Genomic DNA, 54,750 nt, shown 5'->3' on the forward strand with positions numbered 1-54,750 from the left:
CCGGACGCTCTGGAGGTTGTGCCTGAAGGCCCCGATCCCCTCCCGCCGGCAGATGGCGTCGAGGCACGCCTCCCCCTTGTGCCCGAAGGGGGTGTGCCCGATGTCGTGGCCGAGAGCGATCGCCTCGATCAGGTCTTCGTTGAGGCCGAGGGCCCGGCCGATGGTCCGGCCGATCTTGGAGACGAGCTGGACGTGGAGGACGCGGTGGGTGATGTGGTCGTTGTCGATGAGGAAGAAGACCTGCGTCTTGTCGATGTAGCGGGTGTAGGCCCTGGAGTGGAGGATGCGGTCGTTGTCGCGGTAGAAGGGGGGACGGATGACCGGCTCTTCGGGCCTTTTCGGGCTGGCTTTCTTCCGGACCGCCTCGGCGTTCCTGGTGGCGTGGGGGGAGTGGGTCTGCTCGACGGCGGCCTGCCGGTCGCGGATCTCGGCGAGGATTTCGGGGTAGAGGTCCATCTGAATGGGTGGATCTCGGTTATGGCGGTATTTGAATGTGTGGGGCTGGCGGGCTGTGCTGGTGCGGCTGACCGTGATGGGGTGTCGGCAGCCCGGACGGCTGAGAGGCAGGAGAACGAATCGTCCTCCTCGAAGGGGTGGATGACGTCCCTCTGCCCTCAGGACATTTTTTTGAGGATCTCCTCGATCCTGTCCTTCAAATGAGGGAGATCGGAGCGGGCCGTCTCCCAGATGATCCTCATGTCGACGCCGAAATAATGGTGGATGAGTTTGTCCCGCATCCCTGCGACGGCACGCCACCCCACCTCGGGATGCGCCTCCCTGAATTCGGCCGGGAGCTTTTTCACCGCTTCCCCGATGATTTCGAGGTTCCTGATCACGGCATCCTGCGTCTTTGTATCGTGCAGGAATTCCTCAAAACCGATTGACTGGGTATAACGCTCTATGCGGTCGATGGCTTCGAGAATATCGTTGCAATAGAGAAGAGGGTCCGGCTCAGACATAGGCCGTCTCGCCCGCGATCCGCTCCCTCATCCTCGGTTTGATGGCGTCGGGCGTCACCAGGTCGACCGGGGCGCCGAGCCGATCCGAGAGGTAGTCTTCCAGCTCCATGAAGGTGAAAAAGCCGACCGGCCGGGAGAACTCGACCAGGATATCGATGTCGCTTGCGGGCGTCTGCTCGCCGCGGGAGACCGAGCCGAAGACGCCGATCCTGGCGACGTGGAAGCGGACTTCGAGGTCGTCTTTAAGGGTGGCGAGGAGGGCGAGGACGCTCTCACGGGAGTGCATGGGGGGATCATCTGTTGGGGGGAGGATAAAGGTTGTGGATGGCGGGAGAGGACGGGAATCTCAGGCATATGCTTCGACCGGCAGCGTATATTCGAGGATGTCCTCCTCGGTCGGGATCTTTTCGCCCCTGTCGGTCAGGTCTTCCAGGTACACCTCGATCGCCTCCTTTGCCATTGCGATCTTAAAAATAGATGTCACGGTTGTTATTCCGCCCCGGATCCAGACACTGTCCGGGGCGGATGCCGGTGGGAAAAATAGTTACTGCATTGGAGACTGGTCTGCCGGGCCGGTGTATATTCCGGAACCAAGCCACCAGTCATCATCGATACTCACACCATACACCAGTTTTGATTCGAGCGTCCGGTTGTGCGTGGGATTGACATACTTTATCCGGTAAAAACCGCTTCCATTCCTGACGGCATCGATGGTGCCCCGGAGATAGATCCCTGTGTCTCCCTCATCCAGACGGTTTACTCCGACCTTCTCAGGATTGACCGGGTGGGCGAGGGTTGTGCCGTTGAAGTCGTAGGCGTAGATATAGAGTTCGCCCCTGATAAAAGAACCATTCGGGTTGTTAAATTCTGCAAGGGATTTTTCTTTGCCGTTTGTTTTCACATAGGCGGCCGCACTCTCAACGAAGGCGACGAGCGTTTCATTGGAGGTGTAGGTCTCCTGCTGAATCTCAGTACTTCCCGACGTTGAAGTGGCGACGTCGGGCTGATTCTGTGTGCACCCGGCTGTTACAAGAAACAGGCCGAGAACCAGCAGAATCAGGAATGAAACTGACGGTTTTTGCATGATATTAATGCGATTTTCCAGCCGATAAAGATTCTGTATCAACAGATGCCTTTAATGGGGTTTTTATCGAGATTTCTGCTCTATATGTGGACATTGTGCGCAATATCGGCTATTTTTGGGTCATCAAAGGGTTCTCAACGGTCTCGCATCGAATGCCGTCCTGGCGGTCAGGTTCGTCGAACTCTTCCTGGACCGCGAGATCGTGCTCGCCTTCGACCGGATGCGGGGGAAGCGGCATATCGGGGCCTGCGATATGGCGGGGACAGTCTCGGAGGAGGAAGCGAACAATGCGGTTTCGCGCGCGGAGGCATTCCTTGATGCCATAGAGGGGCTTCTCCGCTGAGAGTGTTCTGGCTCACGTGCCATGAAGGTTTAATGCGCCGACCGGCCGGCACCTCTTCGCCGGGGATCAGATCCTGAAAAGAGTTGCAAGTTTTGCGTTGACCTCTGCCCTGAGGTCATCGTCGAGTTCGCCGAGTTCGCCTACCATCAGGTCTTTCAGGACGGTTGCGATCTTGTCCAGCCTGATCACGGAATCGACCTTCATCGGTACACGACCTTCAGGTCCCTGACGGCGTAGAGGTCTGGCTCCTCCTCAAGAAACGCGGAGAGCGACCGCTCGGAGAGTTTCATCATGGCTGCCGTCTCCCTCTCGTGGAGGAGTTCGTCGATCTTTTCGGTGAGCATCCTGATGCTCTCCTTGATCTCCCTGACGTCCGCTTCGATGCCGGTCATGGTGGGGCCTCCCGTTATGCAGATGATCGGTGGGACGGGCTATCAAACTTTGCGTTCGGGATCGGATGGTCTGTATGAGGTGTGGCGGACGGTTTCGGGCATCGGCTGTTTCGCCCGTGATCCTCTCCCGCATCGCCGGTTTGATGGCGTCGGGCGTCGCCGGGTCGTTCGGAGAGGTATTCTTCCAGCTCCATGAAGGTGAAATGTGCCGACCGGCCGGGAGAACGCAGGCCGGGATGTCGATGTCGCGTGCGGGCGTCTGCTCGCCGCGGGAGACCGGGCCGAAGACGCCGATCCTGGCGACGGGGAAGCGGACCGCAAGGTCGTCTTTGAGGGTGGCGAGGAGGGCGAGGACGCTCTCACGGGAGTGCATGGGGGATCATCTGTTGGGGGGAGGATAATGGTTGTGGATGGCGGGAGAGAACGGATCATTTCAGATCTTCGAGTTCTTCCCTTTCAATTCCGGCCTGTCTGAGGATTTCAAGAAGAGTCCCTGCAGGCAGATCTGGTGCATGAACCGGGACAGTCACGCGTCTTCCCGTTTCCGGATGACGATAGAGGTGGTGACTGCCCCGTGTTCGTGCAAGGACGAATCCTTTTGTTTCAAGGATTTTGATGACTTTTTGCGGAGAGAGGACGGGAACCTCAGGCATATGCTTCGACCGTCAGGGTATATTCGAGGTTATCCTCCTCGGTCGGGATCTTTTCGCCCCTGTCGGTCAGGTCTTCCAGGTACACCTCGATCGCCTCCTTTGCCATTGCGATCGCCTCCTCGATCGTGCCGCCGAAGGTGACGCAGCCCGGGAAGGGTTGGTTCTATAACTGTATGCCTGCCTTTCGCCTCTTTCCGGAGGAGGATACGGTGCTGCAGAGGTTTCATCGCGTCCCTTTTAAGAGTACAACTACCCGCTGACGCATAAGAAACACCGCCCGAATCCTTTATCTCCCCCTGCTCCAACATCTACTCAAAGTTTAAAGTCGCTTATGTCGGATGATCTGATAGCAATCGTGGAAGAATCCGAGGACGTGAACAGCACCCTCATCTCCCGGGTGCGCCTGGAGATACTCTGGGCGCTCTCCGAGCTCGGCGAGGACGGGGCCACCGCACGGCAGCTCAAAGCCGGGCTGAACCTGAGCGACGGCGTGCTCTACGCAAACCTCAAGAAACTTGTCGAGATGGGATACCTCCGCTCCGAGAAGGTGACGCTTGAAGGGAAGGAACTGGAGCTCTGCGCCATCACCCCGGAAGGGCTCGGCGAGTGGCGGCGTGTCCGGGGCTGGCTCTGCAAACTCCTCGGCTGCGAAGGTGATATCTGTGAACGATAGAAGCAAAGTCATTGCCTGTTTCCGAGAAGCTGGGTTCCGTATGGATAAAGGCCAGTTCGAGCACCGGCTCATCGCCCAGAAGCTTGTTTATCTGCTGAAGCTGAAGGGTGTCGAATTTGCGTATCCGTTTCATCTCTACGTCCGGGGACCCTACTCCCCGGACCTTGCACGGGAGTACTACCAGCACGCCGACGAGTTTTCCCGGTGCGAGACGGAGCGCGCGCTCTCCCCCGTCGAAGCGGACTCTGTTGCCGGGCTCACCGGCCTCTTCGGCAAAAGCCCGTCCCTGCTTGAGATCGGGGCGACTTACGGGTATCTGGCCTACGAGATGCACCAACCGCCGCAGCAGGCATACCGGGCAGTCCGGAGGATGAAGTCCTTCTACTCCAATGAGCAGATCGTCAAGGGTATCAACCGGGTGAAGCAGTACCTCTTTGCCCCCACTGACGAAGAGAAGGCGGTGCTTGACTCCGAGCTGCAGGAGTGGCAACGAGCCGGTATCCAGTCGATGAGGCATTAGGATGCGCCGGAGCAGAGGCGATATCTGGTTCGTCGATCTTACCGACGCACGGGGGCACGAGCAGAGCGGGCTGCGTCCTGCCGTGGTGCTCGCCGTCGCCTACGGGGGTATGACCATCGCGGTCCCGCTGACGACGACCCCGGTGGCTTTTTCGTTCCCGCACACCCACGGTATCGAGAAGAGTTCACAGAACGGGCTGATTTCCAATAGTGCGGCGCTGGTCTTCCAGATTGTTGCCCTCTCGGAAGATCGTTTCGTCCGGAAGATCGGGCGGTGCTCGGTCGAGGATATGGAAGCAATAAGCGTTCTTTTGAAAGACCTGTTGGCGCTGGAATAGCGGTCTTTTCCGGCGAAAGAGAGATGTCGGTACAATCCCATCCACCTTCCCGCGACATCATGCCGCGTGGCGATTCCCCGGATACTATTCAAACGATAATTTCCGCGATTTTATTCAAACCGGGACCGTAACCTGGGGAACGCCTTGCCATGGTGCTGTATATACGGGAAAAAGCACAGAACCAAACGAGCAATTTCTATGCCTCCTACTGATCGTTCTGGGCATGCAGTTTTTCGCGTTCGTTATTCTGTTTTTAATGATGGAAAGCCTATAAATTATTCAAGGGGGGATTCTAAAAAGCCGATCGTCATTTTAATGGGGTATGGTGCACGGAGTATAGTATCCATGAACCCCCTATAAATCATACTGAGATTGCAATGCGAAATATTTCTCGTGTTTTGTATTATACCAAGGATGATCCTGAGAGATGGTACAAAGTCAACTGGATAATTGTCAGTACGTCTCATGCAGTTTACAAAACACATGGGGGGCGTGGGCATAAAGTAAGGCAGAAAATTCGCCATCAGTTATGGAGCAAAGCACAAAGAAAATACCCCGTTCTCAACAGATACTCGATTCCATATGAAATCTCTGGCGACAGTAAGTGCAAAATAAAGTGGTATTATCGGATCCTGGATTTCTTCTCTTTTTTATAGAATGGTGAAAGATCATTTGAGTATCAAACTGAATATTACATTAAATGTCGAAAAATGCTGAAGGGGATTAACTCCACTTTCTGCAGTAAAAGGGTTTGTGTCCAAAATAGTGCTCGTTATATGGTTCTTTGACCCTATTTTCTGAAGATTGAGCCCCCTCAAAAAATTATTCGAGGATCTCTCCCCGCACCGTCAAAAACACCGGCCCCCGCACATCCACCTTCCTCTTATTATCCGTAATATACCGCATCGCCCATTCCGGTATCCTCAGATTCACGTCAGAAGGCGTCTTCGCCATCTTCACCTGCACGACCACGCCCTCGCCGCAGCGGGCCGCCTCCTCGATCCTGGCCGCGGCGAGATTCGCCGCCGCCGTCAGGTACGAGATCCCGGTCGGGGCGCCGTTCGCCCGGACGTCCGCGAACTTCTCGGTGTCCGGGACGCCGAGCACCTTGCCCTCCTGCACGAAGACCTCGTTGAAGGTCGCGGGGCCGCAGAGGCAATCGAAGCGCTGGACACTTTCGGCACCGTTCTTTTTTTTAGTGGGCATGAGGGGTCCCGATCCGTGACATACGCCACTGTAGGGTCTCATCCCCTTCCCGGTCCGGCGAGATCGACGCGACAGGTAAACGATTGCGTCAGAAGTCGTATATATTAAAACAGCCATATTTGGTGATGTGGAGATCAAACTGGTCTCCCGGCGGGGGTCCGCCGTGTTTTCGAGACGCTGACGGTGCCCCGCACTGCCCGGAGGCATGACAATGTACTCTTTTCTAATACTTAAGGGTGTGTTTCGTTCCTCCGAGAAAGACTGGAGGTAAACGAATGAAAACAAAACTTTATACTGGGATTCCTCTGTTTCTGGTTATCCTACTGGTCTGTACTGTGGTCCCTCCTGGCGCAGCTGAGAATCAAACGTTGGCTCCTATAAACATGAGTCAACCTTATGTCTATGAGATTCGCGATCTGAGCAACCCAATTACTGAATCTGAAATTATAGATTTGCGGAGCAACCTTATTTCAAAGCAAAACCATTTATTCCGTTCAACCGAAGGGGATGGCCCAACTCTTGCCTATGCAAATCCGAGGATCTTAGATAATGGAACAATCGTGGCTTATGGGTTTTATATTGATCCTGAAGGTACGACTCACCAATTGATCGGTGTTGTCAATGACGAAAGTTGTATTGACGACATGTATGAGATAGCCAATCAATGGCTTGAAAATATGAGTAACGAACAGAATCTTCTATCGTCCTCAGATGTTCAGGATGGTTGGGATTGCTTCTCACAGGATGACCTCTATTATGAAGCCGAGCCGTATGGGTTAGTTGAGAACAACTATGAACTGTATCGCAATATCGAAGAAGATGATCCAGATCAGGACTGTTATGCAGTTAAACAATTTTTTTCAATGGAACCTGGATTTCATAGGTGGAGAGAAGATAACTGGAGTAAATGGATTAGTGAATCGGGTTTTTGTTGGAACGACTGGTCATATGCCCCCAACTCCCTTAGTTCCTCGTTACATAACCGCCAACCTTTCGGAACCTATGTGGGACCAACAACCCTTCAGTTATCTCTTTATCCGGAACCATGTATGTCTTGGTCGCTAATCCTTGATTCTGTCTCCATTGAGGATAACAGCGATCCGGTTACTCAAACAGCACGATGGGATATGTCATTTAACTCTGCCGAAGCGCAAAAAACAATACAGGGGTGGAGAGTAGGGAGTTCTATATTAGCAGACGTTCCTAACGTTGCCGGGGAGTATCATCTGACACGTCTATATGTTGATGGAAAATTTGTTGATCCCACTTCACCATGGTATGATCGCCAGTATCGGGATCTCAGAACCGCTTGGGATTTCTGGGTTGATTATTAAATGATTACTCAATCATTTCTAATCTTTATTTTGATTCCCATTGAGCAAAAGTATGGGTGACAACCATGCACACATCATATTTCATACCCGGACTCTTTCTTCTTCTCATCTGCACCGCAGGCTGCAGCGGACTTACGGACCGGACCTTCACCCTCCCTGCCGAAACATCGGGTCCGCCGCTCACCGCCCTCTGGGAGGGGGCCGTGGAGGCGACCGGCATCGACGAAGAGAGCGGTCTGGTGAGCGAATTCACCCTGCTCAGGGGAGGGGACGGCCATATCGTCCTGATGGACCTCTCTTTCTCCGGTGACGTGAACGGAGAGCGACGACACTTCAATGCCTACCGCCGGCAGAGCGGCACCGTGACGGTCAGACCGATCGCAGAACGTTCTCCCGCGGGCCTCCGCCATCCCGGCCGGGTCTTTAAGGATCTCGAAGCCCTCGGTTCGAACACCTCGTTCTGGGAGAACGACTGGAGCATTCACCTGAAAAATATCCGGGGCGCGACCTACAGGAGTGAATCCTTCCCGGTGTATCTCCTGGAGAACGGAACCCTCGTCTCTCTCGATTGGGTCTCGACCGCGGGTGCGCCGTCGCAGGTCTATTACTTCTCCTTCTGCAAGACCGGGGTCTTCGACGGGTCCGCAGCGAGTGAGCAGGGAGGCGGTGCCACGGCATTCGTCGGCCGGGGCGAGTGTTCCGTCATCTTCACGCCGGAAGAACTGGAAAAAACGTCGTACCAAAAAATGGATGGGGGAGAGGACGATCTCGTGTCCCCCTCATAAAACAGCGGCGAGGTGTCGGGCCCGGCACGAGAGGGTCGCCGGCCCGTTCACTCCCCGATCTCCGCCCGCACCGTCAAAAACACCGGCCCCCGCACATCCACCTTCCGCTTATTATCCGTAATATACCGCATCGCCCATTCCGGTATCCTCAGATTCACGTCAGAAGGCGTCTTCGCCATCTTCACCTGCACGACCGCCGCCTCCCCGCACCGGGCCGCCTCCTCGATCCTGGCCGCGGCCAGGTTCGCCGCCGCCGTCAGGTAGGAGATCCCGGTCGGGGCGCCGTTCGCCCGGACGTCCGCGAACTTCTCGGTGTCGGGGACGCCGAGCACCTTGCCGTCCTGCACGAAGAGCTTGTTAGAGGTGGCGGGACCGGAGAGACAATCGAAGCGCTGGACACTTTCGACACCGTTCTTTTTTGTAGCGGGCACGAGGGGTGCCGATCCGTGACATGCGCCACTGTAGGGTCTCATCCTCTTCCTGGCCCGGCGAGATCGACGCGACAGGTAAACGATTGCGTCAGAAACGGTATATATTGAAACGGACATATTTCAGGCAGCGGCGACCGGAGGCGCGAGTGACAACCATGAACACACCATATCTTATACCCGGACTCTGTCTTCTGCTCATCTGCACCGCAGGCTGCAGCGGACTTACGGACCAGACCTTCACCCTTCCTGCCGGGGTGTCGGGTCCGCCGCTCACCGCCCTCTGGGAGGGGGTCGTGGAGGCGACCGGCATCGACGAAGAGAGCGGCATGGTGAGCGACTTCACCCTGCTCAGGGGAGGGGACGGCCATATCGTCCAGATGGAGCTCTTGTTCTCCGGTGACGTGAACGGAGAGCGCCGGTACTTCGAGGCCTCCCGCCGGCAGAGCGGCACCGTGACGGCCAGGTCGATGACCGGCCTCTCCCCCGCGGGCCTCCGCCATCCCGGCCGGGTCTTCGGGGATCTCGAAGCCCTCGGTTCGAACACCTCGTTCTGGGAGAACGACTGGAGCATCCACCTGAAAAATATCCGGGGCGCGACCTACAGGAGTGAATCCTCCCCGGTGTATCTCCTGGAGAACGGAACCCTCGTCCCTCTCGATTGGGTCTCGACCGCGGGTGCGCCGTCGCAGGTCTATTACTTCTCCTTCTGCAAGACCGGGATCTTCGACGGGTCTGCAGCGAGTGAGCAGGGAGGCGGTGCCACGGCGTTCGTCGGCCGGGGCGAGTGTTCCGTCATCTTCACGCCGGAAGAACTGGAAAAAACGTCGTACCAAAAAATGGATGGGGGAAAGGACGATCTCCTGTCCCCCTCATAAAACGGTGGCGAGGTGTCGGGCCCGGCACGAGAGGGTCGCCGGCCCGTTCACTCCCCGATCTCCCCCCGCACCGTCAAAAACACCGGCCCCCGCACATCCACCTTCCGCTTATTATCCGTAATATACCGCATCGCCCATTCCGGTATCCTCAAATTCACATCAGACGGCGTCTTCGCCATCTTCACCTGCACGACCACGGCCTCGCCGCACCGGGCCGCCTCCTCGATCCTGGCCGCGGCCAGGTTCGCCGCCGCCGTCAGGTAGGAGATCCCGGTCGGGGCGCCGTTCGCCCGGACGTCCGCGAACTTCTCGGTGTCGGGGACGCCGAGCACCTTGCCGTCCTGCACGAAGACCTCGTTGAAGGTCGCCGGGCCGCAGAGGCGCGAGTTCTCCTCCGGCTCCTCCACAAAGACTCGGATCTTCCTGCCCGCGAACGCCCCTTCATACGCGAGGAACGAGCACGGCCCGGAGGCGGCGGCGTTCGCCGTCGCCGTGGCGACGATCGCCGATACGAGCCGCCGCCCCTCGACGGTCCGCGGCTCTTCGCGCAGGCCAATCGCCGCCGCGATCTCGCGGTCGGTGAGGGTCCGGGGGAAGAACTGCGGGTGGGTGAGCTGCCGAACGTCGTTGGACTTATAGAGGATCATCGCCAGGCGCTCGACGCCCAGGCCCAGGTTCATCACCGGGACGCCGACGCCGTACTCGCCCAGGGCCGAGGGCGAGTACATCCCGAAAGTGGCGACCTCCACCCACCCGATCTCGGGGTGCTTCGCATACACCTCGGTCTGGGTGTCGGGAATATAGTATTTCGAACGCTTCTCGTCGGGGCGGAACTGGAAGTCCTCGAAGCCGAAGGCCGAGAGCAGGGCCTCGGATACGGCTTTCCCGTCATCGATCGTCACGTCCTCGCCCGCGATGATGCACGAGGCCGAGTGATAGGTCATCAGGCGGGTCGGCCCCTCCTCCTGCTCCCGGCGGAAACAGCGGTCGATCGAGAAGAGGCGGATCGGGTGGGCGTAGTGCTCCCACATCGCCCCAAGAGAGAGGAACCACCCGCTCGTCATGTGCGAGCGCAGCGTCGTCCTGGACGACTCAGGGGCGAGGTTCCGAAACTCGGGGAAGACCGAGTCCAGGATGTGGACCACGAGGCCGTCGTCGATCGCGAGGTCGGCGGCGATCTCGTGGGTCAGTTCGTCGCCGTCGATCGTCGCCTTCTTGTAGGCGTGGAAGGTCCGCTGGAGTTTTTCCTTCACCGTCTCGGGGGCGACGGCGAAGTTCTCCTCGTGCGACGCGATGATCGCCATGATCTCGTCGAGCTGTTTATCCGAGATCCCCACGTTCGGCCGCGGCAGCCCGCCCAGGTAGAAGACCCGGTCCAGGACGGCGCTCGCCTCGGGGCCGAACTGCCGGTAGACGTCCGATTCCTCGATCATCACCGGGACGCGTGCCTCGTCGAAGCCCATCGAGAGGTAGACCTCGCGGAGGCGCTGGATCGTCTCGGCGATCGGGTGCGGCGCCGCCCGCCGGTAGGCCTTCCGCGGATAGGTCTCCGCAAGGGACGGGGGCGTCAGCACCTCGGGGCCCCGGTGCCACGCCGTTTCGAAATCGCTCCTTGACAGTTCCTTCCGCTCTTCTGGATCAAATCTCATACTTCTCTCTCCATCAGGACCACCCTGGATATCGGGCTCTCGTCGGTGATCCGGTAACTGCAGTGCCCGGCGATCGCCTCGGCGAAGCGGCGGACCTCCTCGTGCTCCGGCATCGCACTCCGTGAGAGGCGTTTTCGACTGTATCCGAGATACATGTATCCCTTCACCTCGATGAAGGTGGCGCCCGAGGCTTCGTAGATCGCCGCATAGCCCTCGGGGTCGAAATCGTTCTTCCCCTTCACGAGGGTCGTCCTGACCGCCGACCGCCGGGCGGGGAGGAGCGAGAGGCTCTCGTGGATCCGGTCCCAGTAGTCCTCCTGCGGGTTGCAGAGGGCGAGGTAGGTCTCCCTATCGGGAGCGTCCACCGAGATGTAGGTCTGGTACGGACGGCACCGCCTGATCATATCTGGCATCGTCCCGTTCGAGACGAGAAACGTCGTGTAGCCGCGCTCGTTCAAGAGGTCGATGTATTCGGGGAGGTGGGGGTAGAGCGTCGGTTCGCCCGAGAGGGAGATCGCCACCATGTTCGGGTCCAGCGCCTCGGCGAACCGCTCGGAGGTGACGTACTGCGAGACCTTGTAGCCGGAGAGCGCTTTTTTCTGGAGGGCGGGCAGGGCGTCTGCGATCTCTTCGGGGGTGCAGAACCGCTCATCGGTCGTCTCGTGCTCGAACGAGCGCCAGCAGAAGAGGCAGCGCTGGTTGCACCGCAGGGTCGGCGTCATCTGGACGCAGCGGTGGCTCTCGATCCCGTAAAACTGGTGTTTGTAGCACATGTCGCCGCCGCGGAGCGTCCGCTTGTTCCACATGCACGGCTTGACCGCGGCGGTGGCGTCGGGGGCGACGAACTGGTAGCCCTGCTTGCGCAGGGCGATCCGTCCCTCCTCACATGGTGCGGATGGCATCGATCCCCAGGGTCTCGAGGGCTTCTTTCAGGGTGTTCTGCGCCGCGGCGACCAGGGTGAGCCTGCTCTGCAGGGTCTCGCCCTCGCTCTTGAGCACCGGCACATAGCGGTAGAAGGTGTTGAACTGGTCGGCGAGCTCGCGGGCATAGGCGGCCAGCAGGTGCGGGCGCAGTTCCCTGACGACGCGGTCGATCACCGCCGGGAACCGGGCGATCTGTTTGGCGAGGGCGATCTCGTGCGGGTCTGAGAAGACGAAGGCGCGCTCGAACGCACCCGCCTTCTCCAGGATCGAGCAGGCGCGGGCGTGGGAGTACTGGACGTACGGCCCGCTCTGCCGCTCGAAATCCAGGGCCTCGTTCCAGTCGAAGACCGTTGATTTCTCCGGCGAGATCTTCACGATATCGTACCTGACGGCGGCCAGGGCGACCGCACGGGCGATCCCCTCGCGCTCCTCCTCGGGGAGTTCGGGGCGACGTTCCGAGACCTCGGCGAAGGCCTTGTTCGTCACCTCGGCGATCAACTCGTCGGCAGAGACGAACTTGCCGGCCCTCGTCGACATCGAACCCTCGGGCAGGGAGACGAACTCGAAGATCACGATCTCGGGCGCCCTCTCGCCGAGGAGGCGCATGGTGCACTGGAGCTGCGAGCCGATCAGCTTGTGGTCGGCCCCCAGGACGTCGATGGCGCGGTCGAAGTTCCGGCTCTTCCAGGTGTGGTAGGCGAGGTCGCGGGCGGCGTAGACCGAAGTCCCGTCGCTCCTGCGGATGACGTAGTCCTTCTCGAAGCCGCACTCGGTGAGGTCGATAGAGAGAGTGCCGTCGTGCTTTGCCTGCGGCAGGCGCTCGATCTTCGCGATCACCCGCTCCATGTCGCCGTTGCGCACGAAGTCCGACTCCCAGACAAAGCGGTCGTGGGCGACGTTGAGGTTCTTCATCGTCACCTTGAAGCCGTCCAGGCAGTGGGAGACGACCTCGCGGAAGTTCTTCCTGGTCTCGGGGTCGCCGGCCTCGATCTGCTGCATCAGGCGGTCGACCTCGGCCGTGATCGTCTCGTCGGCCTCGATCGCCCGGTTTGCCGCCACGTAGACGCGTGCGATGTGGTGGTCCGACTTCTCGCCCTCCTCCGCGGGCAGGGGGTTGTGGGAAAAGCCCCAGGAGACGATGGCGATCTGCCGCCCCATATCGTTCACGTAGTAATGGACTTCGAGGGGATAGCCCGCCTTCCTGAAGGCGCGTGCAAGGGTGTCGCCGATGATCGAGTTCCTGATATGCCCGACGTGCAGGGGGCCGTTCGGGTTGGCGCTCGTGTGCTCCAGGATCACCCGCTCGCCCCGCTCGGGGAGGCGGCCGAAGCCGGGTTCGAGGGCCGCTGCAACGGCGTCCCTGACATACTCGCCGCTCACCTGGAAGTTGACGTACGGCCCGGCCGCCTCGACCGTGATCCCGGTCCCCGCGAGGCGTTCCCTGAGGTCTTCTGCCAGTCCGGCCGCAATCGCCGCCGGGGCCTTCCGCTGTTTCTTCGCAAGGGAGAATGCGATGGGGGTGGCGAAATCCGCATGCTCGCCGCCCTCGCCGAGGTCCACCGTCTCCTCGCCGGTGCACGCCTTGAGGGCCGCTTCAATCTGCCGATATGTGTTGAAATACATTTCAATATCCCGTCCTGTACCTGAGGATCGCCGCGATCCCGCCGAAGGCGGAGTAGAGCACCGACCCTTCTTCAAATTCGTCTGATATGATCTCGACCTTCGTCCCGCTCGCGTCGGCGAGGGCCGTGAGTTCGTCGATGATGTCGCTTTCTTCCTCGATCTGGAGGGGGGCGCTGCACTTCGGGCAGTTTCCGAGTTCGATGTCCCTGGTCGTCTTTCCAGACTCGCTCTTGATCGTCCGCTCCTCTGAGTAGCCGCAGGCCCCGCACCTGATCTTCAGGCGGGACTCGCGCAGGCGGTCGGAAAGGAGGAGGATATCGACTGATCCGGTCTCAAGGTTGGCCCGGACGCTCTCCTCGCCATAGGCGGCAAGCCCGTCGTCCTTGACCAGTTCTTTGAGGAACCGGTTCATCAGGTCTTTCTCCTTGACGACCGCCATCCCCTTCAGGACGTCGGCGGCGGCGTCGACGAGTTCGGGAAGCCCGCTCTCGTTCGTATAGGCGACGTCGAAGAGGCCAAGGACTCTCTTCTGGACCTCGTGGTGGAGGTATCCGCCCTCGGCGAACTCCTCCTTCGTCGGCGAAGGCCCGCCGATCAGCAGCCCCTTGAACCGCTCGAAGAAGTCCTTCTCGGCCATGAAGATCTCGCTCGAATGGTCGCCGACCTTCTTGTAGAACTCGTTGATCGCGATCAGCCGCAGGCGCTGGAACCGGGCTGCCGACTGCCCGCCCTTGCGCTGTTTGCCCGGCACCGTGGAGGTGGAGCCGCCGATGGGCTCGATCCGGTTGCCCCGCAGGAACCCCCAGTACGCCTCACGCCGGTCGATGACCAGGAGGCCGTAGACGTACTTCTCCTCGAGCATCGCCTTGAGGGGTTCGAGCTCGAAGTTCGAGGAGCAGCGGTACATATAGAGGCCGAGGGGCTCGGGCGGATAGACGATCTCGCACTGGAGGTCGGTGCGGTCGCCGACCGTATTGATGCTCCCGCAGAAGATGGCCATCCCGTTCTCGGGCGGCTTCTTGAAGTACTTCAGCCTGGAGAGGATGGAGGAGATGGCGCTCTGGACATTGGTTTTTGTCTGTTTGCTCTTGATGTTCGAGCACTGGCCGAACTCGTCGCGCAGCTGGGCGGTCACGTCGTAGATCTGTTTGTCCGGGGGGATGTAGAGGGAGATCAGCTCCGTCCCGCTCCCCTGTTTAGCCTCCAGCCGCTCGAGCATCTTTTTGAACTCGTAGCGCAGCCTCGCCGGGTCCATCTCCTCAATTTCGGTCATCTCTTATTCACCAGTGTTCAAAGCTAGTACGTATTCGATTCAGATTCCTATAAACCACACGCATCAGGCGAACCGCCCTCTCAGCCGAGGCACCTGAAGGCCAGGGCGATCGTCTTTGCGTCCGAGATCCGGCCGTCCCGGCACATGGCCGGAAGGTCGGCGAGCGGCACCCGCACGACCTCGATCTGCTCGTCGTCGTCGGGAGAAAAGGCCGAGGAGGGCGAGAGGGCCCGCGCCTCGAAGAGGTAGACCCGCTCGTCCGAGAAGCCCGGCGTGGTGTAGATGAACCCCCGCGGGATCATCTCCCCGGCGGCGAGGCCGCACTCCTCGATGATCTCCCGGCGTGCGGTCTCGATCGGGTCTTCCCCCTCCTCCAGGGTCCCGGCCGGGGCTTCGTAGATCCACGCCCCGATCGCGAAGCGGTACTGCCTGAGGAGGTAACAGTGGTCGTCCTCGATCGGGAGCATCGCCGCGGCGTTTCCCGGCTTCACGACGACCCGCTCCCGCTCGGTCCCGTCGGGCAGGGTGAAGCGGTTCAGCTCCACCGAAAGCCTCCGGCCCCGGTAGATCTCGGTCACGGCCTCACCCGGTACGGGATCGGGTCCTCGATCCCGAGGGCGCGGAAGGCCTCGAGCCTGAAATGGCACGAGTCGCAGGTCCCGCAGGCGACCTCGTTCTCGGTGTAGCAGGACCAGGTCTGGTCGTACGGCACGCCGAGGTCGAGCCCCTTCTGCACGATCTCGGTCTTGTTCATGTGCACGAAGGGGGTCATCAGTTTGATTGTCCCGCCGGCGGCGGTGCCGAGGTCCACCGCCCGCTGGAAGGCCTGGATGAACTCCTCCCGGCAGTCCGGGTAGCCCGAGTAGTCAGAGGACTGCACCCCGATGAACACCGCATCGGCGTCGCGGGACTCGGCAAAGCTGACGGCCATCGCGAGGAGGTTGGCGTTCCTGAACGGCACATAGGTCTTCGGGATCCCCGCGTGCCCCTCGCTGTAGTCCTCAACCGCAATCCCCGGATCGGTGAGGGCGCTCTTGCCGAACTGCGAGAAATACCCGACGTCGATCTCGAGGAACTCCTCGGCCCCGAGGAGGCCCGCGACCGTCCGCGCGCATGCCCGCTCCTTCGCCTCGGTCAGCTGGCCGTAGTTGAGGTGGAGGGCGAGGATATCGTAGCCCATGTCTTTTGCCACGTAGGCGAGGGTGGTCGAGTCCATCCCGCCCGAAAGAAGGCATACCGCTTTCATCCTTATTTCATCTCCAGGTACTTGTGGAGCTGGATCTGGAAGCGCACCGGCAGCCCGGTATCGATCACCCAGGCGGCGATCTGCCGCTCGTCTGCCCCATAGACCGGCGAGATGAAGATCTCGCCGCGGGCCGGGCAGTGGGTGAGCACCTTCTCCGCGAAGGCGAGGTCGTCCTCCCCGGCGACGACGAACTTCACGCTGTCGGCGTCGCGGGTGTACTGGAGGAGAGAGAGATCGCTCTTCTGGCCGGAGGACGGGCACTTCACGTCCATGCAGATCGAGGCGAAGGGCTGGACCGGCCTGAAGTCGATCGTCCCGTTCGTCTCGATCTCCACCGAGTAGCCCATCCGGTGAAGGCGGCGGCACGCCTCGACGACCTCGCCCATCTGGAGGAGGGGCTCGCCGCCGGTGATGCAGACATTGCGGCACTTCATCCGCCAGATCCGGTCGAGGACGGCGTCCACCGTCATCGCCTTCCCGGCCTCTTCTTCCTGCGACTCGGGCGTATCGCACCAGGCGCACCGCAGGTTGCAGCCCGCCAGCCTGATAAAGGTGGTCGGGCGCCCCTGGTGCTGCCCCTCGCCCTGCAGGGATCCGAATATATCACAGACCAGCATAATCGATCTCCGCATAGCAGGTCTGCGCTTCCCAGACCCGGACCTTCGTCACCCGCGCGTCGGTCCCTTCCCTGATGCACGCCTCGTTGAGGAGGTCGGCGATGATCTCCGCAAGCGCCTCGCTCGTCGGGTCGCCGGCGGTCGTCACCACCTCATGGAACTGGCGGATGCAGGGGACCATGGGATCGTCCTCGTTGAGGATCACCTGGTGGTCGAACCGGTCGGTCACCGCCCTGATGCAGTTGAAGTCGATGAGGATCCCGGTCCGTTCGTCAGGCGTGCCCGCGATCCATACCTCCACCCGCCATCGGTGCCCGTGCAGGCGGTTGCACTTGCCCACGTAGTGGAGGAGGCGGTGGCTTGCGTCGAAGGTGGTTTCTTTGTAGATGCAGGTGACCATCACTCCATTATTCGTCCGGCGGGCATATAAGATTATTATAGAGAACATCCCATGAATAATACCAGATTTCGGAACGATGGACAATATATAAATTCGTTCCGCGCCTTGGTATTATACCACAGTGAAGGGTATCCACATCCAGAAATCCGACTCTAAAGAGGGTATTCAATGGGAATGGGAAAATTTGCAGCCAGAAAAATGAAGCGTGATGCCAACAAGACTCGTTGGAATGATGTCGACTACGCACGCCGTGAATTGATGCTCGATGTTAAGTCCGACCCCCTCGAGGGCGCCCCGCAGGCCCGCGGTATCGTGCTCGAGAAGGTCGGTGTCGAGGCGAAACAGCCGAACTCCGCTATCCGTAAGTGCGTGCGCGTGCAGCTGATCAAGAACGGCCGCCAGGTCACCGCCTTCGCGGTCGGCGACGGCGCGATCAACTTCATCGACGAGCACGACGAAGTCACCATCGAAGGTATCGGCGGTCGTCTCGGCCGTTCGAAGGGTGATATCCCCGGGGTCCGCTTCTGCGTGACCAAGGTGAACGATGTCTGCCTCCAGGAAATGGTGCTTGGCCGTAAGGAGAAGCCGCGCAGGTGATGATGATGACCGAAGCAGAGATGCCTGTCCAGGCAGAAGAGCAGGAGACTGGCGTAAAGCAGCTCCTTTTCAATAAGTGGGACATTTCCGAGGTCCAGATTACGGACCCCGGCCTTGTCAGATATGTGAACCTCACCTCCATGATCGTCCCGCACTCCTGCGGGAAGCTCTCGCAGCAGCAGTTTGCGAAGAGCGAGATGCTCGTCGTCGAGCGCCTGATCAACAAACTGATGCAGACCGAGAACAACACCGGCAAGAAACAGCTCGCCATCAGGATCGTCGAGGAAGCCTTCGACAGAGTCCACAAGAAGACGAAGAAGAACCCGGTGCAGGTCCTGGTCGACGCCATTTCCAACGCCGGCCCCCGCGAGGAGACCGTCCGCCTGAAGTACGGCGGCATCAACGTCCCCAAGTCGGTCGACACCGCCCCGCAGCGCCGGGTCGACGCCGCCATCGGCTTCCTTGCCACCGCCACCTACAACGGCTCCCACAAGAGCAAGCGTGCGGCCTCCGACGTCCTCGCCGACGAGCTGATCGCCGCGGCGAAGGGAGACGCCAAGTGCTTCTCCGTTTCCAAGAAAGAAGAACGCGAGCGTGTTGCGAAGGCTGCACGCTAAACCCCTTTTTTTCTGAGGCACCCCAATGACACGAAGGAAAAAGATGGTAGAGCGGGTCACCGAGCTGATGGATAAGCCCCAGCGGATCCGCAACATTGGTATCGTAGCACACATCGACCACGGCAAGACCACCCTCTCCGACAACCTGCTTGCAGGCGCCGGGATGATCTCCGAGGAACTCGCCGGCCACCAGCTCTTCATGGACTCCGACGCCGAAGAGCAGGCCCGCGGGATCACCATCGACGCTTCCAACGTCTCGATGGTCCACGAGTACGGCGGCGAGGAGTACCTGATCAACATGATCGATACCCCCGGCCACGTGGACTTCGGCGGCGACGTCACCCGTGCGATGCGCGCCGTGGACGGTGCGGTCGTCGTCGTGGACGCTGTCGAGGGCACCATGCCCCAGACCGAGACGGTGCTCCGCCAGGCCCTCAAGGAGGGCGTCAAGCCCGTGCTCTTCATCAACAAGGTGGACCGCCTGATCAACGAGATCAAGGTCGACTCGACCGAGATGCAGATCCGCCTGGGCCGCGTCATCGACAAGGTGAACAAGCTGATCAAGGGCATGAACGAGAAGATGTACAACGACGGCTGGAAGCTCGACGCTGCAAAGGGCACCGTCGCATTCGGCTCGGCGCTGTACAACTGGGCGGTCTCGGTGCCGTACATGAAGAAGAGCGGCGTGAACTTCCAGGAAGTCTACGACCGTTGCCGCGCCGGCGAGATGAAGGCGCTCGCGAAGAGCAGCCCCCTTGCCGAAGTGCTCCTCGACATGGTGGTCAAGCACCTCCCCGACCCGATCGACGCCCAGGACCGGCGTGTCCACATCATCTGGCACGGGGACTATGAGTCCGAGGTCGGCAAGTCGATGATCAACTGCGACCCGAACGGCCCGATCGCCATGATGGTCACCGACATCTCCTTCGACCCGCATGCGGGCGAGGTCGCCACCGGCCGTCTCTTCTCCGGCACCCTCCGCCGGGGCGGCGAGGTCTACATCTCCGGCACCGCAGGCAAGTCCAACCGTCTCCAGCAGGTCGGCATCTTCATGGGCCCTGAGCGTATCGAGGTCGAGAGCCTCTGCGCCGGCAACATCGCCGCCGTCACCGGTCTGAGAGACGCCATCGTCGGCTCCACCGTCACCTCCCTGATGGAGATGACCCCGTTCGAGTCCCTCCAGCACTACTCCGAGCCCGTCATGACCGTCGCCGTCGAGGCGAAGAACATGAAGGACCTCCCGAAGCTCGTCACCGTGTTGCGGCAGGTCGCAAAGGAAGACCCGACCGTGCGCGTCACGATCAACGAGGAGACCGGCGAGCACCTGATCTCCGGCATGGGCGAGCTCCACCTGGAGATCATCACCGGCCGTATCAAGCGCGACAAGGGCGTCGAGATCCTCACCTCCCCGCCGATCGTCGTCTACCGCGAGACCCCCACCCAGAAGGCCGGCCCGGTCGAGGGCAAGTCCCCGAACCGGCACAACAGGTTCTACATCGAGCTGGAGCCGATGCCTGAGGAGCTCGTCAAGATGATCAAGGACGGCGATATCACGATGAACATGTCCGAGCTTGAGCGGCGTGACGCCCTGCTCAAGGGCGGTCTCGAGAAGGACGAGGCAAAGAACCTCAAGGCGATCGAGGCGACGAACATGTTCTTCGACATGACCAAGGGTATCCAGTACCTCAACGAGACGATGGAACTCGTCCTCGAAGGCTGGCGCGAGGCCCTTGCGGGCGGTCCGCTCGCCGAGGAGCAGGTGCAGAACCTGAAGATCCGTCTCGTCGATGTGAAGCTCCACGAGGACGCGATCCACCGCGGTCCGGCGCAGGTGATCCCGGCCGTCCGTTCGGCCGTGAAGGCCGGTATCCTGATGGCCGGCGACTCCCTCCTCGAACCGATGCAGAAGATCCAGATCACGGTCCCGATGGACCAGATGGGCGCTGCAACCGGGCAGATCCAGGGCCGCCGCGGCCAGGTCTTCGACATGCAGAGCATGGGCGACTCGATCACCGTCACGGGCAAGGCCCCGGTCGCAGAACTCTTCGGGTTTGCGGGCGACCTGCGCTCGGCGACCGAGGGTCGTGCGATGTGGTCCACCGAGTTCGCCGGTTTCGAGGTCGTTCCCCAGGGCCTCCTCCCCGAGGTCGTCAAGGCGATCCGGAAGAGGAAGGGTCTCAAGGAACAGATCCCGCGGCCTGACGACTATCTGGCGTGAGCGTCGGGCGTACCCATTCCCGGGGATACCCTCCCCGCAATCATTTTTTGTCCATTTCTTTCCGGAGCGGGCAGTGTCGAGACTTTCAGGGAGCGGTCTCTGCGGCGCGGCCATCGCTGCTTTTATGTCCCTTCACTGCGAGTCCTCCTGTCGATGCCATGGGGTTCGGTCAGGATCGGCGACGAGGTCTATGACGGTGACGTCGTCGTGCACCCGGGCGGTCGGGTGGAGAAGCGGAAGAAGAAACGCTCGAAGCACCTGAGGGGAGAGTACGGTCACACGCCTCTGAGCGAGGCAGAACTCGGGTTTCTGGAAGAGGAGCGCCCGGAGGTCGTGTACATCGGCACGGGCTACGAGGGTGCCCTGCCCATCACGCCGGGGGCGAGGGCGATGCTGGAGGGTTACGAGACGGTGATCGCCCCGACCCCCGAGGTCGAGGCGCGTATGGGCCAGGAGCGGCGGCGGTTTGCCGCCCTCGTCCACGTGACCTGCTGATCAGCGCAGCGTCGCAACGTATTCCTCTATCGGCACCGCCTGTTCTTTGTAATGCCGAAAGAGCCGCTCGCCCCACCTCACCGCCCCCTCGGTCCTGCCGACCAGGTCGTGCACGGTGTCGTAGGTGCCGTCAGGGTTACAGAGTCCAAAGGAGAGGGCGCTGTCGGTGACGGTGAGCCCGACCGTGACCGGGACGGTCGAGACATAGAGCCTGAAGGTGGGGAAGGCCGCGGGGTCTCTCCCCTTTTTTACGATTTCCTCCTCCCAGAGGGCGCCGGCAAGTTCAGGCGTGATCACCAATTCGATCTCTGCCCCGGCGACCGCCCGCTCCCAGATCGCCGCGGCGATCTGCGGCAGGGAATAGTTCGAGACCCCGTGGAGCCATCCCGCCTCCCTGATGATCTCCAGGTAATACGCGAACCCCTGCTCCGCGCTCACCGGCTGGTCCACGACCAGCCCGGCATTGATAAGGTCTCCGATCTCTTTTATGGCGATTTCCGGGACGCCGCTTGTGGCATGGCTCTCGAAAAATTCGTTGAACCGGTCGATGGTGGCGATCGTCCTGCTGCAGCGGTCGAGGAAAGTGAGGTAGGCCCGGCCTTTCCCGGTCAGGGAGAAGGCACCGTCCGTCTCCGAGATATGGCCGTTGGAGCGCATCCACGCCAGGATCTCCGGGTCTGCACGTTCCGGGCATTCGAACGCCTCGATATAGGCGGGCAGGGTCAGGCGGCCGATATCGTCGAGCACACCCTCGGCGACGAGGGGCATAGGCGGGAGGGATGAGCCTGACCTGCCATAGAGCGTCTGAAAGAGCCTGGAGGCGCAGGCGAGGAGCCGGCCTGCCAGGAGTTCCCCGCTCCTGGTGAGACGGTAGCGCCCCCACTCATGGACGACGATCCCGCGCTGCCTGAGGTCGCGGAGGATCGGTTCGGTCTCGCCCCGCCGGCACCCGGTGATGACGGCGAGATGGGCCGGGGGCTGCGCGCCGCGCACGAGCGCCACAAGGATGCGGACCGTCGCCGGCGTGGTGTACAATCCGATCTGGCCGGGATCGATGCGGCAGTCTGACCTTTCGTGTGCGTACATCTGTTCTCCCATGTATAGATCGGTTCAGACCCTCAATCTTTCTGCCGTCTCTGCCCCGGCGAGGAACTCCCTGACGAGACGGAGGTAGTCGGCGGTGTCCTCCAGGTGGTGCTCGTGCGACGCCCCTTCGAAGACGGCGATCTCCGATCCCGGCATCATGCGGTGGTAGTACGCCGTCGTCGCCGGGGTCGCCTCGTCGAACTCCCCGCAGGTGAAGAGGGCGGGGACCCCGATCTCGTGGAGGCGTTCGGCGCGCTCGAAGTCCCTGAGGCTGCCGGTGATGGTGAACTCGCTCGGCCCCCACATCTGCAGGTATATTTCGGTGTTCAGGCGCTCGAAGGACCGCGTCAGGCACGCCGGCCAGGGGTCGAGGCGGCAGAGGTGGCGGCGGTAATAGGCCATCATCGCCTCCCCGTAGGCGGGGTCGTCGTAGACGCCTGTCTCCTCGGCGCGGAGGACCGCCTGCCGGTGCTCCTCAGGGAGGTTCTGGAGGTAGCGCCGCCCGTCCGCTGCCCAGCGCGAGGCCGAGAGGCAGGGGGCGGAGAGCACCAGGCTCACCACCCCGGCCGGGCGGCGCGTGAGCATGTATTCGACGGCAAGCATCGTCCCCCAGGACTGGCCGAGAATGTGGAGGCGATCGAGCCCGAGCGCCTCCCTGACGGCGACGAGTTCGTCGACGGAGCGCTCCAGCGTCCAGAGCGAGGGGTCGTCGGGCCGGTCGGAGTCGCCGCAGCCGAGCTGGTCGTAGAAGATCACCGGCCGCCCGCCCTCGAGGGCGGAGAGGGGTTCGAGGTAATCCCACGTGCACCCCGGGCCGCCGTGGAGGACGAGGAGGGGGATGCCGTTCTGGTCGGCATCGGCGATGCGGTACCTGACCCGCCCGCCAGGCACCGGTGCAAAACCCTCTGAAGGGATATCCATACCTTCCTTCTTGACGTTCACCGGCATGAACCTGTTGCCCGCACCGCGTCGGAAAAGAACTCCTCGATTGGGACCGACCGCTCCCGGTAATGCCTGAAGAGCCGTTCGCCCCAGGCGACCGCCTCGGGAGTGAAACAGAGGAGGTCGTGGATCCGATCGTAGGTTTTGCCGTCCCTGAGAAACAGTCCCAGGGAAAGGGCTTTGTCGGTGACGGTGAGCCCGACCTTCACCGGTATGGTGCAGACGTAGAACCTGAGGTTCGGGAAGTCGGCCGGGTTTCGTCCTTTCCTGACAATCTCTTCGTTCCAGAGTGTTTCCGCAAGGTCAGGCGTGATCACCAGTTCGATCTCTGCCCCGGCGGTCACGCGCTCCCAGATCGTCTCGGCGATCTGCGGCAGGAACCAGGTCGAGACCCCGTGGAGGCGGTCCGCCTTCCTGATCACGTCGTAGAAATAGGCGAGTCCCTGCTCGAAGTTCACCGGGACGTCGCAGATCAGGTCGGCGCAGATCAGGTCGTCGATGGTGGCGAGGGCGGATTCGGGCATGCCGTCGAGGGAATGGATCTGGAAGAAGGAGTTGAACCGCTCGATCACCTCGAAGGTCCTGATGCACCGTTCGATGGATTCGAGCATCTCCGCGCCCTCTGCGCTCAGGGACGCCGCCCCGTCGGTCACGGCAAAAAAGCCCCGTTCGGCGAGCCATGCCCTCGTTTCGTCTCTGCCCGATCCCGGATCCCTGAGCGCATGGATCGAGTCCGGGCGCGTGATCCCGATCAGGTCGTCCTGCACCTCCTCGAAGAGTGCGGGCATGGGCTGGAGGCCGTGCGCTCCCCTGCCGCAGCGTGTTCGGTGCAGGGTCCCGCAGAGGTTCCGGAGCCGCAGGGCGAGCAGTGCGCCGTTGTTGGTGAGGGTATAGCCGTTCTCGTCCTGATCCACGATCCAGCGGTAGCGCAGCTGCCTGAGCGCTTCCTCTGCGCCGCACCCGCCGCATCCGGGGATCAGGGAGAGTTTGCCTGCACTCTGCCGTCCTTCGCCGAGTGCAACAAGGAGGCGCAGGATCGTGGGGTGGCAGTAGAGCCTGATCAGATCGCTCTGTGCGCGGGCACTCTCCCATGAACTCTCTGGCTGCACGATCTGTCTCTCCTGTGAGAATGGGGCGGGGTGGGTATTGAGTCCTCCTGTTCTTCGCCTACTCGAGGGCCGCCTTCACGTACGGCCGCGGCGAGAGCACGCAGCCGCAGAAGGCTTCCCGTTCCCCGACAGCGACGATCTGCGCCCTGACCGGGGTGTCGGCGAGGCTGCGCTCGAACCCGGGCTCGATGCTCTCCATGAAGGCGAAGAAGCGGCGGAGCTCGATGAACGGACGGTCGGGCTCGGGGACGAACTCGAAATTCGCGAGGTCCCGCTCGATGGTGGAGGCGGCGGCCACCTCTTCGTCGAAGTAGATCCAGACCTCGACGTCGCCGCGCTCGCCGATCTCTTTGAGGGCGAGCAGGTCGACCGTCTCTCCGGCCCTGATCCCGAGGGCGGCGAAGCGCTCCTCCGTGTTCTCGCCGGGCACCTGCTGGAAGGGGGTGAATGTGTCCATGTTCTTACCTCATGCCGTGGCGACGGCCACGCACTCCTCCATCGTCCCGATCCGCGCCACGGCCCCGCACATCGTGGGGACGTAGGCGAGGGCCTTGCCCGAGTTCACCATGATCGCATCGAAGCGGTCGAGGGCCGGCGAGACGACGACGCAGGTGTCGGCGTAGACCCGCGCCCCGCTCCGCTCGATCCGCTCGACGGCGGCGCGGTTCCCGGCGATCACGCCGCGGGCGGCGAAGACGAAGAAGGGTTTTTTCACCTTTTTTCCCTCGAGAAGACCTGCGAGCGTCTCCATCTCCGCCGGGGAGAGGTGGGGGCAGCCGACGGCGATCGCGTCCACCTCGATCGAGGAGAAGACCTCCCTGACCTCGGCCATCCTGATCTCGACCGTCTCCGGGACTTCGGCCTTGAAGGTCGGGAGGCGGGATTCGGGGGTGATCCCGGCCACGTGGTAGAGGGCCACGGCCCCGGTCGCCGCCATCGCCGCCCCGAGGGCCTTGAGGTGGTCGCGGTTCGGCCTGATCCCGGAGAAGAGGGGGATGCGGTTGCCGACGATCTTCCCGGCCACGTAGCCGAGCGCCCCGTAATCGGCGGCGTCCTTTATGGCGGCCGGGTCGTCGACGGCGATCCCGATCGAGGGCTGGCGGTTCTTGAAGATGTGCAGCCCGTAATACGGCGTCCTGCCGACGATCGCCGCTGCAAGGGCACCGGGCCCTCCCTCGCGGTTCGTCCTCGCCCCGATGACCGAGTTCGCATAGGCGACCGCCGAGGACTCGGCCCAGGCGAGGTGCTCGCCGTAGTGCGTGTTCGAGAGGTAATAGGGGGTGCAGGTGCATTCGAGCCTGATCCCGAGGCGCTCGTAGGCGTCGATCACCGCCTCCTGCTTCCCGGCGAACTCCTCGGGCACGCCCATCTCGCGCCAGCGGTCGCGGTCCATGCCGATCGGGTTCAAGACCGTCGGCACGGCCACGCGGGCGTCGAGCCCCTGCAGCCACTCCAGCCCCCAGCGCCCGATCGTCTTGTACGAGGCGCCGCTCACCTGGGCGCTCGCGATTGGGACGAGCCGTTCGGCCCCGAAGACGGTGCCCAGACCGACGAGCAGCTCCATCATCTGCTGGCGGGTCTCCCCGAACTCGCCGTTTAAGATCTGCTGTTCTTCAGACTCAAGAAACATCAGGCATCCCACCTGGCCCGCACGAACTTCTCTTCCTCGCCGAGCACCATCGTGGCATCGACCCCGATCTTCACGTTCGTCCCGTCCCCCTCGCGGCAGGGGTCCAGGGACGAGCCGCGCACCCCGGCGATCACCATCAGGTCGCGGTCTCCCCGCACCCGTGTTGCGATCGCATACTCCACGTCGCCCATGTCGAAGGGGTTGATGTCCTCGTCCACGACGACGACGTGCTTGAGGGAGGTATGGGCGGCAAACGCTGCCATGATGGCGTTTTTGCCGTCCCCTTGAGTGTTCTTCCTGATCTGGACGACGGCGTGGAGGTAGCCGCAGCCCCCGGTCGTCAACACGACGTTCCGGACGCTCGTCACCCCGGCGACCGCCTTGTAGATCCGCGGCTCGTACGGCACGCCCATCAGGAGTTTGTGCTCGTTGCCGCCCGGGAGGATGGAGTGGTAGATCGGGTCGGGTTTTGTGTGCATCCCGGTGAACTCGATCACCGGCTGGATCCGCTCGAAGTCGTAGGTGCCGGTGATGTCCACGAACGGCCCCTCCTCGGCCCGTTCGGTGCCGATGTAGCCTTCGAGGACGATCTCGGCGTCAGGGACCAGGACCCCGTTTGCGCACTCCCAGACCGGGAGTTCGCCGCCCATCAGTTCGGCGGCGAAGGCGAGTTCCTTCCCCTCGGGGACGCGGGTGCACGAGGCGAAGGTGACGGCCGGGTGCGTCCCGATGACGACGGCGATGGGCAGGCGAACGCCTGCGGCGAGGGCCTCGCGGTGCATCACGTCGGTGTGCCGGCCCTCGACCAGGCGGGCGGCGACACGGTCGTTTCCTACGACCATCATCCGGTGGATGGAGGCGTTCTCCACCTCGCCGGAGCGGGAGAAGACGATTCCTGCCGTGATATAGGGCCCGCCGTCCTTCGGGAAGAAGGTCATGATCGGGATCTCGGAGAGGTCGACCGGGTGCATCTCAAGGGTGCCCATCAGGTTCAGCCGCCCGCTGTACGAGGCATCGGCGAGGCGTTTCACCAGGTCTTTCTCCTCGGCCCCGAGCGCCGCCGCAAGGGCGGGCCTTCCCGCCGTGAGGTTCATTACGGCCGGTTTTCCCCCGCAGTCGCGGAAGAGGAGGATCCGGTCGGTCTTTGCCGCCATCTGCGCCGCTTCAAAGCGGGTGGAGACCGGTTCGACGATCTCGTCGACCAGCCCGCGCTCCCGCATCTCTTCAATGAACCTTCTCATCGTCATCGTATCCGCTCCATCGTTTTCCTATATCGTGTTCGACCCCGAGGTGGTCGAGGATCCGGGCGACGACCATGTCCACCAGGTCGTCGACCGTCTGCGGCCGCCCGTAGAAGGGCGGGCTCGCCACCATCACCGTCGCCCCCGCCTCGTCGGCGGCGAGCATGTTCTTGAGGTGCACCCGCGAGAGGGGCATCTCGCGCAGCACCAGGATGCACCGCCGCCGCTCCTTGAGGCAGACGTCGGCCGCCCTGGCGATGAGGGTGTCCGAGAGCCCGGTCGAGATCGAGGCGAGGCTCTTCATCGAGCACGGGACGACGGCCATCCCGTCGTACCTGAACGACCCGCTGGCGATCTCGGCGGCGAGGTTGCGGTTGTCCTCCTCGATCACCGGAAAGCCTGCGAGGCTCACGCCTTCGAAGGCGGCGATCTCCCGTGCGATATCAGAGACGACCAGGTGCACCCGCGCCTGTGCGCTGAGCACCTCGACGAGACGGCGGGCGTAGACGATCCCGCTTGCGCCCGTCACCCCGATGACATATTCTTTCCCCATGTTCTCCCTCATATTGGCAGCCTGTACTGCTGCGTCGGTTTTTTGATGTGCAATATCTCGATCGCCGCTCGTTCGACCTCGCCCCGCTGGTCCGGGAGGGTGTAGATACCGAGACGCCACTGCTCCCGCCGCGTCTCGTTCAGGGTCGCAAGCAGGGGCGAGACCTGTTCGAGCCCGACGAGGGCGTCCCGGTCGCGCACCCGCACCTCCATCGACATCTCGCTCGGGAAGGGCGGGATGTCGACGAGCACCGTCTCCTCCTCCACGCCGGCCTCCGCGGCGATCGCCGCCGCGATCCGCCGGCTCTCGGCGACGGTGGTCAGGCTCTGGACCGAGGCGGCGTTCACCTGGCCCCTCCCCACGTACACGGCCCGCTTGTAGAGGTCCCGGCCGTAGAGCCGCCGTGCGAGGGTGCGGGCGGTCGGGTCCGGAGAGGCGAGGAGGCGGGTGAAGAGGGCGGCGTCGTCCATCCCCATCAGGTCGTCGACGGCGTCCTCACCCCCTTCGATATGGGAGAGGAGGGCGAGGTGGAACATCGAGGTGGCGATCCTGGAGACGTGGTGGTAATAGACCACCGGGCGCATCAGGGTCCGGGCGATGAGCAGGGACTCGGCGGCGTTGATCCCGCCCTGGTCCAGGGCGATCCTGGTCTCGGTCAGGACGGTGGAGCGGATCAGCCGTGCGGCGTCGACGATCCCGTACGGCACGCCGGTGTAATGGGCGTCCCGCAGGAGGTAGTCCATCCGGTCCACATCGAGATCGCCGTGGATGATCCCGGCGTAGCGGTGGTGCCCGTTGATGACGGCGGCGACCTCGTCCGGGTCGAGGCCGCAGCGGGCGATCAGGGTCGCCGTCCGCTCCTCGTGGAGGAGTCCCTCGACCTCCTGGTGCCCCTTCCCCAGCATCTCGACCATGAAGGCCTCTGAGACATGGGAGAAGGGGCCGTGGCCGATGTCGTGGAGGAGGGCGGCCACGGTGACGAGGTCGGCGTCGCGGCGGTCGAGGCCGAGGTGGCGGCAGAGAAGGGAGGCGAGGTGCATCGTCCCGAGGCAGTGCTCGAATCTGGTATGGTTTGCGCCCGGATAGACGAGATGGGCGAACCCGAGCTGCCTGACGTGGCGGAGGCGCTGGAGGGGCGGGGAGTCCAGGAGGACGAGCGCCGCCTCTCCCACTTCCACGTCGCCGTGCACCGGGTCCTTGATGATTTTCATCGGGCTTTCAGTTAAAATTCTTCATGTATGCGCAATTAAACTATTCTCTTATGCTTACTTTCCTTTCGGGCGGGACCGGCACACCCAAGCTCCTGCGGGGGATGCGCAACCTCGTAAACGACAACGAGATCGCCGTCGTCGTCAATACGGCCGAGGACATGTGGATCTCGGGCAACCACATGTCCCCTGACATCGACACGGTGCTCTACCTCTTTGCGGGCCTGCTCAACACCGAGACCTGGTGGGGGATCCGGGGCGACACCTTTGCGACCCATCGCTTCCTCGAACAGTTCGGCGAGGGCGAGTTCATCGCCGTCGGGGACAAGGACCGGGCCGTGCACATCGCGCGTGCGCACCTGCTCTGGAACGGCGCCACCCTCACGGAGGCGACGGCGGCGATTGCGAAAACCCTGGGCGTGGAGGCGCGGGTGCTCCCGATGACCGACGCCGAGGTGACGACCTACGTGGAGACCGACAGCGGACCGATGCACTTCCAGGAGTACTGGGTCGGCCACCGGGGCGAGGTGGACATCGGCGGCGTCGTCAGGATGGGGCAGGCGAACCCGCAGGCGACTCCCGAGGTGCTCGCGGCGATCCGGGGGGCGGACGCCGTTATACTTGGCCCGTCCAACCCGGTGACGAGCATCTCCCCGATCCTGGAGTGCAGGGGCGTGCGGGAGGCGTTGCAGGAGAAATTCGTCATCGCGATCTCGCCGTTCATCGGGGACAAACCGGTCTCCGGCCCGGCGGCCGCCCTGATGGAGGCGTGGGGGATGGAGCCCTCGTCCGCCGGGACCCATGCGCTCTACAAGGACTTCGTCGACGTCTTTGTCCAGGACGTGCGGGACACCTGCGAGGTGCCGGGCAGCCTCCGCCTCGACACCCTGATGTCGAACGAGAAGAGGGCCGAGGCCCTCGGATGGGAACTGATGGCGATCGTCAGGAGCGTCCGGAAAAAGAGAGCCTGAGCCCGACGCCGGTCTCGCGGACGTTTGCCGCCCCGGCAAGGGCGATCGTGGCGGCAAAGCCGGTGCAGTGGCAGGGGTGGACGGCCCCGGCGTCGAGGCCGGCGAAGTAGCGGCAGGTCGCATCTATCTGTTCCTGTGCGGCGTCGAGGAGGTGGAACCCGCCGATGACGCAGGCGATCCTGCTCTCGCCGCAGACCTCTTTTGCACGGGCGATCGTCGAGCAGATGCCGGCGTGGGCGCACCCGGTGATCACCACCAGACCGTCTTTTGAGCAGTAGGCGAGGGCGGTGTCGTCGGGCACGGTGTCGGGTGCGCCGTTGCACTCCCCGCAGGCCCCCTGCCCCTCGAAGGGGAAGCGCCGCGGGATCTCGCCCAGGAAGACCAGGTCGTCGGTGATCCAGACGGGCTCGCGGGAGAGGAGCACCTCGCCCTGTCTCGCCAGGGTCTCCCTGTCCACCGGCATCCCGATCTCAGGGACGCCGCCCGCGGTGACGCTCCTGAAGATCGCCGGGTGGGCGAGGAAGGTCGGGCGGATCTGCTCCTGCCCCTCGATGACGGCACGGGCCCGGTGGGCGAGCAGGGGCATAAGGCCCCAGGTGTGGTCGAGGTGGGCGTGGGAGAAGGCGACGACGTCGGTCCTGAGGAGGTCGATCCCCATCGCCATGGCGTTTCGCAGGAAGACGTCTGAGTAGCCGAGGTCGAAGAGGACCGTCGTCTCCCCGTCCCTGATATGGATGGATATTCCGGGCTCTCCAAGAAAATACCGGTCGGTGATGGTCACGTTATCGCAGAGGACGGTGAGGTCCATGGGAAACCGTGGGCCGCGCCGCATCTTAACCCTGCCGATGGGGTCAGGTTCATACGCTCAGGGGCCGAAATGCCGTTTATGGCAGGTCACAGGACCGGCGACCGGGCCGCCCTGACGGCGGCGGTGGCGCTGACGGCTGCGGTGATGCTCCTCGAGGTGGCCGGGGGATACGTTTCCGGCTCCCTTGCTCTCCTCTCCGATGCCGGGCACATGCTCAGGGACGTCCTCGCCCTCCTCCTCTCCCTCGGTGCGGTGATCATCGCCGAGCGCCTGCCCACGAAGACCAGGACCTTCGGCTACCACCGCGTCGAGGTGCTCGTCGCCTTCGTCAACGGCCTCCTCCTGATCGTCCTTGCCGGGGCGATCCTCTGGGAGGCGGCGCAGCGCCTCTCCGCCCCGGTCGCCGTCGGCGGGACGGTGATGGGGGCGGTCGGGGCGGTCGGCCTTGCCGCCAACATCGCCGTCGCGTATATCCTCCACGGGCGCGACGACCTCAACGTGCGCAGCGCCTTTCTCCATGTCCTCGGCGACACCCTCTCCTCGGTGGCGGTGATCGCCGCCGCCCTCTGGATCGCCCTCACCGGCCAGACCTTCGTCGATCCCCTCCTCTCGGGTGCGATCGCCGTCGTCATCCTCGCCTCGTCCTATCCCCTCCTGCGCGAGACGGTGGCCGTCCTCCTCCAGTACACGCCCTCCGGCCTGGACTTCGACGAGGTGGTCAGGGCGATCGAAGGGGTGGACGGCGTGAAAAACGTCCATAACGTCCATCTCTGGAGCCTCTGCTCCCATATCAACATCCTTGACGCCCACGTGGTGACCTGTGCATCCGACTGCGCGGCGACCGGGGCGATCAAACGGGAGATCAGGCGCCGGCTCCTCGCCTTCGACGTGAAGTACAGCACCCTGGAGTTCGAAACAGAACCCTGCCCAGGATGCGGGGAACTCTGCAGAATAGAGGCGGACTGAGAGGCGCCTCTCTCTCTCAGATCCCTGGCTTATTTCCTGCCGCACCCGCAGGTGCAGTCCCCGGCGTGATCGTGAGGCGCCCTCTTCTCTCCTCTGCCCTGCCCCTCCCAGACGGCGCCGAGCACGATCTCGATCTCCTCGTCCGAGATCTCGAAATTGTGGGAGGTTTCGATCCCGAGTTCGCTGACGACGACCGCCTGGTCGGGCTCGATCCCCTGTGCCGCCGCGACCGTTGCGGCGCACCGGTTCGGGCAGCCGTCCAGGACGACGATCTCGTCCGCCTCTCTGCACTGCTCTTTCATCTCCGCAGCGCCGGCGGCGAGTTTTACGGTGCAGGCGAACGTCCCGTAGCCTTCGTCTTCGAGTTCGAGGGCGGCGATATTGGTGAGCTGCCCGACGTTCGAGGCGCCCGCGCACGGGAAGATGATCCGCTTCTTCCCCTCGCCCTCGCCCTCGCCGCCGCACCCGCAGGAGCAGCCTGTCTCAACGGCCATCAGGCCGCCTCCGCGTTCAGGCTGTCGCCTGGTGCTCTCTTCATACACTCATGGTCGGTCCCCAAAGATTATGCTCTTTTTCCCGGTTGTGTTCCCGGCGCCTCGCCCCTGCCTTCTGATGCCGCTCCCCCTCGCCGCCGTCGCCGTTGTGCGCCGGCACCTATCGGCATGGTTATCAGGCACACCCGAGCAGTACTTTGTACGACAGGATCCGTTCGTGGATCCGGCCCGGAGACCTCATGGAGCGGCAGGACCTCATCTCGATTGGTGCAGCGATTGCAATTGTTTTTTTTCTTGCCATTGTCGTAAAACCGGCCCTTACCGGAGGTTCGGGCGACGGCGCCGGCACGCTGCCCGCCCTCTCCCCCTGGCAGACGCGGACGGCGCCGACGCCGCCGGCCTTCTCGGAGAAGGCGGAGATGATCGAGCCGGCCTACCGCTGGACCGGCATCGACGGCGGCGTGCGCACCTGGACCTTCTCCGTCCCGAAAGACCTCTTCGCCTTCTATCGCGATATGCCCAGGATCCCGTACGCCTCGGCGTGGGGGCGCTACGCCCTCTCCGACGCCGACCGGCCGTACCTGGAGGCCCTCGTCGAGGCCGTCGCCCCGGACCGCTTCAACTCCCCGGACACCGCCTATTACCGCGTGATGGACGTGATCTTCTTTGTCCAGCAGATCCCGTACGCCTATGACAACAGCACGATGAGTTATCGTGAGGGAGCGTTTCCCCCTGCCTATCGCAGCGGTGCCGATTATCCGAAGTACCCGGTGGAGACCCTGGTCGACGGGAAGGGCGACTGCGAGGACACCTCGATCCTGGCCGCGGCGATGCTCGACCTGATGGGCTACGACGTCGTCCTCCTCCGCTACTCCGACCACATGGCCCTCGGGATCGAGATGGCGAAATTCTCGCCGTTTTACGCCGATTATCCCCCGAAATACTATGAATACGAGGGAAAACGCTACTATTACGTCGAGACGACGAACTACCTCCAGATCGTCAGGATCGTCGAAGATGAATCCGATAACGCCACCGCCACCGCCACCGTGAGCCCCGAGCGCTGGGGGCGGCCGTGGTCGATCGGCAGGACTTCGGGAACCTCTCTTGCCAGTGTCCAGAAGGAGAAGCCCGAGATCATCCCCCTCCGCTACGTCGTCAGGCCGCAGTACCATACGATCTACCCGGCGCCCACCCTCTCCCTGGAGGCAGGGGAATGAAGATCGCCCTGCCCGCGAAGGTCAAACTCCCGCGCGAGGTCCTGATCGGGATCGGGATCCTCCTCCTCGTTGCCCTGCTCATATTCGCCGGGTGGAGCCTGTACAAGGAGATGGACCGGACGGCGCGGATCACTTCGTTGAACGATGCGATCGCCGGATCCCAGGAGGTCCTCCTCCCCCTGAACGCCGACATCTCCGCCCTCCTCACCTCCCTGCCCGACCGCCCCTCGCCGGGCGAGTGCGACGCCTATATGCTCGGGCTCCGGGCGCTCTCCGACCGGGGCGTGGTGCTGACGGCGGTGCACCGTGCAGAGGTCGCCGGGGTGGACGCTCCCCTCTCCGTCGCCGGGGCGCAGGGCGCCTATCTCGACGCTCTCGACCACCTGAACCGGGCGTTTGCGTTGTGGGGCGCCGCCGCCGACGCCTATTTCAGGGACGATTACGACGGGGCGCAGGCCTCTATCGACCGCGCCGACGGGGAATGGCAGGCCTACCTGCAGGCGATTGGAGACTACCGGCGCATCGCCGCCGGCGGGTAAAAAAGAGGGATCAGACCAGATATTTCGCCGGCCCGAAGACCCTGACCGAGAAGGACTTGAGTCCGGTCGGGTGGATGACCATGTAATAGTCCCTGAACCCCTCCCTGAAGAGGAGGGCGCCTGAAGCGGTGAAGTTGGTCTCGGAGTCGTTATTGATGAAGTCCGGGCCTGATAATTCGATCCCGCCGACGTCCCGGTTCGGGTCGTTCGCATCCCTGATCTCCACCGAGAACCCCGAGTACTCGCTGTTGTAGGCGGTGGCCGTATAGTTGATCGCCCAGTACGGGAAGGGGATGTGGAAGACCTCGGAGGCCATCACCGACCCGCTGTGCGTGGAGGCGATCTCAAAATAAGAGCCCCATACGTTCATGGAAAGCCCGGCTTCGCTGGCCGTCCCGTCCTGGCCGTATGCTACGTGGAGATCGTCGGGGGGCCGCGTGAAGGTGACGGTGGGCTCGGGGGTGGGCAGGTGATAGGTGGCCGGGTCGACGAACCCGATCTCTTTTGGTTCGCTCCCGTCCCATGCTCCCGGCGGCGTCGGCACCGGCTGTCCGACGGCGGCCTCTGTCGGTTCGGGAAGCGTGGGTGCCGGATTTTCGCCGGCAGAGGCGCTCTCGTCCGTGCATCCGCAGACGAGGACGGCTGCGGCCATGATCAGGAGACAGACGATGAGGCTCTTCGTGTGCATACCCATCAGGTTAATCGACCGCCGGTATTAAGGCATTCCGGAGCGGTGCCGGCGGGCGCCACCTTCACCTCTCCGCCACCCTGAGAACGATAAGACTAACTATATCTTTTCTGGCGTCGATCATTCTTCTGACTTTTTATATCGAGGTGCCACGATGTTGGGGGAATCGGACCACTCGCTCAGGAAATTTGTCGCGCCCGAGTTCGTCTTCGGTGCGGGGGCGTCGCGCCTCGCCGGACGGTATGCCCGGAACTTCGGGGTGCACCGCGTCCTTCTCGTGAGCGACCCGGGCGTCGCCTCCTGCCCCTGGTTCGATGATATCTGCAGGTCGCTGGACGACGCCGGGATCTCCTGGGCTCCCTTCTCCGGCGTATCCGAGAACCCGCGCTCTGCAGAGGTGATGCGGGGGGCGGAGATCTACGAGGCCGAAGAGTGCGGCGGCATCGTCGCCGTCGGCGGCGGGAGCCCGATGGACTGCGCAAAAGGGATCGGGATCGTCTCTTCCAACAACCAGAACATCCTCTCGTTCGAGGGCGTCGATAAGGTCAGGATGCCCGGTCCTCCGCTCATCTGCATCCCGACGACGGCAGGAAGCGCCGCCGACGTCTCGCAGTTTGCGATCATCAACGACGAGGTGCAGAAACGCAAGATCGCCATCATCAGCAAGGCGCTGGTCCCGGACATCTCTCTCCTCGACCCTCTGCCCCTGACCACCCTCCCCCCTGAGGTGACGGTGAACTGCGGCATGGACGTGCTCAGCCATGCGATCGAGGCCTATGTCTCCAATGCCAGTTCCCCGGTGACCGATCTCCATGCCAGGAAGGCGATCGACCTCATCGTCCGCTCCCTTCCCGGCGCTGTGGAACGCCCGGACGATATCGACGCCCGCTTCGCCACCATGATGGCCTCGCTCCATGCGGGCCTGGCGTTCTCCAATGCCAGTCTCGGCGCCGTCCACGCCCTGGCGCACGCCCTCGGCGGGTATCTCGATCTCTCCCATGGACTGGCGAACGCCCTTCTTCTGGAATCGGTGGTTGCGTTCAACTACGCCGCGGCGCCGGATCGCTACGGCGAGATCGGCCGGATCATGCAGGCGCCTGCGGGCGGCGGGAAAAAGGCGCTCGTCTCCAGGATCAGGGCGTTTCGGTCCTCGCTCGGGATCGCCGGGACGATCGCCGACGCCGGCTGCGAGCGCTCGGACATACCGTCGCTTGCCGCCAGGGCGATCGCCGACCCCTGTCTGGCGACGAACCCGAAGGACATAACGCTCGAAGATATCGGCAGGATCTATGAAGCGGCGTTCTGAACTCCCTGACCGCGAGGCGTTGAGGGAACGGATCATCGGGCTTGGCGAGCGGTCGGTTCACAAGAGTTATTATCCCGAACTTCAGGAGCGGATGGGCGATCTCGAACGGTTCAGGGCGCTGCTCGACCAGAGCCACGACGCCATTTTCCTGATCGACGCCGTCGCCGGCGTGGTGGTGGATGCCAGCAGGTCTGCATGGGAGCAGTCGGGTTTTACGAGGTCGGCCGTTGTCGGCGCATATTTCCTCGACCTGATCGTGCCGGCCGATCGCGGCCGCATCTACGCCTTCATGGACAGCAGCGCGAGAGAGAAAAAGATGCCCGGGCCGCTGGTCACCTCACTGCTCAGATCGACCGGGGACCCGATCCCGGTGGAGATCACCCTGAAACTGGTCAGGTTCAGCGGGAACCTCTATGCCGTCGCCGTGGCGCGGGACATCACCGAGCGCCAGGAGGCCGAGCGCGAGCTGCGGATCAAGGAGAGCGCTATCGAGTCATCGACCGACGGGATTCTGATCCTGGATCTGGAGGGACGGATCATCTATGCCAACCGCGCCGCCGGCGAGATCTTCGGATGCGCATCTCCCGGGGCGCTGACCGGCCACGCATTCCAGGCGTTTCTGACAGACCCCGACGGGGCGCTTTCCGTCCTGAGGCCGCTTGCCCTCGGGCCGTCGCTCCACGGCGAGCTCCAGGGGCAGAGGCTCGACGGGTCGGTCTTCGATCTCTATGTTTCGGGCTCCCGGGTGAAGGACGAAAAAGACCGCCTGCTCTGCCTGATGCTCATCTGCCGGGACATCAGCGACCAGAAGGCCGTAGAGGAGATGAAACGCAGGGCCTACGAGCAGCTGGAGCGAAATATCGAGCAGTTCGCCGTCCTCGGCGACCATATCAGAAACCCGCTGCAGGGGATCGTCGGGCTTGCGGCGATGATGGACGATCCCGCGGCCGGGCAGATCCTGCGGTTGTCCTACCTGATCGACGATATCATCACCCGCCTCGACCGCGGCTGGGTGGACTCGGAGAACGTCAGGCAGTTCCTGCGGCGCCGGGAGAATTTCGGCAGGTGACCCGCCGCCATACATAAAACCCATAACCCCACCCATCCAATGGATACAGGATTAGTACATGCGCATTCCAATCTGTGAGGTTACCCCCGATAGCGAGCGTGCCGAAGTCGCCGGCTGGGTCCATGAGGTCCGCGACCTTGGCGGTCTCACCTTCTTTTTGATCCGCGACCGGACCGGGATCATCCAGGTCACCATCGTCAAGAAGAAGGCCCCGGCTGCGGTTCTTGAAGCCGCAAAGGCGGTTTCGAGAGAGTCGGTCGTCCGGGTCGCCGGGACCGTGAAGGCGATCGACAAGGCGCCGGGCGGCCGCGAGCTCACCCCGGAAACCTTCGAGATCGTCGCCCCGTGCGCAAGCCCGCTCCCCCTCGACGTGGTCGAGAAGGTGCCGGCCGACCTCGACACCCGTCTCGACGCCCGGTTCCTCGACGTAAGAAAGCCCCGCGTGGCGGCGGTCTTCAAGGTCAGGAGCACGGTCACCACCGCCGCCTACGAGTTTTTCACGCAGCGCGGCTTCTATAACATCACCTCCCCGAAGATCGTCGCCGCCGCCACCGAAGGCGGGACCGAACTCTTCCCGATCGCCTACTTCGAGAAGGAGGCGTTTCTCAACCAGAGCCCGCAGCTCTACAAGCAGATGATGATGGCCGCCGGGTTCGAGAAGGTCTTCGAGATCGGGCCGATCTTCCGGGCCGAGGAGCACAACACCGTCAGGCACCTGAACGAGGCGACTTCGATCGATATCGAGGTCTCGTTCGCCGACCACAACGATGTGATGAAGACCCTGGAGGACCTTGTCGCCTTCCAGTATGCCGCCGTCGCCGACCGTTGCGCCGACGCCATCGCCGATCTCGGCATCGAGTTCGAGGTCCCGAAGACGCCCTTCCCGCGGCTGCCCTACGCCGAGGCGATCGAGATCGCCGCACGGAAGATCGAGGAGCCGATCGCCTACGGCGACGACCTCTCCACCCCGGCGGAGCGGGCGATCGGCGAGGAGATGGGGGAGCATTACTTCGTCGTCGACTGGCCGAGTGCGATCAGGCCGTACTACGCGATGCCGTACGAGAACGACCCCTCGATCAGCAAGTCCTTCGATATGATGCACCCGAGGATGGAGCTCTCCTCGGGCGCCCAGCGCGTCCACCAGCACGACCTCCTGGTCAGGCAGATCGAGGCGAAGGGGCTGAACCCGGATAGTTTCGAGTTCTACCTCCAGCCGTTTGCGTACGGCATGCCGCCGCACGCCGGCTGGGGCCTCGGGATGGAGCGCCTCGTCATGACGATGCTCGGCCTCCAGAACATCAGGGAAGCCGTGCTCTTCCCGCGTGACCGGCACAGAGTCGTCCCATGACCGTCATCACCCGCCTCCTGCCGACGACCGTCGTCGGGAGCTATCCGGTCGTGAAGGCGGGCGGCCTCAAAGGCCTCCTCGACCCCCTCCACGGGGCGGTCGAGACCGCCGTCGCCGACCAGATAAAGGCCGGGATCGACATCATCTCAGACGGGCAGGTGCGCGGCGACATGATCACCGCCTTCGTCTCCCGTCTCCCGGGGATCAGGGCGCAGAAGGTGATCGGCCGCGTCGAAGCGCCCGAACGCCCGCTCACCGTCACCGATACGAAATACGCCCTCTCCAGGCACCCGAAGGTGAAGGGGATCGTCACCGGGCCCTCGACCCTTGCCCATGGATTGCGGATCGAGACCCCGCTCTATCGGGGGCGGGACGAACTGGTCCTGGACCTTGCGCAGGCCCTCGCCTCCGAGGCCAGGGCGCTCGAAGAGGCCGGCGTGGCGATGGTCCAGATCGACGAACCGATCCTCTCGACCGGCGCCGCCGACCTGGTGGTCGGGCGCCAGGCGGTGAACATGATCGCCTCGGTGCTCCGCATCCCATCGTGCATGCATGTCTGCGGCACGATCGGCGAGGCGATCGACGACATCCTCAAGACGCAGGTCTCGGTCCTGGACTTCGAGTTCTCGGAGAACCCTGAGAACCTCGAAGTGCTCTCCGAAAAGGACCTGAAAGGGCGGCTGATCGGGTACGGCTGCGTCGCCTCGGCCGATCCCGGTGTCGAGAGCGTGGAGACGATCGAAAAGCGGATCAGAAAAGGGGTCGAGATCTTCGGCGCCGAGAACATGCTCGTCGACCCCGACTGCGGGCTGCGGATGCTCGAGCGTGACGTCGCCTTCGGAAAGTTGTCCAATATGGTGAAGGCGGCCGCCTCTGTGCGGGCCGACCTGTAAACTATTTTTTCCGGGTTTTGCGCGGGGTGATCCCGCGCCCGGTCGTATTCCCGGTTTGCCGTCCGCTCTCACACCACGCGTTTGGTCGTCGAGAGTTCGAGCCCTTCGGCGGTGATGTTGTAGGGCACGAGCTGGCGCGGCAGGTCGAGCCCCTTCATCTTGAAGATCCCCATCTTGCGCTCGACCTCCGAGCCCTCGATCGTCTGTTTGAGGTCGAGGATGCCGTCCGCCGTCCTGAAAATCCGGATTTCATCTTCCGGGGCGTGGATACCTGCGTAGAGGAGGAAAAGCACGTTTGCCTCATGCTCCACGGCGAACGCCGACGCCTTCCTGACGAGTCCGAGGGCCTCTTCGATGCCGTATGCCAGGATCACGGTGGAGAGGGAGTCGACCACGACCTTCTGGCCGTGCATGAGGCCCGGGAACTGCCCGGGGTCGACGCCCCGCAGATCGGTCATGCCCTCCCCGGGTTCGGCGTCGAGCATGAGGTAGCACCCTTCTTCGGGCGTCCCGCCTTCCCCTTTCCAGAACTGCCCGGCGAAGAGGTCCAGGCCGTTTATGGCCGTGCCGGCGGCGATGATCGTCGTTCCTTTGGGGAACCCCCCGTCGAGTGCAAGGTCGAGCCCTACAAGTCCAGTCGTCCGCCGGTTTGCTCTGTCCACGCGTCCCACCGCAGTATCCATACCAGTCCGCAGTAATAAATCTTTATGTGATTTTTACCGTCTCACTATTTCAATCATTCTTTTATGATGGCGTCGGCATTTCATTGTGCTGATAAAATAGAGGTTTTTTCTGGAGAATGGGCGCTCAGTCCCGGGTGCCCGCGGCATGCGCCTCGCGGAGGGTGCGCCTGAGGAGCTTCCAGCCGCCGACGCGCGGGAGGTGCTCGACGACCACCACCTCGCGGGGCACCTTGTAGCCGGCAAGGCGCTCCCTGCAGTAGGCGATCAGTTCCTCCTCTGTGATCGTCTCCCCCTCGTTCATCACCACGGCCGCCACCGGGATCTCGCCCCGGTGCTCGTCAGGGCGGGCGAAGATGGCGACGTCGGCGATCTTCGGGTGCTCGATGATCACGTTTTCCACCTCGGTCGGGTAGATCTTCCAGCCCGACATGATGATCATGTCCTTTTTCCGGTCGGTGATGAAGAGCACGCTCTCCCCGTCCAGGTAGCCGAGGTCGCCGGTGAGGAACCAGCCGTCAGGGCGGAATACGGCGGCGGTGGCGTCAGGCATCCCCCAGTAGCCCTTCGCCACCGAGGGGCCGCGGAGGGCGACCTCGCCGATCTCGCCGGGCTGGAGCTCGCGCTCGGGGTCGTCCTCGGCGACGATCTTCACCTCGCCGTAGCCCACCGGCGCCCCGACCGAGCGGTAGCCCTGGTGGAGGGCGTAGTGGCGCGGGAGGACGACGTTTGCCGAGCCGACGACGATCGTCTCGGAGAGGCCGTAGGCGTTGACGACCGGGATCTTGAAGCGGCGATCGAACTCCTCCCAGATGACCGGCAGCAGGGGGCCTCCCCCGCTGATGACGCACCTGACCGTCCCGAGCATCTCCTCGGTGCCGGGCTTTGCGCGGATGAGGGTGTGGATCACCGGCGGCATGGCGGCGAGCACGGTGGCGCCGTGCTCCTCGGCGAGACGGAGGTACTCCTTCGGCTCGAAGCGGTCCATGCAGACGAAGGTGCCGCCGGCCTTCAGGGCGGCAAGCCCCCAGGAGAGGCCGACATGCCCCATCGGGTAGATCCCGAGGTAGACGTCGCCTTCGACGAGGGAGAGCACCTCGGCCTCGGTCGCAAGGGCGCATATCCAGTTGCCGTGCGTGAGCATCGCCCCTTTGGGCCTGCCGGTGGTGCCCGAGGTGTACTGGATCTGGCAGAGGTCGTCGAAGGAGCAGTTGGCCGCCCGCTCCATCGGTTCGGCCTTTGCGAGATCGTCCCATGCGGTCTCGCCGTCGGCCGCGGCACCGACGACGCAGACGTTCCCGAGCGTCCGGCACCCCGATCTGATCGCCCTGACGCGTTCGGCCCCGTTCCCGTCGGTGATGACGGCGACGGCCCCTGAGTCGTCGATCGCATACCGCAGTTCGTCCTGCTGGTACACGATGTTGGTCGGGACGGCCACGGCGCCGAGACGCCAGATGGCGAAGTAGGAGAGGAGATATTCGGGCGAGGTGTCGAGGTAGATGCAGACCCGGTCGCCCTTCTGCACGCCGAGCGAGGCGAGGCCGCCGGCGATGCGGCAGGCGGCGTCCCGAAGGGCGGGGAAGGTGAGGGTCCGGCCGTCCCGTCCGAAGACGAAAGCCGGGCCTTTGAGGTACCGGGCATTGACGTCGAGAAATGTGGTGATATTTGGCATTGCTGGTCTCCTGATCTACGGATATAGACGATGGTGGATAACTATGTACATCGCTCTATATATGCGGCGCGGAATGGCGGCGGTCTGGAAAAAAAGGTTACTGGTATTCGGGGGGCTGCACTGCCTCGGGGAGCCCGCCCTTGAAGAAGCCCTTCACGCGCCGGTAGTAATCGACGAGCCGCTCGTTCATCGTGGGGTGGACCTTCTGCGCCGCCGCTTCGAGGTGTTTTCTGGTGACGACCTGGGCGCCCTCCCGCATCGCAAACATCCCGGCCTCCCTGCAGAGCGCCTCGAGGTCTGATCCCACATAGCCCTCGGTGATCCCGGCGATCGCCTCGATGACCGCCGTCCTCGCGGGGTCGCCGAGCTGGATGCCGCGGGCGTGGAGCAGGTCGACGATCAGCCGCCGCCGCCCGCCCGCGGTCAGCACCTCGCCCTGCCCTTTCGAGACTTTTTCCGCCGCCTTCCTGAAGGCCTCGGCCGTCAGGATCTCCTCTTTCTGGAGGGAGGCGGCGATGTCCTCGATCGCAGAGGTGTCCAGCCCTTCGGTGGCGTCGACGGCCTCGTTTATGCTCGACCCCTCGATCGGCATGGTGCGGGTGTGTATCCCCAGGATCTTTGCCCGCCCTTTGCGGTCGGGTGCGCCGATGTAGACCAGACGGTCGAAGCGGCCGGGCCGCAGGAGGGCCGGGTCGACGATATCGGGCCGGTTCGTCGCCCCCATCACCACGACGTCGCCGCGCTCGGTGAGGCCGTCCATCTCGGTCAGGATCTGGTTCAAGACGCTCTCGATCACGTGCGACTCGGTGCCGCCGCCCCTGGCCGGGGCGAGGGCGTCGAGTTCGTCGAAGAAGATGATCGCCGGCGCCACCTGACGCGCCTTCTTGAAGATCTCCCGCACCGCCCGTTCCGACTCCCCGACCCATTTCGAGAGGAGCTGCGGCCCCCTGACCGGGATGAAGTTCGCACCCGATTCGGAGGCGACCGCCTTGGCGATGAGGGTCTTGCCCGTTCCCGGCGGGCCGTAGAGGAGGACGCCCCGCGGCGGGTTGATCCCGAGGTCTTCGAAGCGGGCCCGGCTGGTCAGCGGGTATTCGACCGCTTCCCTCACCTCCTCCTTCTCGGACTCGAGGCCGCCGACGTCGTTCCAGGTGACGTGGGAGACCTCGAGAAGCACCTCGCGCATGGCGCTCGGCGTGACGTCCCGCAGGGACTCGCGGAAGTCGGCCTCATACACCTCCATGCGCTCCAGCACTTCCTGCGGGATCTCCTCGGCGTCGAGGTCGATATCAGGGAGATAGCGGCGGAGCGCCCGGATCGCCCCTTCACGCGCCAGGGCCGCAAGGTCGGCGCCCACGAAACCGTGAGTCTGGCGGGCGAGATGGCCGAGATCGACGTCGTCGGCAAGCGGCATCCCGCGGGTGTGGATCCTGAAGATCTCGGTCCGGTCGCGCTCGTTCGGGACGCCGATCTCGATCTCCCGGTCGAAACGGCCGGGCCGCCTGAGGGCGGGGTCGATGGCGTCGAGCCGGTTCGTCGCCCCGATCACGACGACCTGCCCCCGCTCTTCGAGGCCGTCCATCATCGTGAGGAGCTGGGCGACGACCCGCCGCTCCACCTCGCCGGTGACGTCCTCGCGTTTGGGTGCGATCGAGTCGAGTTCGTCGATGAAGATGATCGACGGGGCGTTCTGCCGGGCGTCCTCGAAGACCTCGCGCAGGCGCTGTTCAGACTCGCCGTAGTACTTCGAGATCACCTCGGGCCCGGCGATGGAGATGAAGTGCGCCCCTGACTCGGAGGCGACCGCCTTGGCGATGAGGGTCTTGCCCGTTCCCGGCGGGCCGTAGAGGAGCACGCCCTTCGGGGGGTCGATCCCGAGTTTCCTGAAGAGTTCGGGGTGGCGCATCGGGAGTTCGATCGTCTCCCGCACCCGCTGGAGTTCGTCCTTGAGGCCGCCGATGTCCTCGTACGAGATCTTCCTGACGCCGTCGAAACCGGCGACCGGTTTTTCCGAGAACTCGACCCGGGTGTTCTTCGTGATGATGATCGCCTCCTCGGGCTCCACGACGACGGCCTTGAAGGCGACGATCTGCGGCTGCATGAAGGGCAGGCCGGCCTGGATCGGGACGGTGTCGTTTTTCAAGACCGGGAAGTCGATGAGATGGTTGGTGACGCTCTGGAAGTTGATCGGGACCTGCCGCGGCATGTCCTCGGGCGGGGCGAGGACGACCCGTTTCGCCTCGATCTCCTGCTCGATCTTCCGCACCAGGATCCGGTCCCCGACCGAGACCACGGCGTTTTCCCGGGTGAACTTGTCGATCCGTATTTTTCCCTGCTGCCAGTCGGAGACCATGGCCCGCCAGACCTTGGCGACCGTCCGGCGTTTCCCGACGATTTCGACGAGATCGCCGGGAGAGAGCCGCATCTGGAGCATGGTGTCGGGATCCAGACGCGCCTTCCCCCCGCCCTGGTCCTCGGGGTATGCTCTATCGATTTTGAGGTACATTTCGGGCATTCGTTACAATCATATACGCCCGGATTTATAACTACTGCCTCAGTATGCGTGTTCTTCTTCTGGATCCGTTCCACGGCGCCGCGGGCGACATGACGATCGGCGCCCTTTTAGATCTGGGCGCAGACGAGGCGCAGGTCAGGGCGGCGATGGCCTCGGTGGTGGCCGACCCGGCCTTCTCCCGGGTGACGAGGTGCGGGATCGCCGCGGTGCGGGTGGAGACCCGGTCGGGGCCGGCGCACCGCAGCCTCGCCGAGGTGATCGAGCGGGTGGAGGCGGCCGCGGCGCCGCCCGCGGTGATCGAACGGGCGAAGCGGGTGTTCCAGAGGATCGCCGACGCCGAGGAGGGCGTCCACGGCCACGCCCCGCACTTCCACGAGGTCGGGGCCGACGACGCCATCGCCGACGTGATCGGGGCCTGCACCGCTCTTGAGAGCCTGCACCTCGACGCCGTCGCCGTGATGCCGCTCGCCCTGGGAAGGGGTTCGGTCGTGGCGGCCCACGGGCGGATGCCGGTGCCGGCGCCGGCCACCCTGGGCGTTCTGAAGAATTCGGGGCTTGACGCCGTCTTCGGCGGCGGCGAGGGCGAGCTCTGCACCCCGACGGGTGCGGCCCTCCTTGCCGAGTTTTCGACCATAAAGCCGGCGGCGATCGGCGCAGTCCGGGTGCTCGCCACCGGCTACGGCGCAGGCAGCCGCGATCCGGCGGACACGCCGAACGTCCTCAGGGCCGTCCTCCTGGAAGGGACGGCCGGTGTGCCGGGCGACGAGGTGGACATCCTGGAGACGAACGTGGACGACGTCACCGGCGAGGTGATCGCCCACTGCATGGACGCCCTCTTCGCCGCCGGCGCCCGTGACGTCTCGGTGGTCCCGGCGACGATGAAGAAGGGGCGGGCGGGCCACCTGGTCCGGGTCGTCTGCCGACCGGCCGACTCCGCCCCCCTCTCCCTGATCCTGGCGCGGGAACTCGGCACCCTGGGGGTGCGGTGCATCCCGTCGGTCCACCGCCTGACGACCGAGCGCCGGATCGAGCGGGTGGCGGCCGAGGTGGCGGGCGTGCGCCGCGAGGTGGCCGTGAAGGTCGCCGCCATCGAAGGCGAGGTCTTCTCGGTGAAGGCCGAGTCAGACGAGGTGCGTGCGTGGGCCGAGGACCTCGGGGTGCCGGTGCGGCATGTCGCACGGATCGTCGAGGCGGCCGCATGGCGGGACCTGGGGGGCGAGGGGCGGTGAAGCTCTCGCGCCTCTCCACCGGTTCCCCGCTCCTCGACGACCTCCTGGGCGGCGGGCTCGAGCGGCGGACGATCACGCAGATCTACGGCGAGCCCGGCAGCGGGAAGAGCACCCTCTGCATCATGGCGGCGGTCTCCTGCCTGCGGGGCGGCGAGGACGTGGTGTATATCGATACCGAGGGCTTCTCCGCCGACCGCTTCGAGCAGATCGCCGGGGAGGAGGCGGTGGCTCTGGCCGACCGCCTCTACCTCTTCGAGCCGGCGGATTTCGTGCAGCAGGGGGTGATGATCGCCGAGGCCGAGGCCCTGCTGCGCACGAAGCGGGTCGGACTGATCGTGATGGACTCGGCGACGGCCCTGTACCGCTCCGAGCTCGGGACGACGAAGGACGCCCTCCGCACGCTCTCGCGGCATATGGTGCTCCTCCTCGGGTATGCGAAGAAGTACGAGGTGCCGGTTTTGATCACGAACCAGGTGTACATGAACGTGGACACCGACGTCTTCTTCGGGCTCGGGGGGACGGCCCTCGGGCATATCTCGAAGGCGATCCTCAGGATCGAGCGGCGGGATGCGACGCGGCGGGTCGTGCTGGAGAAGCATCGGTCGCGGCCGGCGGATACGTCGTTTGATTATGTGATTGTGGAGGAGGGGATCAGGGGGGTTTGAGGGGTTTTGAGCGTAGTCTATTTTCCGGGTCAGAAGGATGGGCAGATGCCTGTTATTGTATTGTGCTAGTTACTTGAAGATGCAAATAATCCTCTTATTCTGCTTTTAAAACCAATTAAATTCATTATTATATCTTAAATGGGCGATTACATTTAGAAAATTATATCCTTAAGTATGAACTATTCTGGTTCTATGCCAAACAGAAAATATATCTTGTTCGTATCTTTGATCTTGATTTGGGTTTCTCTGATTTGTGGTTGTACCCTATATTCCCGCCCACTCATAACGAGGCAGGTGGTTCCACCCCAAGATCATAATACAACTGTATTTGTTTCTCCAGCATCTCACCCACCCTGAGGGATTTCCCTGGTTGTTCAAAACACTCAATAACATCCAGCTTATCCAACAGGCCCGGTAACGTGTAGTTCTTGAGAATGCCATTCACCTGCATCTGTTTTTTGATGTACGAGAGGTAGATCAGTGCCACAAACTGTACAAACAACTTCCCATCCAGACTCTGTTCCGATGAAACCAGAGTACGACGCATATTCAAGCGTTCCTTGAGGTTTCCAAAGGCTTTTTCAACAACATCTTTGTTGCGGTAGAGCTCAAGAGCGGTCACTGCATCCATGGTCTCATTGGTGATCAGGGCAAAGAATCCATAATAGCGCCTGGTCTGGTTGACACTCGCCTCATTAACCTGTACGTGTGTTCCACGGCTGGGTGTCGTCTTCACGATGAAGTACTGCTGGTAGAGCGTCTCATGTTCAGGCACACGTTTTCCTGACTCCAGCTCCTGCTTCAGTGCGATCAACCGCCGGTCAAAGTTCTTCTCGTCTTCGGCCGCTTTATCGATGTTATAATAATAGTGAATGTACATGCGGCGTGAATCCTGGAGCGTATCGCCCTTATACGGCCGTTGCTGTGAATAATTCCAGGTGGTTCGAACCGTTCGGCAATAGAGTTCGTGGTTCTCGCTGTAATGCTCGAAGCTTCGGAATGTATCGTAGATCGCATCCAACTCTTTTCGAACAAAGACCAACGACATCTTGACGGAGACCAGAAACTTCACCCGATTCTGAAACAGGCTGTTGATGTTGTCGCGACTATAAAACCCCCGGTCCATGACCAGTTTGACCTTCGAATACCCGAGAATATCCAGTTCATGAAGCAGATAGCGGATTGTCTTGGTATCGGGGATATTACCGGCGAGTTTTCTATAGTAGAACGGGAGGTTGGACTCCTGCCCGAAGACGAGAGCCAGATTCAGTTGAGGGAGTCGATCATGCTCCTTGTTGTGGCCATACTGTACCTGCCTGAGGGCCTGTGAATAACTGGACAGGGTTGTTGTATCATAGGCCCAGAATTCCTTTTCCAGCCTTCTTTTTCCCTGCAATATGAAGAATCGTTGTTTGCTCTCCTCGGTGATGCTGGCGAACAATTCGCTGCTGCGCGGTGAGGTGAGATTGTCGCCATACGGATGTTTGTGGAGAGACCCCCACTTCTCAAAACGGTAGAGGGGCGTGCTGTCTTCAAGGATCAGATAGTATGCGATGGAGAGGATCTGCTTGTAGGTGTCAGGAAAACACTGCTTCAGATCCCGGGTGATCCTCAGTTTCTCACCGATAGCATCCAGCAGATAGGTGGCTCCGTAAAAGGAGCGGTGCACTTTCTCAGCTGATCTTGATCCGCGCTTCACGCATACCGTATCGTCGTGTGTCTTTCTGTTTCTTCCGTCGGTGGGGACGATCTCTCCTGATTCTTTATCGACCCGACCGATCAGGGTCCGCCGGGCACGAGATTGTTTCTTCTCCTTATCCCAGTACGATACAGATTGATAGGCATAGGTGATCCCGGATCGCTTATCGGTTTGATAGACAATTGCCGCCACCGTGGGTTGCTCCTCGTTATGGATCACATCTGACACATAACGATGATAAAACTTTCGCTTCGATGGAGAAGAGCTATTTGAGATTTTAAGGATGATGGAACGAGAAATTTTTGAACACGTTATGGGTTACCGAGAATGCAGGTTGTACCTCATCTTCGACAAATCTAAACTCTGCAGGGATGTCACGAGATGAAATAATCTCCAGTTCTATTGAAGTGCCGTACGGGGATCTATTCCGATATAATGAAAAATATGTTGGAAAGGTTGTTCATATGAAAGGCCAGGTATTACAAGTTTCTGAAACAGGAACAGATGATTTTGTTGTAAGATTATCTACGAAAGACTCGGGATACGGTTACTATGATGACATCGTCTGGGTTGAATTCCGGAATACAAAAGAGAGGATACTCGAAGACGATATGTTAGATGTCTATGGAGAAGTCGTAGGCATACAAAAATATACGGCAGTATTAGGAAACGAAGTTTCTATACCGGCCGTTGTTGTTAAAGTTTATAGCATCGTGGATACTGGAGAGATAGCTGTGGATCAACTATCATCTGCTACAAGCCTCTCAGTTTCAACAATGTCAAAAAATTGGGATAGTGATGCAGATGATGATGGCATAATTATCTATCCTACTATTAAAGACTCGAATGGAAACTCGATAAAATGGGCCGGTCTTGAACTCCCCGTATCTGTTAAGATTTATACAACGAATTATAATTCAAATTTCCAACAATATAAAGACAAACTTGTTTACACCGGAACAGGGACTCTTTCAAGCTGGGAAGATGGGAATATGTTCTCTGAAGGTGGAATTAAAGTTCCATATACTCAAATAAACGCTCCCTCTGGTGAAGATTATGGGTGGACTTATGTTACGGTGACTCTCCCCGATGGAAAACAGATTGAAGGTGTTGATAAGTTTACTTCGCTACGATAATTTGAAGCAGAAAAAATCTTATTTTACTCCTTATTTGCCCATTTTGATGTAATTTGAGGTGGGATAAATGCTAAAATACACATAAATATCATTATGTTATTATCCGCAGGGTGGCATTTCACAACAATACAAAAATGTAAATATTGGTATTGTATAATCTGTGGAATGCAATGTGGAGTTGATGTTTGGGGTAGAGGTATCCTTTATCGTATCATTGATGATTTTACTAAAAATTTCAATGATGATGAAGTTGAATATTCTCATTACAACGTTTGAAGGATCTATTGGGGTGGAGGCAGGTTTGCCTTCTCCTTCAATGTTATGATCAGATACTCAAACTCTAAACAGAAGCCACCCTAATAGATCAAGGGGGGTTCGATTCCCCCGCTCCACTTATTTTGATATCTTAAAATTCCAAAGGAATAGTGGTACGAGGACACCTCCTACTACGATCCCGAAAAAAAGCAGATCCGACACAAATTATTTTATTGTATTCTTTTAAATCATTAGATCCGAAGAATGACCTATAATTGCGATTTTTGGTTCATTTAGGATCTTTTCAATCAAAGGATCACGATCATCCATCTTTTGCTTAAATTCATCTTTGGAGAGGAGGATATTGTTTATCTCAATCTTAATGATATCCTGGGCTTTTTTAAGGGCATTACGAATACATTCTGGATCTGGTTCACCAATAATAAGAAGATCTAATTCTCTACTTGAATTAAAATACGTAAAAACAAAAGATCCATAAATAAACATTCCATCTATCTTTTCACTCGTCAAAAATGCGTTTTTTATAGCATTTACAACAGATAATCGCTTTAATGTGTCTTTGGCATCTTGACCGTCGTTCCATTTCTCTTTTGAATCCTCTTCTAACAATTGGATAATGGTCGGGTTTGATATTCCTTTTTTTGCAAGGGCTCGTGCAGCTCCATGGCGAAGATCGTCTCTTGATAATGCAGATTTGAGAGCACAAATTGCCTTAGGATCATCTGACATTCCCAAATAATGAACCGTGGCACCTTTCACACTTTTAGCTTTGTCAAATAACCTCTCCAAGATTGGTTCAATTATGAGTGGTTCATGAGATTGCCCTTTTTTTACCGTAAGTAATGATCTTATGGCCGCCTCTCTGACCGAACCATTGGTATCATTAAGACATTTAATCAAAGGCTCAATTTTTTTTGGATTATCTACTTCAGATAAATCATATGCTGCTCTCCTTCGAACAGCAGGATCGCGGTCCATCAATTTTTGAATTAACAATTCTACTTTTTGATTCTTCTTTAGTGGATCTGTCATGATGATTTTATCATTTACAATAGATTCATCAAAAGAATTGGACAAACATCCAGATTTCTTGAGTGCCTCATAGAAGAATAATATCATATCTTCAATTGGGGCATTTTTATCGAGTTCAGGATTACTGTACTTGTCTGGAATTGATGGATTATAGAACAAATTATGTTTTAATGTTGATTTATCCCATAGTGAGTTGAAATTAAATTGATGGGGGTGTCCCTTTAACTTAGTCCCAATATGGATATCATTTTGATAATATGCTGCTACCATGAGAGATTGAAGGATATTGTTCTTTCTTACGAAATCGAAGTGAGGTATAAGTTGTAATATTGTATCGACCGCGCATTCATAATTTCCGAATAAAAGATGCCTTTCAAGCCCGTAATAAAATATAAATACATAACCCAGAGCAACTGGCTTTGTAATATCTCTCAACCAATTTAGATAGATATACTTTTGCTGAGGACTTAAATTTTTGAATGTAGGATAATATTCTAGAGATTCTAAGGGATCTATTTTGGGGTTCATTATAATCTTATGATTACTATATATTAGGCTGGGTTCAGTTTTTGGAACTTTTAAATTGTATTTGCCATCTTTGAACCACAACAATTTGAGTATATTATTTGGTATTTTATAATTTTTAATATACTGTTCTACTATCATTTCAATAATGGGGCCTGATTCACTCTTTGATTGTAATATATTGGAGTATATTTCATCATCATAGAATAGTTTATATTCAATCAATGAATCGCGTGCAGTTTCTGAGATTATAATATTGGAATCTCTGGTTAATTGTATCAATGAATCTATTACCGGACGAATCTTTTTTTGCGCTTCTAAATAATCATCATTATCTAGTTCTTCTAAATTTTCATCATCTAGATCAAATTCAAAAAATGATGATATACTCTTTCCAATTTCCCCCAATGCTCTAATTGCACAGAGTTTTACTTTATCGTTATCAGAGTTGAGATGATGATTTATTACATCTATCGCTGGCAAACCTATTTGACCAATGGAATTTAAAGCGTTCTCTTGAAGTTCTTTTTCGCTGTATTGAATTAAAATGTCAAAAAGAAAATTAATTGTCCACTCATTTGTAACACATCCTGAATATCGTAATATCATCGCGAGTTTACTCGTTGGTAAATCCTGAATTGACTTTAATAACTCTGAATAGGCGTATTGACCCTGAGAAGAGAGAAAATAGATTAGGGCTTCATCACTGACTTCACTATATTCATCATTTAAAAATAGATGAAGTAGAATTTTGGCCGATTCGGGATCTTTAATCCTTCCAATTATTCCAATGATCGACACACGTTTCTTAGGATCAGCACTCCGGAGATGTTCTTCCAGTAATGGAATGATCCAATTTCCATATCCTGCAAGAGTACTAATAGCACTTTGTCTTACATGCTCGTTAGGGTCATTGAGGACAGAAAACAGATATGGAATGAATTCTTCATCTTGAAGAAAACTAAGTGAAAATATTCCACAGGCTCTACACTTGGGATCAGTATCATAAAGCAGTTCTTTTATTGAATCGATTGAAACATTTTTCATCTTCCCTAGCGCTCTTGCAGGGGGTAGTGCATCATAGAAATCATCCTTCTTTTTTATAATCGCTATTAATTGGGACGTCGTGCGGGGGTCATTAAACTCTGCAATTTTGTCTGCTATTTCTATCTCATCTTCTTCGGGATTAAAATCGTTAGATGAAAGTTTTTCTAGTAATTTATCAACCGATATCTTATTAAAATTCATATCTCCGCATTTAACATTGAATAATAAATTATTTTCGTATTTATCTGGTCGACTTTCCTCAGTAAGTGTTTTAGGACAGTAATTCCCATTGTGAGCGGATTCCGGTGCCTCTGGCATGGTGCGGGGCGAGCCATATCTGAACCGGCGGCGAGGGGCAAAGCGACGAAACCGCGGGCTTACCACCGCACCAGAAAAAGTCTGGAGTGAGGCTAGTGGGTGTGGTACCATTAAATCGCAGGCTCCCTCCCCTTTTTTCGCCGGGCCCCTCGACAATCGCATCTCTGATCGCAATCTCTCCAGCGGTAATGATCATAACCTCTCCGCGATTGAACATCGACCTGAACGGACCTGATAAAAGATTGGACCACTCAGTACCCGAACCGCCACTCATATGTAGTGTAGCCCAGCCACTCGATAATCACCACGATCATCTGGATGCCCCTTCTGTTTTTACCGTGATTATCTCACGCGAAGACGCGAAAAGACGCGAACGTGCCGTAACTATCCGGGATCGCCGGTATATGCATGGTCCTATGTCAAACTGCGCCTTCGTATGATCCGATGGGGTGCTGTATGCCCGTCCATAACCCCCCAAACATACTTAATTTCGCCGGGTTATAATCACTCAAAAACATACATTTATGCCAGGTTATAACCCACCAAAACTTCATGGCCGATCTCCTCGAACTCCTGGTCGCCCTCAATCCCTGGTGGAGCGGCAGGCCCTTCGACACCGGCGTCCGGCGGGACCGCTATCTCTCGACGATCAAAAAATATTGTGCGTCCGGGGAGATCGTGGTCCTCAGCGGCGTCCGGCGCTCGGGCAAGACCACCCTGCTGTACCAGATGATCGAGGATCTGATCCAGAACCGGGGCGTCGACCCGCGATCGATCCTCTTCGTCAACTGCGACGAGCCCGCCATGGTCCACCTGGATATGCCGCTGGATGCGGTGCTCGAGACCTACCGGTCGAACGTCTGGAGCGGAGAGGGGGCATGGCTCGTCTTCGACGAGGTCCAGGCGATCGCCGGGTGGGAACGCTGGATCAAGGCGACCTATGACCGCAAACAGTTCAGGCTGGTGATCTCGGGATCTTCCTCCTATCTCCTCGATTCGGAGGTCTCGACCCTGATCAGCGGGCGCTACCTGGCGGTGCCGGTCTATCCCCTCGACTTCGCCGAGTACCTCCAGTTTCGCGGGATGGAGATCGAGCCCGAGCCGGTCGCCCTCGCCGCCAGAAAATACGACATTTTGAACCTGCTCGGGCAGTACCTCAGGGAGGGTGGTTTTCCGCAGGCCGTGCAGCAGGAAGACGAGGGCGTGAAGTCTGATCAACTCAGGGCGTACTATGACAGCATCGTCTACCGCGATATCGTCCAGGTGAACGATGTGCGCAACCAGCGAGCGCTTGCCGACCTCCTCTCCTACCTCCTGGCCAACATCGCCTCGCCCTACTCCTACCGGCAGCTGGTAGAGGTGCTGGGGATCGAGGCGGCGACGATCAGGGAGTACATCCGCTATGCCGAGATGGCGAGGGTGCTCTTCGAGGTCAGGTATTTCAGTTACTCCCTGAAGGTGCAGGCGCGGAACAACAGGAAGGTCTACTGCATCGATACCGGGCTGAGGAATGCCGTTTCGTTCACGTTCTCGGCCGATGAAGGCCGGTGTGTCGAGAACCTGGTCTATCTCGAACTCCGGCGGCGGGGCTACGACCCCTATTACTGGAAAAAGAACGGAGAGGTGGATTTCGTCCTGAAAAACCCGGACAACACCCTGACCGCGATCAACGTCACCTACACCGACACCCCGCCTGAGCGGGAGATGAATGCGCTCCGGGAGTTTGCCGGGGAGTTTGGCGGCCGGACAAAGGATCTGGTGCTGATCACGAAGGATATGGTGCGGACGGACGGAGAGATCAGGTGCGTCCCGCTCTGGCGGTGGCTCCTCGGGGTGGAATGAGGGCTGCATTGAGGGGGCTGTGCCGGGTTTTGCGTGGGTGCCTCCTCCTCCCGGCGTGGGATCTTCAGCGCGGTGAAAGACTCCCTGACCTTCTCATCCGCGAAGAATAATTTCGCCTTCACCTCGCCCTCAGGTCATCGCGCCCCGGGTACCGCCGCGTCAGTTCAGGCTCGAAGATCCAGCAGACCCTCCCCCCGATGTCCCACAAGATTTTTTCCCTCTCGATCCGGTGCATGCCCTTTCACCACTTTCACCACTTTCACCCACTTTCACCCACTTTCGACGGCGTCGAAAATGTTTCTGGGCGCATTTGTGTCTCAAATCCTGATTTCATGTCATATCCATAGATTTCAAAAATCGTTTTCACCGTCCCGAAGATCACAGTCACCCGCACCCGTATCCCCTCCAGGGTCGCCCGCACTCTGTGCTTCTTCCATCTGGTGAAAAGAGGTACATAGGTACATATATTGATCATTAGATCTGTCCGTAATTTCCGATCCGCCGTCATTCCTCTATCCTCGCCTCTTTCGACAGGTGGTGAAAACCTGTCGAAAACGGTCGAAAATGGTGAAAATCAGGACCGCTGCCATCGGCGGCATCTCATCACCGGCCGTATTTCTCTCACTCCGGCGTCCGCCGGCACGTCGTGATCCCGGGGGCGATGACGACCCCCGAGAAGATGAAGATCGCCGGCAGGTCCATCCCGATGAGGTGCGCCTGCCGCCGGTGTCCCACAACCTCCCCTCCCATGTTCGCGTGGTTATACTCCATCAAAAACCCCCATGTATGCCG

At 60.4% G+C, this 54,750-nt stretch carries 58 protein-coding genes and 2 pseudogenes (1 of these 60 cut by a window edge); 24 read left to right on the plus strand and 36 right to left on the minus strand.

All coding sequences use genetic code 11. From position 1 onward, the window contains the following. From METLI_RS01600 to METLI_RS01615, 5 genes are all read right to left on the minus strand, one after another. Positions 1-456: the 5' portion of a deoxyguanosinetriphosphate triphosphohydrolase family protein gene (locus METLI_RS01600; RefSeq protein WP_004037438.1), read on the minus strand. The gene continues 744 nt to the left of window position 1, outside the view; 456 of the gene's 1,200 nt are visible here — the first part of the coding sequence; its start codon is at positions 454-456; the stop codon falls past the left edge of the window. Between the two features lie 158 nt (positions 457-614). Beyond that, on the minus strand, positions 615-959 hold the full coding sequence (locus METLI_RS01605; RefSeq protein ID WP_004037443.1) for a HepT-like ribonuclease domain-containing protein: 345 nt from the start codon (positions 957-959) through the stop codon (positions 615-617). After that, positions 952-1,245 (minus strand): nucleotidyltransferase family protein, encoded by a 294-nt coding sequence (locus tag METLI_RS01610; RefSeq protein ID WP_004037445.1) that lies wholly within the window; start codon positions 1,243-1,245, stop codon positions 952-954. Before METLI_RS01610 ends, METLI_RS01605 begins: the two co-directional genes overlap by 8 nt. A 60-nt stretch (positions 1,246-1,305) precedes the next feature. Beyond that, a complete protein-coding gene (locus METLI_RS13005) occupies positions 1,306-1,443 on the minus strand; it encodes a type II toxin-antitoxin system HicB family antitoxin (protein WP_245529383.1) in 138 nt (45 codons plus the stop codon). A gap of 60 nt (positions 1,444-1,503) precedes the next feature. Further along, entirely contained in the window at positions 1,504-2,043 is a 540-nt protein-coding gene (locus METLI_RS01615) for a cache domain-containing protein (protein ID WP_048103577.1), read from the minus strand. A 115-nt stretch (positions 2,044-2,158) separates the two neighbouring features. Here METLI_RS01615 and METLI_RS01620 point away from each other — a divergent pair, with 115 nt between their 5' ends. Beyond that, positions 2,159-2,386, plus strand: a complete 228-nt coding sequence (locus METLI_RS01620; RefSeq protein WP_004037451.1) for a hypothetical protein — start codon at positions 2,159-2,161, stop codon at positions 2,384-2,386. Positions 2,387-2,452: 66 nt separating this feature from the next. Here METLI_RS01620 and METLI_RS13010 read toward each other — a convergent pair whose 3' ends face one another. Further along, a complete protein-coding gene (locus METLI_RS13010; protein ID WP_245529384.1) occupies positions 2,453-2,590 on the minus strand; it encodes a type II toxin-antitoxin system PemK/MazF family toxin in 138 nt (45 codons plus the stop codon). Beyond that, complete coding sequence (locus tag METLI_RS01625) at positions 2,587-2,778, minus strand: hypothetical protein (protein ID WP_004037453.1); 192 nt, start codon at positions 2,776-2,778, stop codon at positions 2,587-2,589. The genes METLI_RS13010 and METLI_RS01625 overlap by 4 nt, the downstream gene beginning before the upstream one ends. A 65-nt stretch (positions 2,779-2,843) precedes the next feature. On the opposite strand from METLI_RS01625, the gene METLI_RS13015 reads away from it, so the two are divergent. Further along, positions 2,844-3,179: a hypothetical protein gene (locus METLI_RS13015; protein ID WP_157203183.1), complete on the plus strand. Its 336-nt coding sequence runs from the start codon at positions 2,844-2,846 to the stop codon at positions 3,177-3,179. Positions 3,180-3,206: 27 nt separating this feature from the next. Here METLI_RS13015 and METLI_RS12645 read toward each other — a convergent pair whose 3' ends face one another. Both METLI_RS12645 and METLI_RS13495 read right to left on the minus strand, forming a co-directional pair. Next, positions 3,207-3,431, minus strand: a complete 225-nt coding sequence (locus METLI_RS12645) for a type II toxin-antitoxin system HicA family toxin (RefSeq protein WP_004037454.1) — start codon at positions 3,429-3,431, stop codon at positions 3,207-3,209. Next, entirely contained in the window at positions 3,424-3,537 is a 114-nt protein-coding gene (locus METLI_RS13495; RefSeq protein ID WP_245529385.1) for a type II toxin-antitoxin system HicB family antitoxin, read from the minus strand. Before METLI_RS13495 ends, METLI_RS12645 begins: the two co-directional genes overlap by 8 nt. A 225-nt stretch (positions 3,538-3,762) precedes the next feature. Between METLI_RS13495 and METLI_RS01640 the strand changes: the two genes are divergently transcribed. The 3 genes from METLI_RS01640 to METLI_RS01650 are packed head-to-tail and all read left to right on the plus strand — an operon-like array spanning position 3,763 to position 4,961. Next, complete coding sequence (locus METLI_RS01640) at positions 3,763-4,104, plus strand: transcriptional regulator (protein ID WP_004037459.1); 342 nt, start codon at positions 3,763-3,765, stop codon at positions 4,102-4,104. A gap of 40 nt (positions 4,105-4,144) precedes the next feature. Then, positions 4,145-4,624: a hypothetical protein gene (locus METLI_RS01645; RefSeq protein WP_245529386.1), complete on the plus strand. Its 480-nt coding sequence runs from the start codon at positions 4,145-4,147 to the stop codon at positions 4,622-4,624. 1 nt (position 4,625) lies between these two features. Then, positions 4,626-4,961 (plus strand): type II toxin-antitoxin system PemK/MazF family toxin, encoded by a 336-nt coding sequence (locus METLI_RS01650; protein ID WP_004037463.1) that lies wholly within the window; start codon positions 4,626-4,628, stop codon positions 4,959-4,961. Between the two features lie 822 nt (positions 4,962-5,783). Here METLI_RS01650 and METLI_RS01655 read toward each other — a convergent pair. Next, positions 5,784-6,116: pseudogene (locus METLI_RS01655) on the minus strand (O-phosphoserine--tRNA ligase); the annotation flags it as partial. A gap of 326 nt (positions 6,117-6,442) precedes the next feature. Here METLI_RS01655 and METLI_RS13020 point away from each other — a divergent pair. Together METLI_RS13020 and METLI_RS01660 are read left to right on the plus strand one after the other, a co-directional pair. Further along, the gene (locus tag METLI_RS13020; RefSeq protein WP_004037465.1) at positions 6,443-7,501 is read left to right on the plus strand and encodes a hypothetical protein; all 1,059 of its coding nucleotides are present in this window, start codon (positions 6,443-6,445) and stop codon (positions 7,499-7,501) included. Positions 7,502-7,566: 65 nt separating this feature from the next. Then, on the plus strand, positions 7,567-8,286 hold the full coding sequence (locus tag METLI_RS01660; protein ID WP_004037466.1) for a hypothetical protein: 720 nt from the start codon (positions 7,567-7,569) through the stop codon (positions 8,284-8,286). A 47-nt stretch (positions 8,287-8,333) separates the two neighbouring features. Here METLI_RS01660 and METLI_RS01665 read toward each other — a convergent pair. Further along, positions 8,334-8,666: pseudogene (locus METLI_RS01665) on the minus strand (O-phosphoserine--tRNA ligase); the annotation flags it as partial. Between the two features lie 206 nt (positions 8,667-8,872). Here METLI_RS01665 and METLI_RS01670 point away from each other — a divergent pair. Next, on the plus strand, positions 8,873-9,592 hold the full coding sequence (locus METLI_RS01670; RefSeq protein WP_004037468.1) for a hypothetical protein: 720 nt from the start codon (positions 8,873-8,875) through the stop codon (positions 9,590-9,592). A 47-nt stretch (positions 9,593-9,639) separates the two neighbouring features. On the opposite strand, the gene sepS is transcribed toward METLI_RS01670, so the two are convergent. The 8 genes from sepS to METLI_RS01710 all read right to left on the minus strand — a co-directional run bounded on the left by sepS (position 9,640) and on the right by METLI_RS01710 (position 17,324). Beyond that, positions 9,640-11,241: an O-phosphoserine--tRNA ligase gene (gene sepS / locus METLI_RS01675; RefSeq protein ID WP_004037470.1), complete on the minus strand. Its 1,602-nt coding sequence runs from the start codon at positions 11,239-11,241 to the stop codon at positions 9,640-9,642. After that, positions 11,238-12,143: a 4-demethylwyosine synthase TYW1 gene (gene twy1 / locus METLI_RS01680; protein WP_004037472.1), complete on the minus strand. Its 906-nt coding sequence runs from the start codon at positions 12,141-12,143 to the stop codon at positions 11,238-11,240. The genes sepS and twy1 overlap by 4 nt, the downstream gene beginning before the upstream one ends. Then, positions 12,124-13,788 carry an arginine--tRNA ligase gene (gene argS / locus METLI_RS01685; protein ID WP_004037474.1) on the minus strand — a complete coding sequence of 555 codons (1,665 nt, stop codon included), beginning with the start codon at positions 13,786-13,788 and terminating at the stop codon, positions 12,124-12,126. The genes twy1 and argS overlap by 20 nt, the downstream gene beginning before the upstream one ends. A 1-nt stretch (position 13,789) precedes the next feature. After that, positions 13,790-15,061 carry a peptide chain release factor aRF-1 gene (gene prf1 / locus METLI_RS01690; RefSeq protein ID WP_004037476.1) on the minus strand — a complete coding sequence of 424 codons (1,272 nt, stop codon included), beginning with the start codon at positions 15,059-15,061 and terminating at the stop codon, positions 13,790-13,792. Between the two features lie 80 nt (positions 15,062-15,141). Continuing rightward, on the minus strand, positions 15,142-15,639 hold the full coding sequence (locus METLI_RS01695) for an NUDIX hydrolase (protein WP_004037478.1): 498 nt from the start codon (positions 15,637-15,639) through the stop codon (positions 15,142-15,144). Then, entirely contained in the window at positions 15,636-16,307 is a 672-nt protein-coding gene (gene queC / locus METLI_RS01700; protein ID WP_004037480.1) for a 7-cyano-7-deazaguanine synthase QueC, read from the minus strand. The genes METLI_RS01695 and queC overlap by 4 nt, the downstream gene beginning before the upstream one ends. Positions 16,308-16,309: 2 nt before the next feature. Further along, positions 16,310-16,924: a 7-carboxy-7-deazaguanine synthase QueE gene (locus METLI_RS01705; protein WP_004037482.1), complete on the minus strand. Its 615-nt coding sequence runs from the start codon at positions 16,922-16,924 to the stop codon at positions 16,310-16,312. Next, positions 16,911-17,324, minus strand: coding sequence for a 6-carboxytetrahydropterin synthase (locus METLI_RS01710; protein ID WP_004037484.1), 414 nt, complete (start codon positions 17,322-17,324; stop codon positions 16,911-16,913). The genes METLI_RS01705 and METLI_RS01710 overlap by 14 nt, the downstream gene beginning before the upstream one ends. Positions 17,325-17,492: 168 nt before the next feature. Between METLI_RS01710 and METLI_RS01715 the strand changes: the two genes are divergently transcribed. From METLI_RS01715 to METLI_RS01730, 4 genes are all read left to right on the plus strand, one after another. Next, a complete protein-coding gene (locus tag METLI_RS01715; RefSeq protein WP_004037486.1) occupies positions 17,493-17,921 on the plus strand; it encodes a 30S ribosomal protein S12 in 429 nt (142 codons plus the stop codon). 5 nt (positions 17,922-17,926) lie between these two features. Next, positions 17,927-18,538 (plus strand): 30S ribosomal protein S7, encoded by a 612-nt coding sequence (locus METLI_RS01720; protein ID WP_048103963.1) that lies wholly within the window; start codon positions 17,927-17,929, stop codon positions 18,536-18,538. Positions 18,539-18,563: 25 nt separating this feature from the next. After that, positions 18,564-20,756 carry an elongation factor EF-2 gene (locus METLI_RS01725; protein ID WP_004037490.1) on the plus strand — a complete coding sequence of 731 codons (2,193 nt, stop codon included), beginning with the start codon at positions 18,564-18,566 and terminating at the stop codon, positions 20,754-20,756. Between the two features lie 153 nt (positions 20,757-20,909). Further along, positions 20,910-21,251, plus strand: a complete 342-nt coding sequence (locus tag METLI_RS01730) for a hypothetical protein (RefSeq protein WP_004037492.1) — start codon at positions 20,910-20,912, stop codon at positions 21,249-21,251. On the opposite strand, the gene METLI_RS01735 is transcribed toward METLI_RS01730, so the two are convergent. Genes METLI_RS01735 through METLI_RS01770 form a run of 8 tightly spaced genes read right to left on the minus strand, consistent with a single transcriptional unit; the run spans position 21,252 to position 29,023 of the window. Beyond that, positions 21,252-22,337, minus strand: coding sequence for a helix-turn-helix transcriptional regulator (locus tag METLI_RS01735; protein ID WP_004037494.1), 1,086 nt, complete (start codon positions 22,335-22,337; stop codon positions 21,252-21,254). It lies immediately after the preceding gene. Positions 22,338-22,361: 24 nt separating this feature from the next. Then, positions 22,362-23,285 (minus strand): proline iminopeptidase-family hydrolase, encoded by a 924-nt coding sequence (locus tag METLI_RS01740; RefSeq protein WP_004037496.1) that lies wholly within the window; start codon positions 23,283-23,285, stop codon positions 22,362-22,364. Beyond that, positions 23,276-24,388 carry a helix-turn-helix transcriptional regulator gene (locus METLI_RS01745; RefSeq protein WP_004037498.1) on the minus strand — a complete coding sequence of 371 codons (1,113 nt, stop codon included), beginning with the start codon at positions 24,386-24,388 and terminating at the stop codon, positions 23,276-23,278. The genes METLI_RS01740 and METLI_RS01745 overlap by 10 nt, the downstream gene beginning before the upstream one ends. 58 nt (positions 24,389-24,446) lie before the next feature. Then, positions 24,447-24,845 (minus strand): hypothetical protein, encoded by a 399-nt coding sequence (locus METLI_RS01750; protein WP_004037500.1) that lies wholly within the window; start codon positions 24,843-24,845, stop codon positions 24,447-24,449. Between the two features lie 9 nt (positions 24,846-24,854). Continuing rightward, positions 24,855-26,018 (minus strand): aconitase X, encoded by a 1,164-nt coding sequence (locus tag METLI_RS01755; RefSeq protein WP_004037502.1) that lies wholly within the window; start codon positions 26,016-26,018, stop codon positions 24,855-24,857. Further along, positions 26,018-27,259, minus strand: coding sequence for a UbiD family decarboxylase (locus METLI_RS01760; RefSeq protein ID WP_048103582.1), 1,242 nt, complete (start codon positions 27,257-27,259; stop codon positions 26,018-26,020). Before METLI_RS01760 ends, METLI_RS01755 begins: the two co-directional genes overlap by 1 nt. After that, on the minus strand, positions 27,243-27,812 hold the full coding sequence (locus METLI_RS01765) for a UbiX family flavin prenyltransferase (protein WP_004037508.1): 570 nt from the start codon (positions 27,810-27,812) through the stop codon (positions 27,243-27,245). The genes METLI_RS01760 and METLI_RS01765 overlap by 17 nt, the downstream gene beginning before the upstream one ends. Positions 27,813-27,820: 8 nt before the next feature. Continuing rightward, on the minus strand, positions 27,821-29,023 hold the full coding sequence (locus METLI_RS01770) for an HD domain-containing protein (protein WP_004037510.1): 1,203 nt from the start codon (positions 29,021-29,023) through the stop codon (positions 27,821-27,823). 50 nt (positions 29,024-29,073) lie between these two features. Between METLI_RS01770 and cofD the strand changes: the two genes are divergently transcribed. Next, positions 29,074-29,991, plus strand: coding sequence for a 2-phospho-L-lactate transferase (cofD, locus tag METLI_RS01775; protein WP_004037512.1), 918 nt, complete (start codon positions 29,074-29,076; stop codon positions 29,989-29,991). Here the strand turns inward: cofD and METLI_RS01780 are convergent. Further along, positions 29,963-30,799, minus strand: coding sequence for an MBL fold metallo-hydrolase (locus METLI_RS01780; protein ID WP_004037514.1), 837 nt, complete (start codon positions 30,797-30,799; stop codon positions 29,963-29,965). The genes cofD and METLI_RS01780 overlap by 29 nt on opposite strands. A gap of 78 nt (positions 30,800-30,877) precedes the next feature. On the opposite strand from METLI_RS01780, the gene METLI_RS01785 reads away from it, so the two are divergent. Further along, positions 30,878-31,765, plus strand: a complete 888-nt coding sequence (locus METLI_RS01785) for a cation diffusion facilitator family transporter (RefSeq protein WP_245529387.1) — start codon at positions 30,878-30,880, stop codon at positions 31,763-31,765. Between the two features lie 29 nt (positions 31,766-31,794). On the opposite strand, the gene METLI_RS01790 is transcribed toward METLI_RS01785, so the two are convergent. Next, complete coding sequence (locus METLI_RS01790; protein ID WP_004037518.1) at positions 31,795-32,259, minus strand: putative zinc-binding protein; 465 nt, start codon at positions 32,257-32,259, stop codon at positions 31,795-31,797. A 197-nt stretch (positions 32,260-32,456) separates the two neighbouring features. Here METLI_RS01790 and METLI_RS01795 point away from each other — a divergent pair, with 197 nt between their 5' ends. Both METLI_RS01795 and METLI_RS01800 read left to right on the plus strand, forming a co-directional pair. Beyond that, a complete protein-coding gene (locus METLI_RS01795) occupies positions 32,457-33,479 on the plus strand; it encodes a hypothetical protein (RefSeq protein ID WP_052311146.1) in 1,023 nt (340 codons plus the stop codon). After that, on the plus strand, positions 33,476-34,018 hold the full coding sequence (locus tag METLI_RS01800; protein ID WP_004037521.1) for a hypothetical protein: 543 nt from the start codon (positions 33,476-33,478) through the stop codon (positions 34,016-34,018). The genes METLI_RS01795 and METLI_RS01800 overlap by 4 nt, the downstream gene beginning before the upstream one ends. A 10-nt stretch (positions 34,019-34,028) precedes the next feature. Here METLI_RS01800 and METLI_RS01805 read toward each other — a convergent pair whose 3' ends face one another. After that, positions 34,029-34,706 carry a hypothetical protein gene (locus tag METLI_RS01805; RefSeq protein ID WP_048103967.1) on the minus strand — a complete coding sequence of 226 codons (678 nt, stop codon included), beginning with the start codon at positions 34,704-34,706 and terminating at the stop codon, positions 34,029-34,031. A 154-nt stretch (positions 34,707-34,860) separates the two neighbouring features. Here METLI_RS01805 and ercA point away from each other — a divergent pair, with 154 nt between their 5' ends. The 4 genes from ercA to METLI_RS01825 are packed head-to-tail and all read left to right on the plus strand — an operon-like array spanning position 34,861 to position 39,322. Beyond that, a complete protein-coding gene (gene ercA / locus METLI_RS01810) occupies positions 34,861-36,012 on the plus strand; it encodes an alcohol dehydrogenase-like regulatory protein ErcA (protein WP_004037525.1) in 1,152 nt (383 codons plus the stop codon). Next, the gene (locus METLI_RS12330; protein WP_004037527.1) at positions 35,996-37,081 is read left to right on the plus strand and encodes a PAS domain S-box protein; all 1,086 of its coding nucleotides are present in this window, start codon (positions 35,996-35,998) and stop codon (positions 37,079-37,081) included. The genes ercA and METLI_RS12330 overlap by 17 nt, the downstream gene beginning before the upstream one ends. Positions 37,082-37,139: 58 nt before the next feature. Continuing rightward, a complete protein-coding gene (aspS, locus tag METLI_RS01820) occupies positions 37,140-38,429 on the plus strand; it encodes an aspartate--tRNA(Asn) ligase (RefSeq protein WP_004037529.1) in 1,290 nt (429 codons plus the stop codon). Next, on the plus strand, positions 38,426-39,322 hold the full coding sequence (locus tag METLI_RS01825) for a methionine synthase (RefSeq protein WP_004037531.1): 897 nt from the start codon (positions 38,426-38,428) through the stop codon (positions 39,320-39,322). The genes aspS and METLI_RS01825 overlap by 4 nt, the downstream gene beginning before the upstream one ends. Before the next feature lie 68 nt (positions 39,323-39,390). Here the strand turns inward: METLI_RS01825 and METLI_RS01830 are convergent, their stop codons facing one another. The 3 genes from METLI_RS01830 to METLI_RS01840 all read right to left on the minus strand — a co-directional run bounded on the left by METLI_RS01830 (position 39,391) and on the right by METLI_RS01840 (position 44,189). After that, on the minus strand, positions 39,391-39,984 hold the full coding sequence (locus tag METLI_RS01830; protein ID WP_157203185.1) for an RAD55 family ATPase: 594 nt from the start codon (positions 39,982-39,984) through the stop codon (positions 39,391-39,393). A gap of 145 nt (positions 39,985-40,129) precedes the next feature. After that, positions 40,130-41,674, minus strand: a complete 1,545-nt coding sequence (locus tag METLI_RS01835; RefSeq protein ID WP_004037535.1) for a class I adenylate-forming enzyme family protein — start codon at positions 41,672-41,674, stop codon at positions 40,130-40,132. A 97-nt stretch (positions 41,675-41,771) separates the two neighbouring features. Next, entirely contained in the window at positions 41,772-44,189 is a 2,418-nt protein-coding gene (locus METLI_RS01840; protein WP_004037537.1) for a CDC48 family AAA ATPase, read from the minus strand. Between the two features lie 44 nt (positions 44,190-44,233). Here METLI_RS01840 and larC point away from each other — a divergent pair, with 44 nt between their 5' ends. Together larC and radB are read left to right on the plus strand one after the other, a co-directional pair. Continuing rightward, positions 44,234-45,418 carry a nickel pincer cofactor biosynthesis protein LarC gene (gene larC, locus METLI_RS01845; RefSeq protein ID WP_004037539.1) on the plus strand — a complete coding sequence of 395 codons (1,185 nt, stop codon included), beginning with the start codon at positions 44,234-44,236 and terminating at the stop codon, positions 45,416-45,418. Next, positions 45,388-46,083 carry a DNA repair and recombination protein RadB gene (gene radB, locus METLI_RS01850; RefSeq protein ID WP_004037541.1) on the plus strand — a complete coding sequence of 232 codons (696 nt, stop codon included), beginning with the start codon at positions 45,388-45,390 and terminating at the stop codon, positions 46,081-46,083. The genes larC and radB overlap by 31 nt, the downstream gene beginning before the upstream one ends. A 280-nt stretch (positions 46,084-46,363) precedes the next feature. On the opposite strand, the gene METLI_RS01855 is transcribed toward radB, so the two are convergent. Further along, positions 46,364-47,974 (minus strand): IS1634 family transposase, encoded by a 1,611-nt coding sequence (locus METLI_RS01855; protein WP_004037543.1) that lies wholly within the window; start codon positions 47,972-47,974, stop codon positions 46,364-46,366. A gap of 179 nt (positions 47,975-48,153) precedes the next feature. Here METLI_RS01855 and METLI_RS13025 point away from each other — a divergent pair, with 179 nt between their 5' ends. Further along, on the plus strand, positions 48,154-48,918 hold the full coding sequence (locus METLI_RS13025; RefSeq protein WP_157203186.1) for a hypothetical protein: 765 nt from the start codon (positions 48,154-48,156) through the stop codon (positions 48,916-48,918). 498 nt (positions 48,919-49,416) lie between these two features. Here METLI_RS13025 and METLI_RS12650 read toward each other — a convergent pair whose 3' ends face one another. Next, positions 49,417-52,116 (minus strand): HEAT repeat domain-containing protein, encoded by a 2,700-nt coding sequence (locus METLI_RS12650; RefSeq protein WP_169313796.1) that lies wholly within the window; start codon positions 52,114-52,116, stop codon positions 49,417-49,419. 552 nt (positions 52,117-52,668) lie between these two features. Here METLI_RS12650 and METLI_RS01860 point away from each other — a divergent pair. After that, positions 52,669-53,958 carry an ATP-binding protein gene (locus METLI_RS01860; RefSeq protein WP_004037549.1) on the plus strand — a complete coding sequence of 430 codons (1,290 nt, stop codon included), beginning with the start codon at positions 52,669-52,671 and terminating at the stop codon, positions 53,956-53,958. A 621-nt stretch (positions 53,959-54,579) separates the two neighbouring features. On the opposite strand, the gene METLI_RS13035 is transcribed toward METLI_RS01860, so the two are convergent. Further along, positions 54,580-54,729 (minus strand): hypothetical protein, encoded by a 150-nt coding sequence (locus tag METLI_RS13035; RefSeq protein WP_004037553.1) that lies wholly within the window; start codon positions 54,727-54,729, stop codon positions 54,580-54,582. Positions 54,730-54,750 lie beyond the last annotated feature (21 nt).

It is taken from the genome of Methanofollis liminatans DSM 4140 (assembly GCF_000275865.1).
Lineage (GTDB): Archaea > Halobacteriota > Methanomicrobia > Methanomicrobiales > Methanofollaceae > Methanofollis > Methanofollis liminatans.

Excerpts from the sequence above, each read along its gene's own strand:
- METLI_RS01605 (WP_004037443.1), bottom strand. The coding sequence starts at position 959 with ATGTCTGAGCCGGACCCTCTTCTCTATTGCAACGATATTCTCGAAGCC.
- METLI_RS01610 (WP_004037445.1), bottom strand. The coding sequence starts at position 1,245 with ATGCACTCCCGTGAGAGCGTCCTCGCCCTCCTCGCCACCCTTAAAGAC.
- METLI_RS01615 (WP_048103577.1), bottom strand. The coding sequence starts at position 2,043 with ATGCAAAAACCGTCAGTTTCATTCCTGATTCTGCTGGTTCTCGGCCTG.
- METLI_RS13010 (WP_245529384.1), bottom strand. The coding sequence starts at position 2,590 with ATGAAGGTCGATTCCGTGATCAGGCTGGACAAGATCGCAACCGTCCTG.
- METLI_RS01625 (WP_004037453.1), bottom strand. The coding sequence starts at position 2,778 with ATGACCGGCATCGAAGCGGACGTCAGGGAGATCAAGGAGAGCATCAGG.
- METLI_RS13015 (WP_157203183.1), top strand. The coding sequence starts at position 2,844 with ATGGTCTGTATGAGGTGTGGCGGACGGTTTCGGGCATCGGCTGTTTCG.
- METLI_RS12645 (WP_004037454.1), bottom strand. The coding sequence starts at position 3,431 with ATGCCTGAGGTTCCCGTCCTCTCTCCGCAAAAAGTCATCAAAATCCTT.
- METLI_RS13495 (WP_245529385.1), bottom strand. The coding sequence starts at position 3,537 with ATGGCAAAGGAGGCGATCGAGGTGTACCTGGAAGACCTGACCGACAGG.
- METLI_RS01640 (WP_004037459.1), top strand. The coding sequence starts at position 3,763 with ATGTCGGATGATCTGATAGCAATCGTGGAAGAATCCGAGGACGTGAAC.
- METLI_RS01645 (WP_245529386.1), top strand. The coding sequence starts at position 4,145 with ATGGATAAAGGCCAGTTCGAGCACCGGCTCATCGCCCAGAAGCTTGTT.
- METLI_RS01650 (WP_004037463.1), top strand. The coding sequence starts at position 4,626 with ATGCGCCGGAGCAGAGGCGATATCTGGTTCGTCGATCTTACCGACGCA.
- METLI_RS13020 (WP_004037465.1), top strand. The coding sequence starts at position 6,443 with ATGAAAACAAAACTTTATACTGGGATTCCTCTGTTTCTGGTTATCCTA.
- METLI_RS01660 (WP_004037466.1), top strand. The coding sequence starts at position 7,567 with ATGCACACATCATATTTCATACCCGGACTCTTTCTTCTTCTCATCTGC.
- METLI_RS01670 (WP_004037468.1), top strand. The coding sequence starts at position 8,873 with ATGAACACACCATATCTTATACCCGGACTCTGTCTTCTGCTCATCTGC.
- sepS (WP_004037470.1), bottom strand. The coding sequence starts at position 11,241 with ATGAGATTTGATCCAGAAGAGCGGAAGGAACTGTCAAGGAGCGATTTC.
- twy1 (WP_004037472.1), bottom strand. The coding sequence starts at position 12,143 with ATGCCATCCGCACCATGTGAGGAGGGACGGATCGCCCTGCGCAAGCAG.
- argS (WP_004037474.1), bottom strand. The coding sequence starts at position 13,788 with ATGTATTTCAACACATATCGGCAGATTGAAGCGGCCCTCAAGGCGTGC.
- prf1 (WP_004037476.1), bottom strand. The coding sequence starts at position 15,061 with ATGACCGAAATTGAGGAGATGGACCCGGCGAGGCTGCGCTACGAGTTC.
- queC (WP_004037480.1), bottom strand. The coding sequence starts at position 16,307 with ATGAAAGCGGTATGCCTTCTTTCGGGCGGGATGGACTCGACCACCCTC.
- METLI_RS01705 (WP_004037482.1), bottom strand. The coding sequence starts at position 16,924 with ATGCTGGTCTGTGATATATTCGGATCCCTGCAGGGCGAGGGGCAGCAC.
- METLI_RS01710 (WP_004037484.1), bottom strand. The coding sequence starts at position 17,324 with ATGGTCACCTGCATCTACAAAGAAACCACCTTCGACGCAAGCCACCGC.
- METLI_RS01715 (WP_004037486.1), top strand. The coding sequence starts at position 17,493 with ATGGGAATGGGAAAATTTGCAGCCAGAAAAATGAAGCGTGATGCCAAC.
- METLI_RS01720 (WP_048103963.1), top strand. The coding sequence starts at position 17,927 with ATGACCGAAGCAGAGATGCCTGTCCAGGCAGAAGAGCAGGAGACTGGC.
- METLI_RS01725 (WP_004037490.1), top strand. The coding sequence starts at position 18,564 with ATGACACGAAGGAAAAAGATGGTAGAGCGGGTCACCGAGCTGATGGAT.
- METLI_RS01730 (WP_004037492.1), top strand. The coding sequence starts at position 20,910 with ATGCCATGGGGTTCGGTCAGGATCGGCGACGAGGTCTATGACGGTGAC.
- METLI_RS01735 (WP_004037494.1), bottom strand. The coding sequence starts at position 22,337 with ATGTACGCACACGAAAGGTCAGACTGCCGCATCGATCCCGGCCAGATC.
- METLI_RS01740 (WP_004037496.1), bottom strand. The coding sequence starts at position 23,285 with ATGCCGGTGAACGTCAAGAAGGAAGGTATGGATATCCCTTCAGAGGGT.
- METLI_RS01750 (WP_004037500.1), bottom strand. The coding sequence starts at position 24,845 with ATGGACACATTCACCCCCTTCCAGCAGGTGCCCGGCGAGAACACGGAG.
- METLI_RS01755 (WP_004037502.1), bottom strand. The coding sequence starts at position 26,018 with ATGTTTCTTGAGTCTGAAGAACAGCAGATCTTAAACGGCGAGTTCGGG.
- METLI_RS01760 (WP_048103582.1), bottom strand. The coding sequence starts at position 27,259 with ATGAGAAGGTTCATTGAAGAGATGCGGGAGCGCGGGCTGGTCGACGAG.
- METLI_RS01765 (WP_004037508.1), bottom strand. The coding sequence starts at position 27,812 with ATGGGGAAAGAATATGTCATCGGGGTGACGGGCGCAAGCGGGATCGTC.
- METLI_RS01770 (WP_004037510.1), bottom strand. The coding sequence starts at position 29,023 with ATGAAAATCATCAAGGACCCGGTGCACGGCGACGTGGAAGTGGGAGAG.
- cofD (WP_004037512.1), top strand. The coding sequence starts at position 29,074 with ATGCTTACTTTCCTTTCGGGCGGGACCGGCACACCCAAGCTCCTGCGG.
- METLI_RS01780 (WP_004037514.1), bottom strand. The coding sequence starts at position 30,799 with ATGGACCTCACCGTCCTCTGCGATAACGTGACCATCACCGACCGGTAT.
- METLI_RS01785 (WP_245529387.1), top strand. The coding sequence starts at position 30,878 with ATGGCAGGTCACAGGACCGGCGACCGGGCCGCCCTGACGGCGGCGGTG.
- METLI_RS01790 (WP_004037518.1), bottom strand. The coding sequence starts at position 32,259 with ATGGCCGTTGAGACAGGCTGCTCCTGCGGGTGCGGCGGCGAGGGCGAG.
- METLI_RS01800 (WP_004037521.1), top strand. The coding sequence starts at position 33,476 with ATGAAGATCGCCCTGCCCGCGAAGGTCAAACTCCCGCGCGAGGTCCTG.
- METLI_RS01805 (WP_048103967.1), bottom strand. The coding sequence starts at position 34,706 with ATGCACACGAAGAGCCTCATCGTCTGTCTCCTGATCATGGCCGCAGCC.
- ercA (WP_004037525.1), top strand. The coding sequence starts at position 34,861 with ATGTTGGGGGAATCGGACCACTCGCTCAGGAAATTTGTCGCGCCCGAG.
- METLI_RS12330 (WP_004037527.1), top strand. The coding sequence starts at position 35,996 with ATGAAGCGGCGTTCTGAACTCCCTGACCGCGAGGCGTTGAGGGAACGG.
- aspS (WP_004037529.1), top strand. The coding sequence starts at position 37,140 with ATGCGCATTCCAATCTGTGAGGTTACCCCCGATAGCGAGCGTGCCGAA.
- METLI_RS01825 (WP_004037531.1), top strand. The coding sequence starts at position 38,426 with ATGACCGTCATCACCCGCCTCCTGCCGACGACCGTCGTCGGGAGCTAT.
- METLI_RS01835 (WP_004037535.1), bottom strand. The coding sequence starts at position 41,674 with ATGCCAAATATCACCACATTTCTCGACGTCAATGCCCGGTACCTCAAA.
- METLI_RS01840 (WP_004037537.1), bottom strand. The coding sequence starts at position 44,189 with ATGCCCGAAATGTACCTCAAAATCGATAGAGCATACCCCGAGGACCAG.
- larC (WP_004037539.1), top strand. The coding sequence starts at position 44,234 with ATGCGTGTTCTTCTTCTGGATCCGTTCCACGGCGCCGCGGGCGACATG.
- radB (WP_004037541.1), top strand. The coding sequence starts at position 45,388 with ATGGCGGGACCTGGGGGGCGAGGGGCGGTGAAGCTCTCGCGCCTCTCC.
- METLI_RS13025 (WP_157203186.1), top strand. The coding sequence starts at position 48,154 with ATGTCACGAGATGAAATAATCTCCAGTTCTATTGAAGTGCCGTACGGG.
- METLI_RS12650 (WP_169313796.1), bottom strand. The coding sequence starts at position 52,116 with ATGCCAGAGGCACCGGAATCCGCTCACAATGGGAATTACTGTCCTAAA.
- METLI_RS01860 (WP_004037549.1), top strand. The coding sequence starts at position 52,669 with ATGGCCGATCTCCTCGAACTCCTGGTCGCCCTCAATCCCTGGTGGAGC.
- METLI_RS13035 (WP_004037553.1), bottom strand. The coding sequence starts at position 54,729 with ATGGAGTATAACCACGCGAACATGGGAGGGGAGGTTGTGGGACACCGG.